Origin of the sequence: Chryseobacterium sp. 2VB (genome assembly GCF_005503635.1) — a bacterium.
In the GTDB taxonomy this organism is placed as follows: Bacteria; Bacteroidota; Bacteroidia; order Flavobacteriales; family Weeksellaceae; genus Chryseobacterium; species Chryseobacterium cupriresistens.
On the sequence record NZ_SCNC01000017.1, the window covers coordinates 1 to 57,671 of the forward strand.

The following is a 57,671-nucleotide window of genomic DNA, read 5'->3' on the forward strand; positions in this document are numbered from 1 at the left end:
AGCCAATCTTTACGAGCTTTTATTTGCTGTTGTTGTTTATTCATGGATAAAGATTTTCAACTTTACACCATAAATTTAAGTCATTTTTGTAGCGGATCTATTGATACTTTACATATTAAACAATCTCAATCAGACTTCCTCTTTCTTCATCTTTAATGATGTTGAGCGCCGTTGGGATTTTCTCTTTCAGCTCTTCAACGTGCGAAATAATTCCTACAATCCTGTTTTCTTTCATCAGGTTGGTGAGCGTTTCAAAAACGATATTCACAGATTCCGTATCCTGAGTTCCGAAACCTTCATCAATAAAGAAGAAGTTTTTATCGGCCTGCGCATTGGCCTGAACACTTTCTGCCAGAGCCAGAGCCAGACTTAAAGATACCTGAAATGCCTGCCCTCCGGAAAGCGTTTTTACACTTCTGCTTTTTCCTTCGTTGAGGTAATCAATGATTTCGAAATCATTATTCTCATTCAGCTGGAGGCTCAGCTGATTTCTGGTCATCCTGTGAAAACGTACATTGGCATGATCGCAAAGCTGTCTCAGATAAATAGATGAAACATATTGTACAAAGCCTGCTCCTTTGAACAAATTCATCATGATCTTCAGATTTTCTGAACGTTTCTGAAGCTTTACATGTTCTTTTAAAAGACTTTCTTTTTTTATAAATTCTTTTTCTAATCGATCTATTTCAGCGGTTTTTGTGACTACAGAATCATTGATCTGTTTTTGTTCGGTTTGCGCTTCATTAAATTGCTTTTCAGTCAGAGAAAACTGTTCATTATCGAATGAAAGTCCCTTCAGCTTTAATTCAAGTTCTCCGATGAATTTCTTTAAAGCTTCAAATTCAACTTTGAAAAGCTGAACTTTAGTCCTCACCAGCTCAACATTAATTTCCTGAAGTAAAATATTCTCAACTTCTTTGAATTCTGTGAAATTCTGCTCTGCCAATGCTTTGATAATTGCTTCCTCATTCCATGAAATTTCCTTCTCCAGCTCTGTAATCTGCTTTTCAGATTGGCTTGCAATAGCCTTTTGCTCTGCCAGTTTCGGAGAAAGAATTTTTTCCTGCTCTACAGTTTTCAGGTAATTTTCTTCAATCTCTTTATTAGAATAAGCAAGCTTCTGATATGATTCTTCAATTTCTTTTATTTCCTTTTGAGCATACAGATCCCATTCGAGAATTTTAAGACCGGAACGGCTGATATTAATTTGCTCCTGCTTCGAAACTTCTTCCAGACGGAAAGCTTCCAGAGCACTCTTATATTTTTCCAGTGTTTGGGATTCTCTGTCAAAATTTTCCCTTGCTAAAGCGATATTCCTTTCCGTTTCTTCGATCTTTTTCTCCAGCGCAAACGAGTCTGAACGTTTTTTCTCAAATTCCTCTTCCTGGTTGGAAGCAAATTGTTTCCAGGTGAAATTCAGCAGATGATTTTCAATATCCTTCTGAATCTGCAGAAGTATTTTTTGTTCCGAAAGAAGCTGTTCCTCAAAGATCTTTTTACGGTCCAGAATCTTGTCAATTTCAGCCTCCTGCTTTTGAAGTCCTGTTCCTTCCTGTTCAAGCGATGCTATTTTCTCCTGAATTTCCTGTAGTTCAGTATTTACATCATGAAATTCTACAATATGCGGATGTTCTTTAGAACCACAGAGCGGGCAGTTTTCTCCGTCATGAAGTTCACTGGCAAAACGGGAAAGTTCTTTTTGTATTTTGAGATGATCCAGTTTATGGGAAAGTTCCTTTTTTTGAGTCTCTAAGGTTTCTTTTCTGATTCTGAAATCTTCTTTATAATTTTTGGTATAAGCAAAAGGCTTTAATTCTTCTGTAATTTCTCCGATCTGCTTTTGATGTTTCCCGATCTTTTCAGCTTGTTCCTGAAGCGATTTTTTTAAATTCTTTTGTTGAATAAACCAGTTACCCACTTCAGAAAGCAGGGCAGAATCCAGTTTTTGTTCTTTTAAGGTTTTAATCTGTGCGGAAAGTTCATCAATGGTCTTTTGAATTTTCTCTTTATTAAGATCTACTTCTTTTACTTTTTCAGAACCTTTCCGGGTTCTTTCGTTCAGGATCTTGATTTCTTCAGAAAATTTCAGGATCTGAATGATAAGGTTCAGATCATTTTCCTGAATCCTGGATTGCTCTAAGGCTTTAAACTGTGGTTCAAGGACCATGAGCTGCTCTTTTACAGTATTAAAAACCTTTTCAGTTTCCTGCCAGTCTTTGATTTGTTGTTCCTTTTCGTTTCGTTTTGCAGAAATCTCTTTCGAGAGTTTATTTTTCTCAATAATCAAAGGGTTGAAAATTCTGAAAATCCTGTCGTATAATTCTGCCTGTATTTCCAGAGCATCCATCTGAGGCTTTTCTTCAGAGAGTTTACTGAACTTTTCTTTGTTTTGCTGTAAACTGTCAAAGTCACTTTTAAGGTTTTTAAGCTGCTGATATGCCTGGGAAGCCTTTTCCAGTTTTTCATTGGATTCCGAGAGTTTTTTCTGTTCCTCTACAAGTTCCTCTTTCTGAATCTTGATTTTCTCCTCATTTATTTCTTCAAACCCTTTTAATTGCCCTTCCAGCTGATCCAGTTCAGATCTGTTTTTTATATTGAGTGCAGAAACATTGTTCTGAAGATCAAATTTCTGAAGATTAAAAATTTCCTTCATCATGTTCGTTCTTTCGGCAGCACCCAATTCAAGGAATTCTTTGAACTGTCCCTGCGGAATAATGATGGTTCTTTTGAAGTTGGAATAGCTTAATCCAATAATAGATTCTGCATTTGAGTGATCCAGAGGAATCCATTTGCCGTTGATGTTTTCATAAAATGTAACCGCATTAGGTTTTACCTCTTCGAACTTTTTTGAATTTCGCTTAAAATCACGGGAAGCACGGAAAAGTTTATTCTCATAATTGATAAAATCAAATTCAATATAAGAACTGTTTGATTTTAAATTCATCATATTATAAGCCCTTTTATCGCGCATATTCAGACGTTCCGTTTCACCGTATAAAGCAAACGAAATGGCCTCAAGAACTGATGATTTTCCGGAACCCACAGCCCCGAAAATCCCAAACAACCCCGCCTCAGTGAGATTTCTGAAATCAATGGTCTGGCGTTCCCGGTACGAGTAAAGTCCTTCGATAGTTAATTGAACAGGGATCATAGCTTATGCATTTAAAATTTCGTTAAACAAATTCATCAGTTCTTCATTGGCTTCCTGTCCGCCGTTTTTAGATTTAAAATAATCTTTGAATAAAATATCAATATCCTGACTTAAATTGATTTCATGGTTTTGATCTTCTGCCAATTCCAGATTTTTTACTTTGGGGATAAGGTGAACAATTCCGTTGTGAGACTGATAAATTAATCTTCTTTCATCTGCCGTTAAAAAAGTCTCACTTTCCAGTGTAAGTTCAATAAATGTATTGGGATTTTCACCCAGCCACTGAACAGCATCATCAATGGCGGTAAATGTTTTTCGGACTAAAGCTCTGCCGCTTTTCAAGAGTTTCTTCTCGTAGGAAACTGTTTTTCCCGGCTCTGCATCAATAATGGAAACATACTTCTTTTGTCCGGCTTCGCTGAAACTGTAGCACAGAGGAGAGGATGAATAAATCACAGGTTTTTCCTTCGTTCCGATATTCTGAAAACCATGGAGGTGGCCCAATGCCGTATATTGAATCTGCTCGGGAATACTGTCCGAAAAAATCAAGTCTGCGTTTCCTATCTTAATCGGCTTTTCTCCTTCTGGTTCTTCCAACACTTCTGCACCTCTTTTATTCATGTATAAATGAGCTGTCAGAAGATTGACTCCGTTATCATCACAGAACTGATCTGCAAGGTTTTTCCATGTCTGGGAAAGCACTTTGTTGATTTCTTCCTCTTTATTTTCTCCAAAGTATTCCTTTAACCGGATTTCATTTGCAAAAGGTGTGTGAAGAATTCTTACAGGAAAGTTGATCCCATCAATTTTCAGTTCTATAAAACCTTCTTTTGAGAGGGTAATGTTAAAATATTCTGTACCAAAAGGTGCGATCTCTGCTTTAGGATGGCCTATTAAAATAATCCCACACTCCCTTGCCAAAGGATCGGGAGCATTGATTAAGCTGGGAGAATCATGATTACCGGAAATAGCAATCACAGGGCGCTTACCATTCAATGATAAACGTTTTAATGTTTTATAAAAAAGTTCAGCAGCCTCTACACCTGGATTGAAATTATCGAAAAGATCACCGGCAATTAAAACCATATCAACGTTTTGTTCGTCAGCAATCTGAACAATTTCATTCATAACCAAAACCTGTTCTTCCAGTCTTGAAAAACGGTCGAGACGCTTACCCAAATGCCAGTCGGCAGTGTGGAGGATTTTCATAATGTAAATTTGAGAATTAAAAAGAGTATATGCAGCGTAATTTTCAAGTTGTTTCGCAGAGAATTATTTTGAAGTTATTACAATGTAAAGATAGAGAATACTTCATTTAAAAAATTAAGGTTTTCCTTACTTCGGATCAAGATAATTATAGCTTATTGTCAGCTTCTCTTGCTTTGAAATCTTCCCGGATTTGTTTTAACCTTGCTTTTCTTTCAGCTTCTGCATTTTGGATTTTACGTTTTTTCTGATCGATTTTCTTTTTATTTTTCTTCCTGTTCGCTTCGTTGTTTTTGCTCATGTTTTGTAACGGATAATTTTTATTGGTAAGGAATGGCTTCTTCAAAAATAAGAAACAAAAAGGGAAGAAGAGGTGTAGATTTTCATATAAACTTATAATCAATTAATTTTGCAAAAAAAAGATGGAACAGTCCAAAGATCCTTTACACGGAAAAAGACTGGATGCTATCCTTGAAGAACTGGTAGAATACTATCAAGGTTTTGAAAGGCTGGGCGAACAGATCAATATAAAATGTTTTACAGATAACCCAAGCATAAGCTCTTCTCTGAAGTTTCTGCGAAAAACTCCCTGGGCAAGAACAAAAGTCGAGAGCCTGTATCTCTTTATGCTAAGACAAAAAAAGAGAGACGAAAGTAGAAAAAAATAAAGGCTGTAAAAAGAAAATCTCCATTTCTTTATGCCTTTCATAGCTTCCTTCTTCCAACCTCCAGCCTCCAGGCTCATTGAATCATTTCAAAAAGAGTATATTTGTATGATTAATCGTGAAAGAAAATCACGAAAAAAAGAAAAAATATGACAATCGAAAACAATCACGTTGTAGCTGTAAAGTATATACTTCATACGATCGAACCAGATGGAAGTAAGATTCTTGTAGAAGAAACAACAACAGAAAATCCACTTACATTTTTGTATGGTGTGGGAATGATGATTCCAAAATTTGAACAAAATATCTTAGGTTTAAAAGCTGGAGATAAAGCGGCTTTCGTAATTCAGCCTGAAGAAGCTTACGGTGAAAGACAGCCGGATGCTATTGCACAATTACCAGTGGAAATGTTTAAAGAATCAGGACTTCCGCCTGTAGGAGCTATTTTACCTTTATCAGATAATCAGGGGAATAACTTCCAGGCTTTTGTAGTAGAAATTACTCCGGAAGTTGTAGTAGCAGACCTTAACCACCCGATGGCTGGAAAAGTATTGGATTTCGACGTGGAAGTTTTAAGCACTCGCCCTGCAACAGAAGAAGAGTTGGCGCATGGTCACGCTCACGGAATTGACGGAAACGAAGCTCACTAAAAATATAAATGCCCGAATTTTTCGGACATGTTTCAGATAAGAAAATGAGCCACAGATAATCCTGTGGCTCATTTTTATTGATAAGGTTATAACAGGTATTGATTGCTTGGCATTCCCCTGTGGAGGGGTGGCGAAAATTCAAAGAATTTTTAACGGGGTGGTTCTATACGCAAAACATCACTACATTATATTTTCTCAATCCGTTTCCTCATCCAAAAACTCCCCGGAAACATAATACCAGCGTTCGTGCATCTTCTGAAAAACAGAAAACTCATGATGAACTTGCGGATGCCCGTCCTGATCGGTATAATAAGCCTTAAATTCTACATGGTTTAAAGCCGGAGTACGGATGATTTCCAGTTTTGTCCATTGGTTGATTTCTCCCCATTCCTGAAGATCTTTCTTATTGTGGTATTTTCTTTTTCCCGGAAGGGTAGTCTCCATCAGGTATTCACCATTCGGAATGGCAAAAGCAGAAAATCTTGAGCGCATCAGAGCTTCAGCCATAGGAGCATGTTTTTCTCCGGTATGATAAGGCTTGCAGCATTCTTCGTATGATTTTCCTGAACAGCATGGACAGTTCATATATTGTATTTTAAATTTTGAATGCAAAAATAATGAATCTCATTAGAAAGGAGTTCTGCCTATTTGAATTTTATAATGGAATTAATATGTTGAATTGTTATATATTCAATAGAAACGGGCTAAAGCCCGTTCAAAATAAATAAACAAAAGTCCACCGGCTTTAGCCGAAACATAGAAAATTTTATTTATCACAGATAGGTATAAAAAAGAAGCACTCTGATTAAAGAATGCTTCCATTGATTTATTTAATAAACCCTCTGTTTCTCAATAAAGGTTTGATATCCGGATCGTGTCCTGTGAAATCTCTGAATGCCTGATTCAGATCTACAGAATTTCCTACGGAAAGAATATATTTTCTGAAACGGTCACCGTTTTCTCTGGTTAAACCACCGTTCTTACTGATCCATTCCCAAGCATCGTTATCCAATGTTTCAGACCACAAATACGCATAGTATCCTGCAGAATATCCACCTCCCCAGATGTGTGCAAAATAAGGTGTGTGATATCTTGGCGGAACTGTGGCCAGATTAAATCCATGGCTGGTTAGAGACTGCTTTTCAAAGTCTAAAACAGGAATGAACTGATTTTCATTGCTTACCGTATGCCAATCCATATCAAGTTCAGCAGCCGAAACCAATTCTGTAGTCATATAACCCTGATTGAATGTAGCTGCCTTTTTGATTTTATCTACCAAAGCCTGCGGAATAGGCTGTTTTGTTTCATAATGTACAGCATAATTCTTCAGAACAACCGGATCTAAAGCCCAGTGCTCATTAATCTGGGATGGGAATTCCACGAAGTCTCTCGGTACATTTGTTCCTGAAAGTGAAGGATATTTCTGGCTGGCAAACATTCCGTGAATAGAGTGACCAAATTCATGGAAGATGGTTGAAACATCGTCATAGCTGATTAAGGAAGGTTTTCCCGGAGCAGGTTTCTGATAATTGTAGCAGTTCACGATTACAGGTTTTGTTCCCAGCAAATAAGACTGCTCAACAAAATTACTCATCCATGCACCACCGTTTTTAGAATCCCTTGTATAGAAATCCAGATAGTAAATGGCAATAGATTTTCCATCATGATCGAAAACTTCATACGTTACTACGTCCGGATGATAAACCGGAAGATCTGTTCTCTTTTTGAAAGTCAGTCCGTAGAATTTTTCAGCAGCAAAGAAAACTCCTTTTTCAAGAACGGTTGTAATTTCAAAATAAGGTTTAATTTCACTTTCATCAAGGTCAAACTTAGCTTTTCTTACCTGTTCAGCATAGAAATTCCAGTCCCAGGGTTCTACTTTGAAACCTCCTTTCTGCTGATCAATAAGATCCTGAATATCTTTTGCTTCACGTCTTGCCGTTTCTACTGCCGGAGTAGCAATCTGGTTCATCAGTTTAGTAGCTGCTTCAGGGGTTTTTGCCATTTGATCCTGAAGTTTCCATTCTGCAAAGTTTTTCTTGCCTAAAATCTGTGCTTTCTTCAATCTTAGTTTAGCAAGCTGCTCGATGGTTGATCTTGTATCGTTGGCATCTCCTTTCTCAGCTCTTGTCCATGAAGCTTTAAATAGCTTTTCTCTGGTAGCCCTGTTTTTTAAATTTTGTAAAAGAGGCTGCTGTGTTGTATTCTGTAAAGTCAGAAGATATTTTCCTGGTTGTCCTGCTGTTTTGGCATCAGCTGCTGCCGCTGCAATTTCATCAGCAGAAAGTCCATCCAGTTCTTTGGCGTCTGAGAAGAAAACTCCACCTTGCTTTCTTGCTTCCAGTAATTTGTTGGCATATTGTGTAGAAAGAGAAGCCAGTTCCTGATTGAGCTGCTTTAATTTTTCTTTATCCGCTGCAGAAAGGTTAGCTCCTGCAATTTCAAAATTCTGCTTATAATATTGTAAAAGTCTTTTGCTTTCAGAATCCAGACCATCTTCTTTGATGGATTGTATTCTTTTATAAAGATTTTCATTCAGGTACAGTTTATCAGAATGTGCCGCAAAAATAGGGGCATATTCTTCATCCAAGGCCTGTAAAGTAGGGTTAGTATTCGCACTTGTAAGGTTTGAAAATACAATTTGTGCTCTTCTCAGTACTTCACCACTTTTTTCCAATGCAACGATGGTATTTTCAAAAGTAGGGGCAGCCGGATTGTTGGCAATTTTTATAATTTCAGCTTCATGTTGCTTTAAACCATAATTAAAAGCTGGTTTGAAGTGTTCGTTTTTGATTTTGTCAAACTCCGGAGCTTCGTATTGAAGCTTACTCTTCTTCATAAAAGGATTGGAAGCTAAAGAGGGGTCAGGTGCAGGTAGCTCCTGTTGAATATCGGTCTGTTTCATTGTAGTACAAGATTGATTGAACGCCAAGGCAGAAATTAATAATACCGATGAAATATTCTTCATAAATATAGTTGTTATTAAAGCATAAAGATATTAAAAACTTGTATCATAGAACATATTTCGGCGGATGTATTTCTTTAAGCCCTTTGTGGTATTTACAGTATTTTCAAATGTAATGTAATATTTTTTATAAATTAGTTGTTATTTAAATAAAGAAATCAATAAAAAAATTAACAAAAGGAATAAGCATGAAAACAAGTACTTTATTTATTTTTTCAGCCTTAGTGGCTTTAGCCTCATGTAATGATAAACATGAGAACAGAAACAGAGAAAGGGAAGGAGACAAAAGTAATTGGGTAGAGAAAGTAGTGAGCAAAGAAAGCGGCCCGATACAGCATAAGGAATTTAATGGTGATTTTGATGAAATTCAGGTTTCACAGGCCATTGAAGCAGAAATTATAAAATCTGAGACTGAGAAAGTTGAAATCTCAGCCCCTCAAAGTATCATTGATGAAATTCTGGTGGATAATGATGGAGGGAAACTGCACATTCATTATAAGCCGGGGATCAGAGTGATGAATATCAGTAAAGTGACAGCGAAGATTTATGCCAAAGACTTTAAAAAACTCCTTGCCGATTCAGCAGCAAGAATTATTGTAAAAGATAAATTTACCCAGGAAAAAACAGATATCGAAGCATCAAGTGCAGGAAGTATTTCCGGAGACCTTGAAGCGAATGATATGGATATCAATGTAAGCAGCAGCAGTAGTTTCGATGGGAAAATATGGGCAGTAAACCTAGATATTGAATCTTCATCAGGATCAACTCTTGATCTTTCCGGTAAAGCAAAAAAAGTAGACGTAAGTGCTTCTTCAGGAAGCAGTGTTTCCGCTAAAAATGTCATTGCTGATGACGTGGAAGCAGATGCTTCCAGTGGAGCAAGTGTTCACATAAGTGCTGTCTCAAGTGTGAAAGCAGGGGCTTCATCCGGTGGAAGTGTGGATATCTCGAAAAAAGGAGAGCTTAAGAGCGTGATAAAAGACGAAAGCAGCGGCGGAAGCGTAAACATCCAATAAACTAATCCTGGGTTTCTTCCTCATCTTCTTCATCTGCGGATGAGGAACCTTCCCAGTTTTTATTATCAAAATTAAGATTATCATAAGCCAATAAATCCTCCTCTCGCTGGAGGATTTCTTTTGTGGTAAACAAGGTAATGTCTTCATCATTTTCCTTCATTTTTGCCAGCTTCCGGATTGATGCTTTATCAATAGCCATAAATCTTTGCCCAAGACGTCTTGCAGCATATTTCCTCATCCCCGTTTCATGAAGTACATCTACAGCCATATCTACAGCTGTTCCCAGTGTTTCACGGTAAATGTGATTGACTCCATTGTTCAGATAATCATAGGCATCAATCCTGTTTTTCGCTCTTACGAAAATTTTGACTTTAGGATAATGTTCACGGACAAGTTCTGCAATGAACTTATTATCGTCAGGATCATCCAGACATAAAACGAGAATTTCAGCATCTTCAATTCCTGCCGCTCTTAAAATGGGAATTCTCGTAGCATCACCGTAATAGACTTTAAAACCATAGCTTCTGAGAAGCTTCACACGATCAGAATCCCGGTCCAAAACGGTAGCTGATATTTTATTGGCTTTTAAAAGACGTCCTACGGTACTTCCAAAATGCCCGAAACCTACAATAATAATTTTCTTTTGAGCAACATCGCTGTCGAGAATATTATAATCATGTTCTTCCTCGGGAATTTCTTTAATGAATTTCGGAGTGATAAATTTATCATTGATGATGAGAAGAATAGGAGTGATACACATGGTAATTGCCGTAACAGCCATCATCTGTGCATTCATCTCCGGCCCTAAAAGATAAAGATCTGATGCATAATTCAGCAGTACAAATGCAAATTCTCCGACCTGAGAAAGGGCAAAGGCATAAAAAAGACTTTGGGGAGTATCTATCCTGAAAAATTTTCCAATGGTGTATAAAACCACAAATTTTACAGCCAGCACGGCAAAAACAGTACTGAAGATAAATAAGGGATCTTGCTGGATAATATTAAAATTAATGGTAGACCCTACACTCACAAAGAAAACAGCTAAAAGCAGGCCTTTGAACGGATCAATCTGTGCTTCCAGCTCATGACGGAATTCACTGTTGGCAAGCATTACTCCTGCCAGGAAAGCACCTAAAGCAGGTGAAAGGCCGATCACCACCATCAGCTCCGAAACCCCAATAACCAGAAATAATGAAGAAGCAGTCAATAGCTCTGACATTCCTGATTTTGAAACATAGCGCAGAAAAGGAACAAATACATATCTGCCGAGTAGAATCAATAATGCTACCCCGAAAATAACCGTTCCGGCCTGAAGCCATTCCGGGAGTTTTTGAATCAGAATCTGAATTTCATTGTCATGATGTTTGGCCTTATAATTGGCAAGAATAGGTAATATCGCCAAAATAGGAATTACTGAAATATCCTGAAACAGCAGGGTAGAAAATGAAGCTTCTCCCGCGGTAGTCTTGAGGTTGTTTTTTTCCTGTAAAGTCTGCAGAACAATGGCGGTAGAAGATAGGGCAAAACACATGGCAATGGCAATCGCTTTGTCTACTCTCCAGCCTACGCTTGTGAATACCAGGAAAAGCAGAAGAATGGTAAGGGCCATCTGAGAAAGTCCAAGACCCATTATTTTCTTTCGCATTTCCCAGAACTTCCGGGGCTCCAGTTCCAGACCTACCAAAAATAAAAGCATGATCACTCCAAACTCGCTGGCATGCATAATGTCATTGACATTGTTTCCTGTAAGTTTAAGGACGTAAGGACCTATGATAATTCCTCCTAAAATATAACCGATAACAGAACTCAACCCTAATTTCCTGGCCAATGGAACCATGATAATGGCTACACCGAGGAAAATTAATGTGTTCATCGCTAAGCTGGATTCCATATGCTATTGATTGAGTAGTTCTGTAAATTCTTTTTTATGTAAAATAATTTCTTTTTTAGAGAGCTTATTGGCTTCGTATACAATTTTGATGTGCTTAATATCTGCTTTGAAAACTTTTAATGAAACAATAAGCCCGCTGATGAGTTCATCTATGGTATATTGATAAGTGCCGGTTTTGCTGAAAGACCTTTCTTTTCCACCTGTGGTTACCAGAATATAGACTTCTTTTCCTTCGAGTGGATTATGTTCGCCCTCTTTCAGCCAGTCTCTGTCGAAAACTTCATCAATCCATAATCTGAGAAGAGGAGGCATTCCGAACCATATCAGGGGAAACTGGAAGATAAAACGTTCATAGTTTTTAAGGCGTTTCCTTTCCCGGAAAGCTGCGATATGAAAGTCAGGATATTCTTCGTAAAGATCTCTCAGGGTATAATGCTGGTGGCGAACGTAGAAATTGATGAGCTCTACATTCGAATTGGAGTGCTCCAGATAGGGGTGTGCAAATACTACCAGCGTCTTCTTCATAATCCTGTTTTCAGTAAATATAGTGAAAAAATATTGAATAAAAGGTGGTTTTTAAGAGGTTTTATTAATTTTTTACTATCTAAATGTCAAATTAACATTAATAAAAGTTAAAGAATCAGTATTATTTTAGGTTTTTAAATAAAAAAATCAGATCATCACGATCTGATTTCTATATAAATTTTAAATTGACTTGTTAATTTACCAACCTCCGGATGCGCCACCGCCACCAAAGCTTCCACCACCGCCGAAGCCTCCGAATCCGCCTCCGCCACCTGAACTTCCACCGCCAAAGCCACCTCCTCCGAAGCTGCCAGGGAATGGGAAGAAACCGCCAGGATAATTTCTGCGTCCTCTTCTGGTGATGATCACATCATCATCGTCGTCATTATTTCCGCCACGTCCACCACCTCTGTTTCCAAAAAGGATAGCAATGATGATGAAAATAATAAAAGCAATGATAAGAACTTTAAAGGCACTTCCGTTGCCGGAAGGAGCTGTTGTGGCTACAGGTTTGAATTTTCCCTCAACAGCCTCCATAATCGCTGAGGTTCCACCATTGATCCCTTCATACCAAAGTCCTTTTTTGAAATTTGGGGTGACGATGTAATCTAAGATCTGCCCAGCTACTGAAGCGGTAAGGTATTGCTCTACGGCACGCCCCTGTTGGATAGACATCGTTCTGTCTTCTGTTGCGATAAGGAAAACCACTCCGTTGTCTACTCCTTTTTTTCCGATTTTCCATTTTTCACCAAACATGGTGGCCAGAAAATTTACATCTTCTCCTTTGGTAGAGCGGATGATCACCACTTCAATTTCTGTTGAGGTAGAATCTGCAAACTTGATCAGTTTATGATTAAGTGCATCTTTTTCCTGCTGGGAAAGCAATCCGGCTTCATCAAAAACAGGATACAGCACCGCAGGTTTTTCAGGAATGGTGTATTGTGCTGATACAAAAGTGTAAAAGCAGAGCAGTAAAAATGAAAATACTATTTTAAGAGAACGTAATTTCATTTGGAAGTTGGTTTGGGTTTTCTCCTTCCACAGGAAAATGTTTTTTGAGTTCAAGTCCTGTTTCCAGGATAGCACTTTTCAGCGCCTGATAATAATTTCCTTTGGCAAATTCAGCAGTGATATAATCGTGAAGATGATCCCAGTACGACTGTTTTACTTTTTCATGAATTCCGGTATCTCCAATGATGGTAAGATATTTTTGTTCGAAGTTGACATGAAAAAGCACCGCATTTCTGTCGGCTGTCTTATCCATAGCCAGTTTTTTAAAAACTTCAAATGCAGTCTTGGCATCACGGTTTTCCGTATTGGAATCAATATGCACTCTGATCTCTCCCGTAGAATGATCTTCCGCAGACTGAATCGCTTCCACAAGGGAAGCGATCTGTTGATTTGTAAGGAAATTACCCATTATTATTTGAATACTTCAGGAGCTTTCTGAGCGCCTGCGTCAGCTTTGAAATAAGGTTTTTCTTTGAAGTTTGTGAAATTCGCCAGAATATTATTCGGGAAAGTCTTGATGGAAGTATTATAATCCTTTGCAGCATCATTATAGTAAACCGTTTCAGTTCTGATACTGTTTTCAATAGCAGTGTATTCTCTCTGGAAGTTGATATACTGCTGGTCTGCTTTTAGGTTAGGATAAGATTCCACCACGGCCATCAATCTGCTTAATGCACCCGATAATTCTCCTTGTGCTGCCTGGAATTTAGCCAGATCAGCTTCGGTCATATTCGTAGGGTCAATATTGATAGAAGTCGCTTTGGAACGGGCTTCCACAACTTGAGTTAAAGTTTCCTGCTCAAATTTTGAATACGATTTTACAGTTCTTTCCAGGTTAGGAATAAGGTTGGCTCTTTTCTGATAAACAGTCTCTACATTAGACCATTTTGCATTTACTGTCTGTTCTTTGTTGACAAAACTGTTATATCCGCTTTTTCCCCAGAAGAATAGAATTGCAACAATAATAAGAAGGGCAATACCAATGGTTCCTGCGCCCAGACATCCTTTATTTTTCATAGTTTATTTTTTTAAATTTTTTGTGCTAACCAAATATACAAATTATGTGCTAATTTTGTAAAAAATTATTTGAATGACAACAATAGTGGTGGCAATGGGAGAAAAAAATGAAATTGGTTTTGAAAACCAGTTGCTTTGGCATCTTCCCAAAGATTTGAAACATTTTAAAGAGATTACTTCAGGGCATCCGGTTATTATGGGAAGAAAAACATACGAAAGTATTGGGAAAGCCCTTCCAAACCGTACCAACATTGTCGTGTCAAGAAAGAAAGATTGGTTTGAAGAAGGAATCCTTATTGTAGGAAGCATCAAGGAAGCATTGAAATTTGCCAGGAAGATTGATGAAGACGTTTTTGTAATCGGTGGTGGAAATATCTACGAACAGACCATGGATGTTGTGGACAGACTAGAAGTGACGTTGGTGAAAGCAGATCTTCAGGCTGATACATTCTTTCCGAAAATAGATCCGAAAATCTGGAAAATGACCAACGAAATCTGCCATGAAAAAGATGAAAAGAACGGTTATGATTTCTGTTTCCAGACGTTTGAAAAAATTAAAAAAGAAGAATAAGCGTCAATAGTGATTTTTGCTTCGCAAAGTGAATCGTGAATTTCTCACAGGTACAAAAAATTAACAAGCGCAGCGAATTGACCATTCACCATTGACTTTTTGAACTTTAAGCCTTAAATTTATTATCTTTGCACTTCTAAAATTTAATAATGAATAAATACATAAAAATTGCAGTAGCAGCACTTCTTATCCTGTTAGGACTTTATATGATGATTTTCACAAGAAATCTGGGATGGGGTATTGTTGTTTTTCTTTTGGCTGCATTTCCCATCTTACTATTCTTTAAGAATGAATATATTCTTTTGGCATTCTGGCAATTGAGAAAACAAAATATGGAGAAAGCCGGAGAATGGCTGTCTAAAATTACAGATTATAAAACACAGCTTCATAAGACTCAATATGGATATTTCCACTATTTATCAGGATTGACACAAGCTCAGGATCACCCTGCGAAAGTAGAGCCTTTCATGAAAAAAGCATTGGAATATGGTTTGAATATGAAACACGACAGAGCAATGGCTACTTTAAATCTTGCAGCTGCCGCTATTTCTAAAGGAAGAAAACAGGAAGGGCAGAAATTACTGGAAGAAGCAAAAAGACTGGACAGTGCAGGAATGATGACCGATCAGATTAAAATGATGAAAGAGCAGTTGAAAATGCCAACCATGCAGAAGCATATGCATAACCCGAATATGAGAAACAGAGGAAAATTCTTCTAGTCATCCTAACATATACTATAAAAGTCCTGAATTTTTCAGGACTTTTTGTTTTTTATTTTTAGAATTAAAAGTTTCTTTTGGGTAAATAAATACTTTTAAATATTGTTGTCCGATTTATTTAAAAATAATTAACAGGTCGCTCCTCCGGAGCTACGACTTTAAAACAATACGTTCTATTAACAGTTGGCTCCCACTGGAGCTGGATTTGATTCTGTCGGGATTTATTGTTAACAGAAAATATTGGACAGAATTACCTTTAAATTACATTTCCGAATTATTGTCATAGCCATAAAATTTAGGCATCTGCCAATGGTATTTTACAGCAAATGTTCGAATCGCAACGATCAGTAAAATAGTGAAGATTTGTATAAAAGTATAGGAAAGCATTGTATATCTTGTCATCAATAGAAATGCTGCTCCGCCCACTATACATGCTGTGGCATAAATTTCCTTTCTGAAAATTAATGGAATTCTATTGAGTAATATATCCCGTATAATACCACCAAAACAGCCGGTTATGGTTCCTAATGCAATACAGATCATGGGGTGGATTCCTGCATTTAAACCTTTTTGTACACCAATTATGGTAAATAATCCGAGCCCGAAGCTGTCGAAGATAAATAAAGTGACTTTAAAGTTTTTCTCAAGAGATTTGAAGATCATTGAAAAAATACTGGTCACCAGAATCAGGGTACACATCAGAATATCATGCATCCAGAAAACAGGGATATCAAGCAGCAGGTCTCTTACAGTTCCTCCTCCTACAGAAGTTACAAATGCAATAATAAGCACCCCGAACGGATCCAGCCGTTTCTGCATTGCTGCAAAACTTCCGGACATGGAAAAGGCAATGGTCCCAAGGACTTCTATTGCAAAATTGAACTGTTCGTGCATATATAATTATAAATGATTGTTGATAAATGATAATTGATGAATGATTTCTGCTTAAGCAAATTCTTGGCCATTATATCAATTATCATTTATCGCTCATCAATTATATTTTTTTATCGCTCTACTCTCACGGATTCAGGAACCAGCAGTTCGTATTCACCTCCATGGTTAAGGATCTCTCTTACAATACTGCTGCTGATGAAAGATTTTCCTGAAGAAGTTAGTAAGAATACGGTTTCCAGTTTTTTGTGGGCTAAAGTTCTGTTGGTATGGGCAATTGCTTTTTCAAACTCGAAATCAGCCGGGTTTCTCAGGCCTCTGATGATGTATTGTGCGTTTTTTTCAAAGCAATAATCAACGGTAAGTCCTTCAAAATAATCTACTTCCACATTGGGAAATTCTGCTACAGAGTTCTGGATAAATTCCATTCTTTTTTCAAGAGGGAACATATATTTTTTCTGAGAATTTTGTCCTATAGCAATGATTAATTTATCAAATAGCGGTGCCGCTCTTTCTATAATGTCGTAATGTCCTAGTGTAATCGGGTCAAAAGACCCGGGGAAAACAGCAATTTTCATGTTGTACGAGTTATGATTTTGAGTAGTGAATTATTTGTTAAAAGTGTATTCAATCTCTAACTTCTAACCTAATCTCTAACTTCTTATTATTTATTAAGTGCTTTTTCAACTTCATTTCCACAAAGATCCATGATGGAAATTCCATAATGTCTTGCCTGTTGAGGGAGAATACTTGCAGGAGAGAATCCTGGGTTGGTATTCATTTCAAGCATATAAGGAATTCCGTTCATCAGAATGTATTCACTTCTGGAAAAACCACTCATTCCTAATGAATTATAAGCCCTTTTGGCGATTTCTTCCACTCTTTTTGTAGTCTCTTCGTCAATTCTTGCCGGCGTAATTTCTTCAGAAGCGCCTTCGTATTTTGCCTCGTAATCGAAGAATTCATTGGTAGGAACAATTTCTGTAATTCCTAGCACGATAGTCTCTCCTTTAAAATCAATAACGCCTACGGAAACTTCCATACCGTCGAGGAAGCTTTCAATCAGAATTTCATTATCTTCCTTGAATGCAATTTCAGTGGCAGCAATAAGTTCTGATTTTTCCTTTACTTTTGAAATTCCCAGTGAAGAACCGGACTGGTTAGGTTTTACAAATAATGGAAGATTCAATTCTGCTACAATTTTATCCACATTGATGTCTTCCCCTTTTCTTAAATAAATACTTTTAGCAGATGGTATTCCGTATTTTGACAATACGGCAAGAGTGTCTTTTTTATTGAAAGTAAGAGCACTCTGATAAAAATCGCAGCCTGTATATTTTTGGCCTATGGCATCCCAGTATGCCTGAAGAATTCCGTTTTCTCCCGGGGTTCCGTGGATGATATTGAAACAAACATCAAATTTTAAGTTTTCACCATTATCTAAAGTCACAGAAAAATCTCCTCTGTTGATGGCATATTTTGTGTCATTTTCCCCTAAAAAATACCATTCATCTTTAAGGACTACTACCTTATATACATCATAGAGATTTCTGTCCAGAGAATCATAAATCAATTGTCCGCTTTTTAAGGAAACAACATATTCATCGGAATAGCCTCCCATTACTACGGCAACACTTTTTTTATTCATAACCATATAGTATCAATTAAGGCAAATTTAATCATTTTATGCAATGCAATACGGGAAATCGGCAAATTTTAAAATCAAAAATGAATTGTGTTAAATAAAAAGTCCATTCTAAAATTATTAGCTATATTTGCGGTTATAATTAAAGTATTTTTAAGTATGCTTAAATCACTTTTCAATTGGAAAGTTTTACTGAATTTAGTTGTAGCCATCGGTGTTTTCGTGGGGCTTGTATGGCTTACATTTCGCTGGTTGGAGTACCATACTAATCACGGTCAGGAAATTCCTGTTCCCAATATTGTAAATAAATCGGTGCATGATGCCGTTAAAATATTAGATGATACAGGGCTGGAATATGAAGTAGACAGTGCCAATTATGATCCTAAATACAGACCATTCCAGGTATTGCAGGTATATCCTGCGCCAGGTTCCCGTGTAAAAGACGGAAGAACGGTAACGCTAAAAGTAAATCCGAGAACATGGGCTCCTATTGCGGTGCCGAATGTGATCAATAAATATTCGGGACTTGCATTCCAGAGACTGGATCAGGTAGGCCTTAAAATCGGAGATACGATTTATGAGCCTAGTATTCAGAAAGATGCTCTTTTAAGAATATTATATAAAGGAAATGCGGTAAATCCGGGTACCCGTTTACCAAGATTCTCTACTATTGATGTGGTAGTAGGATCCGGGCCGATGAGAAATATCTCGATTCCTAATGTTGTAGGACTTACAGTAAAAGAAGCAAGAGCCGTCATTACCAAAAGTATGTTTGAAGTAGGATTGGTAGAGCATGAAGATGGAGGTAAAGATGAGTCTGATATTATCTATTATCAGGATCCTGCTTCCGGCGATGTTCGTGACCAGGGAATGCAGATCGATCTTTGGGCAAGTAAGAGGACTCCTGCCGAATTAAGAGCTAAAGTAGAGCAGCTGAATTCTATCTATCGTATGAAAGTAGATACTTCACTTCCTCCGGTACGATATGAAGAAGTGCATAGTGAGCCAAGTTATGAAGCTCCGGTAGTACCAGCTCCTAGAAGAGAAACTCCAAAACCTGAAGTACCGAAAACTGAGACTCCAAAACCTCAGACTACCACTTCTAAACCTGCAGCCCAAAGTACAGAGAAGCCTAAAACTTCCACCACTACCTCTGCAGCAGGAAGTACAGCCAAGCCGGCTGCAACAACCACTCAGCAGCCTTCACAAAAGCCGAAAGCTAAGAAGGTTGTCGTAGAATAAAATCAGATTAATATCAAAAATACAGGCTTCAACTGCAAAATGTTGAGGCCTTTTGTGTAAAAAATATAAAACAATGTCAGAAGATAACGAAGATTTTTTAGATGAAGAATTATTAGATTCCAACAGTATCGAAAATATCGATATTGACGAGGAAAATAAAGGTTTGTATGAACATCTTAATATCACTGTTGACAGTAAACAGGAACCATTAAGAATTGATAAGTTCCTTTTAATATACAGACAGAATTCTTCAAGGAATAAAATTTCACAGACCTGCAGAGCCGGAAATGTTATCGTGAACGGAACTGCGGTGAAACAGAATTACCGGGTGAAACCGGGAGATCAGATTTCAGTTTTGCTTACGCACCCTCCAAGAGAAAATGTCATTATTCCACAGGATATTCCGGTGAATATTGTTTATGAAGATGATGATCTTGTAGTTGTAGATAAAGAAGCAGGAATGGTAGTACATCCCGGATTCGGAAACTGGGACGGAACATTGGTGAATGCGCTTGCTTTCCATTTTGAAAAGAACGGAGAGAAATCCGATCTTGACAGAGTAGGCCTTGTCCACAGGATTGATAAAGATACATCAGGGCTGTTGGTGATTGCGAAGAATGAATATGCATTGAGCTTCCTTGCCAAACAGTTCTTTAACAGAACTACAAAGAGACTGTACTGGGCTTTTGTGTGGGGAAATATGCAGGATGATGAGGGAACCATCAGAGGCCACATCGGAAGACATCCTAAAAACAGAATGCAGATGTCAGTTTATGAAGACGGCAGCCAGGGGAAACACGCTGTGACCCATTATAAAGTCCTTGAGAGATTCAAATATATGACCTGGGTAGAATGTAAGCTGGAAACGGGTAGAACCCATCAGATCAGAGCGCATTTCAGACATATCGGCCATACTTTGTTTAATGATGAAAGGTATGAGGGGCATACTCCTTTGAGAGGGGTAAATCTTCCCAAATACAAGCAATTTATTAAAAATGTTTTTGAAATTTTGCCAAGACATGCCCTTCATGCCCATACCCTTGGATTTATACACCCAACAACAAAGAAGGAATTATATTTTGAGAGCCCAATGCCCAAAGATATGGCGGATGCTGTAAAAAAATGGAGAAATTATTTGGAAAACTAAAAATATATTGAGATTTTTTTTATATTTGTTGAATTGAAATCAAGATTTGTTATGAGAAAACTATATGCTATCGTATGTTTAGCTCTTTTGTCAAATGCATACAAAGCACAAGAATCACTACCATACTATCAGCAATATCTTTTGGATGGTGAGTTCCTGTTCAACCCAGCTCAATACGGAAAAACAGATTACGTACAGCTCAACGCCAATTATCAACAACAATTTTCAAAATTCAGTAATTCTCCGAATGTACAGTCAATCGGGATCAATGCGAATATCTTTGATAGAGTAGGTGCTGGTATTTCCGTGTTCAGAGACAGTAACGGACCGATCTCTGCAGGTGGTATCACGGCTGGTGCTTCATATTTTATTCCGCTAAGTAGTGAAGGAGACAGAAAAGACCAGTTCTCTTTCGGTACAAGTGTTAACTTCTATAACATGAATTTTGATTATTCAAAAATCAATACTGAAGAAGGAGGTGACCCATTATTGAGAGGTGAAGAAAGCAACATCTTCATGGTGTATGCCAACTTCGGTTTGGCTGCTACCTACAGAGGATTATTCGGGGGTGTTTCCGTAAATGATATCGCATTAAGTAATGATGCCTCTATCGTAAACAACTACGAGCCTTCTCCAATTAAATTCTTCTTAAATTTAGGATACAACTGGAACATTGCTGATAATATTACCATTGCACCGTCAGCATTGATCAACCTTAACACAAACTCAACAAGAATGATCGACTGGAACCTGATGGCGACATTCTCTAACGATATCAACGCATTCTCTTTCGGGGTAAGCTACAGAACGGTTCAGAACAGATTTGACAATCAGGACCTGAGTATCTCTCCAATTGTAAAGGTAAGATTCAACAAATTCATGATCGGAGCTACGTATAACCTTGGATTATCTGATATCCAGAGTTATGGAGGAAACAGCTTCATGATCGGTCTTGGATATAACTTCGACAACTTTATTAATGCTAGAGGATTTAGATACTAATTAATTTAATTTAAATAAATTTGAGCTCTGAAATTTTTCAGAGCTTTTTTTATGATATATATTCACATTCCGTTCTGTAAACAAAAATGCAGTTACTGCAACTTTCACTTTTCAACATCCCTGAATTTCAAGGATGAAATGCTTCGTGCCATGAAAACTGAAATACTGCTGAGAAAAGATGAATTGCAGAACAAAAACCTGAAATCCCTGTATTTCGGAGGGGGAACTCCTTCTATTCTTTCTGTGGATGAAATCAGTTCTTTAATAGGCGAAGTATTACGATATTTCAGTTTTGAAAAAGATATAGAAGTTACTCTGGAAGCCAATCCCGATGATCTGGATAAAAATTTCTTAAAACAGCTTGCCGGAACACCTGTAAACAGACTGTCCATTGGTACACAAAGCTTCTTTGAAGAAGATCTGAAACTGATGAATAGAGCTCACAGTGCTTCTGAAGCAGAAAGTTCCATCAAGCGGGCACAGGATTCCGGCTTTGAAAATCTGAGTATTGATCTGATCTATGGTTCACCCACATCCAATCTTGAAATCTGGAAAGAAAACCTTAATAAAACAATTGCTTTAGAAGTTCCCCATATTTCATCTTATGCATTAACTGTTGAGCCTAAAACAGCTTTAGAAAACTGGATCTCCAAAGGGAAAATAAAAAGTCCCCGGGAAGAAGAGCAAAACAGGGAATTCTATTATCTATCCGACTTTTTAAAAGATCATGGTTTTGAACATTATGAAGTTTCCAATTTTGCCAAACCTGGCTTTTACTCACGCCACAATTCTGCTTACTGGAAATACAATGAATATCTTGGAATAGGACCGTCAGCACATTCCTATAACGGATTTGATGTCCGAAGCTGGAATGTCGCCAATAATCAGCAGTACATCAAAAAACTGAATGATAAACTTCTTGCCAAAGAAGAAGAAATTCTTTCCCAGGAAGATCAGTTTAATGAAATGATTATGATTGGCTTACGAACCATCTGGGGAGTAGATCTTGAAAGTTTAAAAACTAAATTTTCAGAGAGATTGTTAGAACATTTTCAGAGAGAAATCAAAGCTAAAATGGAGGAAGGTATTTTAATCATTGAGAATGAACATTTAAAAATTCCTGAAAAACATTGGTTTATGGCAGACGGAATTGCTTCAGATTTGTTTATTGTATAATGTTTGTATATATACAGCATGCCATAAAATTCACTATTTTTGTATAAAATTTCAACTCATTTGAAAACAAAAAAACAAGATTATTCACATCTTTCACCCAACCAGCCTATCGGAATTTTCGACAGCGGAGTAGGAGGTCTTACCGTTGCCAAAGAAATCAAGAGACTTCTTCCTAACGAAGATCTGATCTATTTTGGAGATACAAAGCACCTTCCTTATGGAGAAAAATCCAAAGATGCGATTATTGAATATTCTACTAAGATCACCAATTTTCTGCTTGAGCAGAACTGTAAAGCGATTGTTATTGCCTGTAATACGGCAACGGCTAATGCTTTGAATGAAGTGATGCAGTCTGTTGCAGGAAGAGTTCCTGTCATAGACGTTATTAATCCTGTGGCCGAAAAAGTATCATATGAAATCCATAATAATGTAGGCGTAATTGCTACCAAAGCAACCGTGAATTCAGGGCTCTACAAAAAGAGTATCCGAAAGCATAATAAATGGATCAAAGTAGACGAACTGGCAACACCTTTATTGGTGCCTGCTATTGAAGAAGGGTTTAAAAATCATCCGATTACTCATGCTATTATTTATAATTATTTAAGTAATAATAAATTAAAAAATATTGAAACTCTGATTCTTGGCTGTACGCATTATCCTCTTTTAATTGATGAGATTAAACAGTACTACGGAAACAGAGTCCGTGTCATTGACTCTCCGAATATTGTAGCCAATCATCTGAAGATCATTCTTGATAAGTATAATCTTTTACATGATCATAACTCAAAGCCTAATTATCATTTCTATCTTTCGGATATTACCAAAAATTTCGAGAAAATTTCAAAGAAGTTCTTTGGAAAATCCATTGACTTAGAATTGAAAGTATTATAAATAAAAAGTCTGCCTCATATTGAAGCAGACTTTTTTATTTGTGTTCTTTGTGGAATAATTAGTGAAATTTGTGTTTAAAATTACGCTTCCACAATTACTTTTTCAGCCTCCAGTCTTTTCTTTGGATTAAATTTAGGCTGGTTTGCATCTGCTTCATCTCTTTCCCCGATGGCTACAGCAAATAAAGTTTCGTATTTTTCATTATTCAGGATCGCATCATAACCTTCAGGTTCAATTCCTTCCATCGGAGTAGAATCTATTCCCATCGCTGCACAGGCAGATAAAAGAACTCCTAATGATAAATATACCTGATGTCCAAGCCATGATTTTATAGCCTCTTCTCCTTTAGGTTTTACCATAGTTCGGTAATAATTAACAGGGCCTTCTGGAAGGTTTTCCTCTATTTGTTTCTCAAAGTTTTCTATGTTTTTTATCACCTGAAATACAATGATGTGGCTGCTGTCCAACACTTTTTCTTTATTAAAATAAGATTTGTCCCCCAATTGCTTCTTCAGTTCAGGATCATTTACGAATATAAAATTCCATGGCTGGCTGTTAATAGATGACGGGCTTAAATTTAAAATCTCCTGAAGTACTGCAATTTGCTCTTCACTGATTTTTCCCTGTGGATTATACTTTTTTACAGTATACCTGTTTTTCATTTGGTCTAAAAAGTTCATAATTTTATACTATCATTTTTATAGTTACAAAATTAATTTAAGTTTCCTAACTTTGCAATAACGGTAAAAAATGATAGTATAAAAATGTATACAATAGATAATAAATCCTATCCCTGCTGTACCAGCGTTACGATGAAATTTATAGGTGGGAAATGGAAAGCAGTAATTTTACACCACCTTATCGGAGGAACTAAGCGTTATAATGAAATAAGAAAATCGATTCCTACCATTACGGAAAGAACATTGAGTTTACAGCTAAAGCAATTGGAGGAAGATGGAATTATTGACCGGAAAGTTTTTACAGAAAAACCACCTTTAGTGGTAGAATACGAGTTAACAGACTTTGGAAGAACTTTATTGCCTGTTCTGGAAGCCATAACAAAATGGGGTGAGGAGGCGCCGGTTATCTCCAAAAAAATAATCAGGAATTAAAGTTCCTGATTATCTTCTTTATTGGGTTCAAAAAAACTGAAACTTACGTTTCCGTATTTTCGGGTATCTGTTAAGTTGGGATGTTCCAGTTTCATACGGCTTTGGTGTTCCACGATAAGAACTCCGTTTTCTTTCAGATATTTATTATTTAACACTAAAGAAATCAGCTCGTAATACTTTTTCTCTTCCATTTCAAAAGGAGCATCAGAAAAAACAATCTCAAATGCCTTTTTATTTCTGAATTTTTTAAGCCAGTCGAAGACATCTCCTCTCTGCACATTGATCTGAAGTGCCATATCAAGCTCAGAAGCCGTAGTGTTGATAAATGCCGTATGTTTTGGGTTCATTTCCACAGAAGTCACATTCTGACATCCTCTGGAAGCAAATTCCAAGGTAATAGAGCCAATTCCTGCAAAAAGATCAAGAACGGAGATCGACTGCATATCGTATTTGTTTTCCAGAATACTGAATAAAGCCTCTTTCGCAAAATCGGTAGTAGGCCTTACTTCAAAGTTTTTCGGAGCGGCAATTTTCTTGGCTTTCCATTTGCCTGATATGATTCTGAACATATTGTTGTTAGGGTTTAGGTAGTAGATTATAGGAGGCAGGTGAATGTGTTTTAATTGCTGTTACCTGCAGCCTGTAACCTAATTAAGTATAAAATTTTTGTTGGGAATATTGTCAAAAACAATTTTCAGGTTTTTAACAAATTTCTGAAGTTCGGAAATAAACGTTTCATTTTCCGTAGTTTCTCCATAAGCATAAAAACTGGTTTCATTGATTCCGAAACCTATCTTGCTCAATGTAAACATAATGAAGTAAAGGAAATCTACTTCAGAATTGACATCCAGGTTATTATAAAGAATAATTTTCTTATTATCGATCGCAAAAAATTCACACTGGTTATGGTACAGATTAATATGAATTTCCTTACTGGTTTTATTATTGATCGAACTTAGAAACTTTTCCCCGGAGAAATTAAAATGAACCGGTAATGCCAGCTCTTTTATTTTCTTATAATAGTTTTTCGGGAAAGTATAATAAAACTGAATATTGAATTTTTTGTTGATCGAAAGCATCAGCTCTTCTTTTTCTCTGTCAGTCGGAGCGTTGAAAGCAATCAGATCAAATCCTACCTCATGCTCAGAGAAGCCTTCCGGCATCAGGGTAAAATGATTCAATGCTGAAATCACATGGATCTCGTCGTAGCGCTGCTTAATAAGAACTTCGTCCAGCTTTTGGTCAATAAGATTGGCTGGTGTCTCTTCAGTAACGAAATAAGACTTTTCCTCCAGAATGTTTTTGTTTTTAACAATCTGGCAGATCAATCCGTCTTTGGTAAAAAGTAAATTAAGTACGTTCATATTTCAATTCCTGCAAATTTAGTGAAATTCTACCATTACCGCACCCGATTGATGGTGAAGTATTTCCTTATTATAAAAATCAATATTGACCTGACTCTCCAATACGTCCCGAACCATCCTCTGTAAAGTACCGTCACCAATTCCGTGAACAATTTCCAGTCTCTTCAGGTTGTTTTTTCTGCAAAACTCAATGACTTCAATCAGTTTTTCCTTTTGTATAAACAATCTTTCAAAGCTGTCATAGTCATTGGGATTCTTTACCAAATTATGAAAATGCAGGTCTAAAACCAAATGATTTTTCTGATGTTTCTTGGAAATGATTTTTTTAGGTTCCGCTTTTGTTACAACTCTTATATTTTCATACAGATCAGCATCTTTCGGAACCAGTTTTTCTTTGGGATATTGATGGGTAAAGCCATATTCATCTTTAAAAACGACAATATTACCCTTCACGGAAGTAATTACCCCGCTTAAATCCTCATCTACTACCGAAACCTTATCGCCGATCTTCATAATTTTTAAAGGTTTGTATGAACCAATATTTGTGCAAAGGTAGAAAGTAAAATGTATGAACACAAACTCCTTTACCTTTAAACCCTCAAACTCTCAAACCCTTTCGCCTTTCACACTCTCGGTCCCAGTTCAATCACTTCAAGATCTCTGATTTCTTCACCATCCACCACAAAGCGCATCATTGTTCTCACTTTATGCCAGCCCTGTCTTCCGCAGGCTCCGGGATTCAAATGGAGGAGATTGTTTTTCTCATCATACATCGCTTTCAAAATATGAGAGTGGCCTGAAATAAACAATTTCGGAGCTTTTTCTGCCATTTCCTTTTTCGTAAGTGGAGTATATTTTCCGGGATAACCCCCGATATGGATCATCAGAACTTCCAGTTTTTCACAAAAGAAACGGTTCACTTCCGGAAATTCTGCCTGAATTTTAGCATTATCAATATTTCCGTAAACACCCTTCAGTGGTTTTATTTTTTCCAGCTGCTCAATGACATCCAGACTTCCGAAATCTCCGCAATGCCATACTTCGTCAGCCTGAGAAGCATATTCCAGGATACGGTCATCAATATAAGAATGGGAATCGGAAAGAAGAAGAACTTTTGTCATGTACTGCCATTTTTAAGAGTGCAAATATAAAGAAGCTTTTATCAATTTATAGGAGATCCTAATCGGTAATATTTCTTGTTTTCCTGATGGAATCCAGTTTCTTTTCTATATCCGCACTGAAAACCTTTTTCAGTTTCAGTTGATTCTCCGTAAGCTTTGAAATAACAAAAGTGCCGGTCATATTAGTATTAGAAGGGAAAACCAACGTTACTGTAGAGTCTGAAGTTTTTTTCCAGCTTCCGATGTAACGGTCCGGCTTTTCATTTTTTTTGGTAACAGGCTCTTCCAGCGTATCATATCTTAAGGTTGATTTAATCAGATTTCCTGTAATTTTTCCGTTTTTCTGAAATCTGATTCCTTCTCTTCTTGCTTCAAAACCATCCTGTTTTTCATAAGTATAAATATAAGTATCCATTTTACTGAGATTCCAGGTTTGCAAAAGCAAAGGATTGGCAGTTCTGTCCTGGGCTTTGATCCCAATGATAGCGAAAAGAGAGAAAATACAGATACAAATAGGCTTTTTCATGAATACAACTGATTTATTGTAAAGTTTTAACAACGCTAAAATTAGCATCTCTTAATATTTAGTAAATTTGGGAAAATTAAAATAAACAATGAAACAGAAACTTTCTTTTTTCATTTTTCTTTTAACCGTAGGATTAGCCAATGCGCAGGTTGAAGAAAAAAAACTGGATGAACTGATCCAAAATACCCTGAAAACCTTTGATGTACCGGGAATGTCGGTAGGCATTGTGAAAGATGGTAAAATGATCTATTCCAAAGGGTTTGGGGTACGTTCTCTTACAACAAAGCAGCCAATGGATGACAATACGCTGGTAGGGATTGCTTCCAACTCAAAAGGCTTTACCTGTACAGCATTAGCCATCTTAGCAGATGAAGGAAAACTGAACTGGGATGATAAAGTTTCAAAATATATTCCTGAGTTTCAAATGTATGATCCTTATGTTTCTCAAAATGTAACGATCAAGGATCTTGTTACTCACAGAGCCGGATTAGGACTTGGACAGGGAGATCTTATGTTTTTTCCGGAAGGAGGAAATTTAACCGTTAATGATATTGTGCACAATGTGAGATATCTGAAACCGGAAAATCCTTTCAGAACGAAACTGGATTATAACAATATCATGTTTATTGTAGCCGGAGAAGTTATCCACAGAATTTCCGGATTAAGCTGGGCGGAATTTATTGAACAGCGAATTATGAAACCTGTAGGAATGACTTCAAGTTTCGGAAGCTACAGCAGAGCAAAGGCTGTTGCCAATAAAATTGATGCACATGCTCCGGTAGACGGAAAAGCAATTGCTGTTCCCCACGACTGGAACGAAACGGGCAATGCTGCAGGTGGAATTATGAGTAACATTAAAGACATGACCACGTGGGCGGAATGTCTCCTAAATAATTTCACCACTAAAGATGGGAAAAAACTGGTTTCGGATAAGAATGTTCAACAACTTTGGAGCCTGCAGATTCCGGATAGGGTGGCTGCGAAAAATCCTTATGATACAAGTTTCTACGGATACGGTTTAGGATGGTTTCTGAGTGATGTGAAAGGACATAAACAGGTACAGCATACCGGTGGATTGATCGGAACAGTTACCCAATTTACTTTAATTCCCGATATGAAACTGGGAATTGTAGTATTGACGAACCAACAGTCCGGAGCCGCTTTCAACACAATTACCAATACCGTGAAAGATTCTTATCTTGGTGTTGCAGACAGAAACTGGCTGAAAACCTATAGCGAAAGAATGTCTAAAATGGAAGCCGAATTCAACAAACAAAAGAAAGACGCTTTTGCAAAATCTGAAGCCTTCAAAAAAGAAAAAGCGCAGCAGCCAAAAGCAGAACAGTTTACAGGAACTTACAATGATGTATGGTTTGGTGATGTAGAAATTACACAACAGGGAAATAGCTACAGAATTTCGTGCAAAAACTCTCCAAGGTTAAAAGGTGAGCTGCTTCCTTATTCCAATAATTCTTTCATTATCAAATGGGATGACAGAAGCTATGATGCGGATGCCTATATCATTTTCAGCTATGACGAAAACGGAAAAGTAGAATCTGCAAAATTAAAGGCGATTTCTGATGTAACAGATTTCAGTTTTGATTTTGATGATCTGGATTTGAAGAAGAAATAAAATAGAGATTATAAAATATTCTATGGAGAACGGGCTTGGGTCCGTTCTTTTTTTGTTTGTTAACTACGAATGCCACTAATTTATTCAGATAACACTCATTTTAATGATTATTGAAAATTAAAACTGAAATAATTCAATAGGAACGGACTATCATCCTGAGCATAAGCTGAAAGGTTACGAACACCATTTCAAGAAGGAAGCCCGTTTTTTCATGTTTACAACGATAATGGCTTTAGCGGAAGTTAACCACCCCGTCAAAAAATAAATTTTTTGCCACCCCTCCGGTGGAGGGGAATATGCAGTCGGTAACAGGAATGTTGGTTTATTGTACAAGATTCAGATCCTGATTTGCTAACGTAAGTTCTGTGTTAAGATGTTGCTTTTCAAAGAAATTTTTTAGTTCAAGTAATCTTTTTTTATTATCATAATGGATACTTGAATTCAGTTTTCTTTGGCAGAGTGAGCAGGCTCTGGCAAGATGATAATCAGTTTCCGATAATGAATTGGTTCCGTTCATCACGCAGTTGGCATTCAGACAATGGCTGATTCCAAACATGTGCCCGATCTCGTGTGAACTGATTTTTATTAATCTTAAAAGACTTTTGTTAAAATTAGAATCTGTTAATTGTCCGTCTGCAAATCGGTATATAGAGGTTACTCCCACGCCATCCTCATATGAAGCCAGTCCGAATACGTAATTCCATTCCGGTAATGGAAAAAGGTCTTTCTCCGTAATACCCATTAATACAATAGCATCTTTAGGTTTTCTTTTGATCAGAATACTGTCCAGTACATATCCTGCAAGAACCTGTTCCTGTCCTTCCTTTGAAATTCTTTTAACTTTTTCAGGGAAAATAGTATTAGGCAAAACAGGAAGAACCTTTGTTTCCAGCTGAAAATAGATTTTTAAATAGTGTTGGGTAAGTGCTATTTCTTTTTTGTGAAGTTCATCAAACTGCCCGATGGGCTGAAGATAAATGGTGTTCTTTCCAGATGCAGGTTTTATCTTTTTTAATTTCTGAAAATCTTCAAATGTCTGAAAATGTTCCTCATGATTATACCGCCAGCTTCCGGGTTTTGGAGAAGAGGAAAGTTTTATATCATTCAGTGCAATAGATTCATAGTAGGTTTTCTTCTGTTTCTGACATGAGAAAAGAAGGATCAATATTGAGACATAAAAAAGTAAAGAAGTAAAGTTATATTTTCCCCGGTTCATAAAAGAATAGCAGTTTCTTTTTGGCACCATCGAACTCTGACCAGGAATCACAGTCTACCTCAAAACCCGCCACTCCGCAAGTGGGGAAATGGAAAATATCCTCAGAAATAGAATTGGCAAAATTGGAAATTCCATTATTGTGAGAGAAGAATGCAACCGAATTCAGGTTGTCATCCAGATCATAAATTACAGATTCAAAGCTTCTTTCTGAAGGATTATACAATTTTTCATCAGTAGCACAGTTTAGTTGATAAGCCTGATTGAAAATCTTACAGGTATTCAGTGCACGAACCGCAGGGCTGGACACAAAATGATCAATAGAAATATTATTGCTTTTCAGGAATCTGGACATATGCATAGCATCCTCCAAACCTTTGTCTGCCAAAGGTCTGTCAAAGTCCTCCGTTTCCTCCGGCCAGTCGCTTTTTGCATGTCTAACGAGGATGAGTTTCTTCATATAATTGTTTTTTGGAAGATTAAAATTATAAAAAAAATAATGGAATAAAACATGATTTACATAAAAAAACTGCGTTATGAATAAAATCAGTAAATTTTACTAAATTTGCAGACTTATGGGACAAATCCTTGCAATAGACTACGGAAAGGCTCGTTGTGGTATCGCTGCAACCGATGATATGCAGATTATAGCCAGTGGGCTGGAGACTGTGGAGAACCGCTTTTTAATGGAATTTTTGAAAAAATATTTCAGTGAAAATATGGTAGATGAAGTAGTGATTGGACTTCCCATAGATTTGAAAGGAAATGTTTCGGAAGTGGAAACCGATATTTTAAAATTTATAGAAGAGTTTAAAAAAGAATTTTCGGATATTGCAGTTCACCGTTTCGATGAAAGATTTACATCCAAAATGGCTTCTTTTTTTATTTCCCAAAGTGGAAAAAACAAGAAAAAGAGGCAGGAAAAAGGATTAATAGATAAAGTAAGCGCAACAATTATATTGCAGAATTTTTTAGAACAAAGATTAAGATGATATTACCGATAAGAGCTTTTGGGGATCCTGTTTTGAGAAAAGTAGGAAAAGATATAGACAAAGACTATCCCGAATTACAGGAACTGATAGATAACATGTTCGAAACCATGTACAGCGCAAATGGCATAGGTCTTGCAGCGCCACAGATTGGTTTGGACATCCGTCTGTTTGTAATAGATGTGACGCCTCTTGCAGAAGATGAGGATTATGAAGATATTAAAGATGAGTTGGCAGAGTTCAAAAAAGTATTTATCAACGCTCAGATTCTTGAAGAATCAGGTGAAGAATGGAAGTTCAATGAGGGCTGCCTTTCTATTCCGGATGTAAGAGAAGATGTGAAAAGAAAAGGAACAATCGTTATTGAATATTATGACGAAAATTTTGTGAAACATACAGAAACTTTTTCCGATATTAGAGCCCGCGTAATTCAGCATGAATATGACCACATTGAAGGGATTTTATTTACCGACCACCTGAGTGCTCTGAAGAAGAAACTGGTAAAAGGTAAGCTGACGAAAATTTCTCAGGGTGACGTAAACATCGGTTACAAAATGAGATTTCCAAAATAATTAACAAGGATTAAAAAGAAATAATAAAAAGCAAAAAGCTAGTGCTGATTGCAGAATTTACAAAAAATAAAATTATGCTGTTAGAAAAAATAATTTCAATTTCTGGAAAACCAGGACTTTTCAAATTAGTTTCTCAATTAAGAAACGGATTCATCATTGAAGATGTTACCTCAAAGAAAAAAGTAAGCATTGGAAACTCAAGCCAGGTAAGTTTATTGGACAATATCGCCATGTTTACATTTGAGAAAGAAGTTCCTTTGTTTGAAGTATTTGAAAATATTGCTAAAAACAACGATTATAAGGAAACAATCTCTCACAAATCTTCTGATGCAGATCTGAAAGATTTTATGCTGGCTTCTCTTCCAAACTATGACACAGAAAGAGTATATTCTTCTGATATCAAGAAATTGGCTCAGTGGTACAACATCCTTCAAAAAGCAGGATATATTACGCCTGAAAGCTTTGTGAAAGCAGAACCTGAAACTTTAGATGGTGAGCCAGCTGAGGAAGTAAGCATTGAAAAAGAAGCTAAAAAAGCAGCTCCAAAAGCAGAAAAGCCAGCAGCTCCAAAAGTAAAAGCTACTTCCGCTGCTAAATCAGCTCCAAAGAGTACACACAGAAAACAAGGATAATTCATTTGAATTAACAATATAAAACCTTGTCTGGGAATTCCGGACAAGGTTTTTTGTTTTTTCAAACAGCAGATCATTTCGTGCTAATATTCCAAACCTAACAGGTTTTCGAAACCTGTTAGGTTTACATATCAAATCTATCCTAAATTCTGCACTCTGCAACTTTTACTTCCAACGTTTGTAATGATGCCCGAATAACCCTTACATTTGTATAAGATTGAATTTCCCATTATTTATGAATACGAAACAAGAGAAACTGGAGGCCTTCGGAAGATTACTGGATATTATGGATGATTTGCGTGAAAAATGTCCATGGGATCAGAAACAGACGTTAGAATCCCTTCGTCATCTTACCCTTGAAGAGACGTATGAACTTTCAGATGCCATTTTGCAGAATGATTTACAGGAAATAAAGAAAGAGCTGGGCGATGTCCTGCTTCACCTTGTTTTTTATGCTAAAATAGGTTCTGAAAAAGGAAGTTTTGACATTGCAGATGTTATCAATTCCCTGAATGAAAAGCTGATCTTCCGTCATCCTCACATTTATGGAGATACGGAAGTGAAAGATGAAGAAGAAGTGAAGCAGAACTGGGAAAAATTAAAATTAAAGGAAGGAAATAAATCTATTTTAGGCGGAGTTCCGAAAAGTCTGCCAAGTTTGGTAAAAGCCTACAGAATTCAGGATAAGGTAAAAGGAATCGGTTTTGAGTTTCACGATGCTGAAGACGCATGGAAAAAAGTAGATGAGGAAATTCAGGAGTTCCATGCTGAAGTGGATTTGGATAAAAAAGAACAAGAGCTGGGTGATGTTTTCTTCTCTCTGATTAACTATGCAAGGATTTCAGGAATCAATCCAGATTCTGCATTGGAAAGAACCAATCTGAAGTTTATTTCAAGATTTCAAAAGATGGAAGGTCTTGCCGAAGAACAGGATCTGAAACTGGCAGACATGTCTCTGGAAGAAATGGATGTTCTTTGGGAACAGGCAAAAAAACTTTCATAGTTGCCGATTGGAACAATTAATGCTTCTTATATTCAGTTAAAAAAATAAAAATTAAATATGTTACGTTTCCTTATTTTACCTGCTTTGCTTTTATTGAGCTGCAATCCAAAAGCTCAGAATTCCCCTGCTAAAGAGGATGAACTGAAAGTCCAGTTTACCTTACCTAAAAAGTTGAAGGAAGTTTCCGGAATTACTTTGTCAAAAGATAAGAAAACCATCTGGGCAATAGAAGACAAGGGAAATAAAAATGCAATATATGGACTGAGTGATAAAGGTGACATGCTGGCAAAAATACCGGTAGAAAATGCTGAAAATACAGACTGGGAAGACATCATATCCGATTCTCAGGGAAATATTTATATCGGAGATTTTGGAAATAATGACAATAACCGACAGGATCTGGCGATCTTAAAAACAGATTTGAAAGACAGCAAACAAATTGCTACCAAAGTTGTTCAGACTACAAAATTTCATTATCAGGGGCAGACAGAATTTCCTCCGAAAAAATCGAACCTGTTGTACGACTGTGAAGGTTTTGTTGAAATGGATGGCAATTTTTACTTATTCACCAAAAACAGAAGCAAAGGTTTTGACGGAACCTTTCTTGTATTCCAGGTTCCTAACAAAGAGGGTGATTTTGAAGCTAAGCTAATAGGAAAATTAAAGCTTGATGGAGGGTATAATGATGCTGCTATTACCTCTGCGAGTATCAACAGCACAAAAGATAAAATCGTGTTGCTTACCCATAAAAATGTTCATGTGCTTACCGGATTTACTGCTAACGATTTTAATTCTGCTAAAATTCAAAAAATTCCTTTGAACCATAATTCCCAGAAGGAAGCTATTGTATTCTTTGATGATAAAACATTAATGATCGCAGATGAGAAAGGGAAAGATGAGGGGGGAAATGTGTATAGTTTTTCACTATAACCTTTATCTTTGCAGCAGATTAAATAACTATGAAAAAAATATTGTATATCCTGTTGGTGCTAGGTTTTTCCTCTTGCAGTAGTACTAATGATGAATCTATAACTGTAAATGAAAATCAAACTGAAGATTTACAACCTGATAAAGGGTATATTTTTCTGATGGATCAGCGCACAGCATTAATGAGTCCAGATAAATACTATCGGTTTTTCTACGAAAACGGACGTTTACAGAAAATGCTTGGAAGAAACTATTTCGTAACCGGAAATTTTCAATTTTTTTATCCTGATGTTATTACTCAGTTAAGTTATACAAACAATAAGGTACAAATAGATTACCTTGAACAGGAAATGACTTCCGGATATAGAACGACTTCTTACCTGATGGAAAACAACAGACCTGTTAAGGCTGAAAAGTATTATAAGAATGGAACTTTTGCCGAACTGGAGATGACAAGGACTTATGCGTATGGCACCAATACAATAAGTGTATATACTAAGCGTGGTTATCAGGAGTTTTTTACAACCTATTATTTTGATGGAAATAGTAATCTTTCTAAAAGTGAAACATTAGAAAAGGCCACTGGTAAGGATAAACAGTTCACAACTACTGTGTATTCAGATTTTGACAATGCTAAAAATCCATTTAAAAAATTATTTTTGATTAATGATGACTTTTATGAAAAGAGTTTATCAAAAAATAATTTTAGAGCTAAGGAATCAGTGACTGAATATGCTGATTATCCTGATACCGGTATACCTCCGCAACCAGGAATATCCAAATCAAAATGGACCTACAATTACGATAATAATGGCCAGGTGTTATTATATTTTCCCTTGCAATAGCAGATAGAATAAACCCCACAGAGAAATCTGTGGGGTTTTGAATATATGAATGTTAATGAAGTGATTGACGTTTGTATTGTTTATGGAGTCAGATATGAGATATGAATATTTCCGCTGGATAATCTGAAATCCTGAGTATAACGGCAGCGTATTCTGAAGGATTCTCCCGTATTGAAAAAGTTAATGGAGGAAAGATTATGATTCAGTCCTGTTGTACGCTCTCCATGGCCCGTAGATATGCCTGCTAATGTTGTGAGCGTAGAGGAAACTTTTTGTATGTATGAATTAGCTGTTCCTGCAGTTTGTCCTGATGGATTTAAATTAAGATCGTAGGTAGCATAAGGAACAATATTGTAAAATCCAGGTTTTACTACTGTGAAAAGTCCTGTTGTAGAATTGTACGTTAGATAAGCATTATCAATCTTATTACTCACATTAAAGACATAGGTTTGTGAATAACTTTCATGAGTATTGACTGGTGTAGAATGCGTACCTGTATAACTTCCACTAGCCGGGCTGATGTCTGTTTTGTTTCCAACAAAAACTACCTTTAGAAAGTTTTCTGACTCAATTGTTTTCCAAACCGGCGCATTCCCTGCTCCGTTAGACATTAAAACTTCCCCTTTGTTTCCGGAATTTCCCTTTGTTCTATCGTCTCCGCCTACATTCAGATCTTTAACAACCTGAAGTGAACCGTTGACATGCAATGTATGTTGGGGAGTTGATGTTTTAATCCCTATCTGTGCATTTAACTGGATGAACATGACAAATAAAGCCATATAGAATAGTTTTTTTTTCATCATTTGTTGATTTTTTGTTGCCACAAATATAAAATGTTTTTAAAATGTCAATTTTTTAAGGAATTGATAATCATATTAAACTATGTCTGGTTTTGACTTATATAGCTGAAAATATGACCTTTATTTAAAAGCCATATTTATTTTATCAGTAAAAAATGTGAGTTGAAAATTTGAATTATTAATTTTTATTTAAATTGAAATTTTTCAAATTTTTAATTTAAAATAGTTTAAAATACTGTTAAACAATGTTTTATATTGAGTGTTTGATGGTGGTACTCATTCAAAATTGAGAATTAATTTTTTTAATGGACCAGATTAAAATTTCATTCCCACCCCGGCAGAAATTCTTCCACCATCTGAACCATAGAAATAATTTAATCTTGCAGACATCATTTCCACAATACTCAGCCATACTCCTGCACCCACAGACTGATGCCATTTTCTGGAATTTTCATCGTCATTCCATACACGGCCGGTATCGTATCCTATTAGAATTCCCATGTTGGCGGGAGCAATATTATTTCTTACCCTTCCAAAATCCCATCGGATTTCTGAGTTATTGGTGAAATAGGATCTTCCTGAGAATCTTTCGTTTCTGAAGGCTCTCATTCCATTATTACCTCCGATAGCTGCAGCCTGATAAAATTCAAAATTATTGTTATTGATCCACATCACATTGCTGGAATTGGCGAATACAAATTTCCCTTTTTTATCAATCCTGTGGTCAATGGCCAGTTTTCCTTTTACCGTTACGAAATTCTTATTAAAATCAGAAAGAGTTGCTTTCCAGTCTGCATTCAGCATAAATTCCAGTCCAAGAGTAGGGAAGGCCGTATTATCAGCATTTTTATAACCAAAGGTATAGTTGGCTCCAACAAACTGCTGGCTGTTGAATACGCCAGGTCTCACATCCGGAGACTGGTTGATGAAACGGTCAGCTTTTCTTTGTACTTTATTATCTTCAAAAGTCAGTTGAAACTGGTGGCTGAGGTTCATCCAGCTCTTTTGAGAGATGGAAGGAGCAAAGTTGAACTTGGAAATTCTGGCTCTGTTGTATTCTCTTTCTGTGTCTTCCTTATCATACTCACTTTCATTGGAAAGTCCAAAGAAGTTCTGAGAGAACCTTGGAGTCGTATAGAATGCATCAAGGTTAATATCCCAGCCTGAGATTGCTTTTTTAAATACACCTTTGTACGTAAGGCTAAATCCTGCAGTTGCCGTATAAAAATTAGCTTTTAAACTGTGCCTCTGAGTAAATGGATCGCGGATAAAATTATTTACTGTGTAATTGGCCAGAACGCCTACAATCACACCGTCATCCGGGTTGTAATCCAGGTTTGGATATCCGGCAACGGAATTATATTTAGGATGCTTATAATTATAGCTGTTGATGTCATAATCATCCGTAATGTTTTTGGTTGCATTTCCGGAATTGTAAGTGTTTTTCTGAGATTTAAAATCATAGATTTTCACTTTTCTTCCATCTGCAACGTTGTAGGTATCATGATTATATCCGCCAACCAGCCGGATCGTCATTTTAGGATTTCCGCTTCCGGTTACTACATAGGTGTCATCATCTTCCAGTCCGTAGATCCATAATTCTTTTGTTTTTGAATCATGATAGGTTTTTTCAAAAACAAGTTCATTCTGATCTTTATTCTTACCCAGCTTATATTGCTGTACAAGGACGGAATGTCCGTTTTTGGTGATGACAAACTTATCAGGATTTACCGTTCCTGCCAAAGGAACTTTTTTCTGCAGTACATCATAATACTGAGCGGCATAGCTCTGTAGTTTTGTCTTTCTTATTTTCAGTTTTCTCTGAATTTCATCGATGGTTTCATCCTGCACTTCTTTCGGAAGATTGTGGAAAGCGTCATCAATATCCGCATCCGTCAGATGCTCCTGAATATATTTTGCCTGGGTTTCCCATTCATTCTGGTCTGCACCTTTTAAGAATACAAGATCCATCGGATAAGGTTCCATAGCGAGCCATTTTACACTGCTGATATCTTCTGTAAAGGTTTTCATGTGACGAATGGCAGGAACATTCATAATGATTCTGAAGGCTGCACCATCATATTTACTGAATGCCTGATCCCTGTCTTTAGGAATAGGTTTATAGATTACTTTATCACCTGCTTCATATTCTGCCCATTTCCACTGGTCAGAATGTCTGTCCCAGTCACCAATAAGCATATCAAACAACCTTGCTCTGATATAAGATTCTCTGTCAACAGAATATTTATCGCTTTTGTTAAGATTTTTTAGTACATCATCTGTAGAAACGATATCTTTTGCATGATCCAGATAAGCCAATGTTTTAGGATCTGAAGAAAAACGCTCTTCAATCATGTACATTTCGTCCCCGTAGTTTTCATTATACCTTCCCAAAGCTTGCTGCTTAGGAATGTAATACAGCTTTGGATTACTATGGAAAATACCCAGCTTTTCCGACATGTTTCCAATCGTAAAAGGGGTAAACGGATGATTGGTTGTGTAAAAATCCAGCAGGAATTTTTCAGGAAATGTATCTGCAAGTTCTTCTCCTAATGTACTTTTCTGAAAAGCCATATTGTTAAGAAAGCGGATCGCACTTTTTTTCACTCCACGCATCACAAATTCCTGTCCGTCTGAAGATTTCAACCGTAAACTGTTGGATTGATTTCCTCCACCTTCCCGGAAAGGAATATATCCTCCGTTCAATTCCGAAAGATTAGCTGTTGGTGCTTCAATAGGAATTCCGTAGTATCTTCTGTAATGATCACCCCAAAGCCAGCGGTAAAACTTTCTTTTTTCAGTAAGCGCTACCGGGTAAATGGTGGAAGAAAATGTGGGTGGAAAAGAATTAGGGAAATTATTGACGAATACATCCGGTTTGGAAATCACGGAAATATGAGTGAGTTTTTGAAGCTGTGCATCTTTGGTTGAAAAATACTCAACATCTGTACTTTCATCTTTTCTGAAATTTAAAACCGCAAAACCACTTCCTCCGTAGGAAAAGTCTGTTTTTTCTACAATGGTAGAGGGATCTGTTTTAGAGCCTGCTCCACTGATAATCTGTCTCAGGTTTCCATCTTCGTGATATTGCAGGTTATGATCATGTCCGGACACGAAAATAATATTTTCCTTATCCTGAACAATACTTTTCAGTCTGTTGGCTAAGTCTGCATAATGCTGATTATTAATATCTTCAGGACTGGCTCCTGAGGAACTTCTCAATATATTGATGACACTTGCCACTACAGGAACAGGAACTTTACTCTTTAAAGGAAAAAGATGGGATTTTGCAGAATTAAAACCTGCATGTGTTCCGCTGCTGATGATGGGATGATGTAGGGCAACAATTATTTTTTTTCCCTGATTTTTTATGATCAGATCTTTAAACTCGGTGAAAAAATCTTCACGGGTTTTGATGTTGCAGTTTTTGTTGATTCCCGGATAATTATCCCAGTTCGCTATTACCCATTCTGTATCGATGGCAATGAGCTTGATATCTTTGGAAACATTGATATCATCAATCGGGCAGCCGTTTTTTGGTAGGAAAGCTTTTTTATCATCAAGATATTTTTTAACAAGTCCTTCCTGGGTATTCAATCCTTCCAGTCCATTGTACCAATCATGGTTCCCGGGAATTACTAATGTTTTTCCCTTGAAATTTTTGGTGATAGCTAGCTGATTTTCCAGTTTTTGTTTTGCCAGGGCATAATCTTTATCTGTTTCTTTGGGCATACCATTAGGGTAGATATTATCGCCCAGAAAGATCAGCATAGAATTGCTGTCGGCAGAATCCAGCTTACTTTTCAGTAAATTCAGTGTTTTTTGTGCCTGAGGTTCATCTGCGTTTCCTGCATCTCCAATCAGAAAGAGTTTAAAATCATTATCGGATTTTATTTCGGAATCTTTTACTTCAAATAAGTTTTTGCCCTTTTGCACGTTATAGGTAGCACAGGAATAAAGGACTCCTGCGGACATTACTGTTCTAAGAACAATAGAAGTATTTTTTAGATGAGTTTTAAAGGATAAATTCATAAATTTACATTAACAAAATTTCAGGGATGAGCATTTTACAAAAAGCTAAAAATTATGTTGAAATCTTATTCAAAGATAAGTTATCTTCAGTATATTTTTATCATAATTTTATCCATACTGCCTATACCGTTAATAAGGCTGAGGAAATCATGAAAAATACTCCTGTTTCTGAGGAAGATCAGGAGAAGGTACTCGTAGCATTATGGTTTCATGATACGGGGTATATAGAATGTGCCCTGAACCATGAGGAAAGAAGTGTGGAAGTGATGAAAACCTTTTTACATCAGGAAAATTATCCTGAAAACTATATTGCAGACGTTGAAAAACTGATTCTGGCTACCAAAATTCATTATGAACCTCAGAATTTACTGGAAAAAATCGTAAAGGATGCCGATTTCAGCCATTTTGCAGGTCATGATTACAGTGATATTTCCGATGCTTTGAGAAAAGAATGGGAACTGACGAATGTAAGATGTTTTTCCAATGAAGAATGGAATGCCGGAAATCTGGATATGCTGAAGAACAAGCATACTTTTTACACGGATTATGCCAAGGAAAACTGGGAACCTCTGAAAAAGAAAAACATCAAAAAAATCGAAAAGAAGCTGGAAAAAGAAGAAGAGAAGAAAGAAAGTAAAAAGGAGGTTTCAGAAGGTAAAAAAGAAAAGGAAAAATCGGACAGAAGTGTAGATACCTTATTCAGGGTGACCCTTAATAATCATACGAGACTGAGTGATATTGCAGACAGTAAAGCCAATATTCTTTTATCTGTAAATGCCATTATTATTTCAGTATGCCTTTCCGTACTGGTTCCGAAGCTGGATGCTCCTAAAAATTCACATCTGATTCTTCCAAGTTTCATACTATTGCTGTCAAGTGTACTGACGATCATATTTGCGATTCTGTCTACAAAACCGAATGTAACCAAATCAACATTTACTTCTCAGGATATTGCCAACAGAAAAGTAAACCTATTGTTCTTTGGAAACTTTCACCAGATGTTGTTTGACGATTATAATAATGCCATGAAAGACCTTATTAAAGACAGGGATTATATTTATGACTCAATGGTGAAGGATCTGTATTATCTCGGGAAAGTTCTTAACAGGAAGTATAAGCTTTTATCCATTACCTACAAGATTTTTATGGCTGGAATTATTATTTCCGTTTTATCTTTCGGGGCGGCTTTTCTTAGTCTTTAATTAATAAACATACAAATGATCGTCAGACAGCGTACCAATTGACTGAAAATGTTATTTATATGGAGAGGATCCGTATTAAAGAAAATTGTTGTTCAGCTTACCATTATCACGCTGTTTTCTCTGGCTATTTACTTTTTCAAAGGAAAAATCTTTGACTATAAAGTGCATCTTAATCCTACCATTTTTACATTGATAGGACTGGCATGCCATTTTTTATGGGATTCTGTAATTCTGCAAGCTATGACCGTTTCTGGGAAGGGCGGAAACTCTGGGGATTACTGGTCATTGAAACCAGATCCCTTACAAGACAGATCCTATCGCTGGTAAACGATTCTTCGTCTGAAGCTAAAGAGGAAAAAGAGAAAATCATCAAGCTGATTTCTGCATTTGCATGGTCACTGAACTTTCAGCTGAGAGATAAATCTGGTACAGAACATCTTGAGAGACTGATTTCACCAGAACAATTGGAACAGGTGAAGAACAAGAAATTTATTCCCAATATTATTCTTGGTTTTATTGCAGACTGGCTCAAAGAACAGAATAAAAAAGGAAATATAGATACCATTGTTATGACTTCTATGGATCATCAGCTGAATCAGTTTTCTAATATTTCCAGCGGATGTGAGAGGATTTACAATACACCATTACCTTTTGCTTACAGCGTTTTGCTGCATCGTACTGTTTATTTATATTGTTTCTGGCTTCCTTTCGGGCTGGTAGATACGTTGGGATGGATGATGCCGTTGATCGTTCTGCTGATCAGTTATACCTTTATTGCTCTTGATGCTATTATTCGGGAGATTGGAGAGCCTTTTGGTGAAGAGGAAAATGATCTTGCGTTGAACAGCATCTGCCGTACGATTGAGTTTTCTATTTTTGAGCAGGCAGGAATTCCTCAGGGCGAACTGAAGAAGCCGGATACTTATTTTGTGGATTAAAGAAGCATCATTTTATTCCTGTGGAAGTGTAAAGGAAACCCTTAACGCCAGCAATCCCGTGATTCCCTGCAGATCTTCTACTCTTAAAAATTCTACGTCATGCTGTAAAACCCCTTTTTTCTGGAGTTTGGAAATATAATCTAAATATTCCTTCTGATTTTCCATTCCGAAATAGACAATAGTGATTTTTCCGGGAGCGGTGATACGTTCTGAAGAATCTTTCACATGGGCTTTATCCAGACGTTTTTTAATAATCTCGTAATAGGAATTGTAGGCTCCGTCTACATCAAAACGTTTTTCATCCATTCTGAAACGGATGTCTATTTTTTCATTATAGACGAAAATCAGTGAAGCAATATCAAGTGGTACCGGAAGATACTTTTTGAACGACTGAAATTCAAGTTCCATTTTACAGATGGTTTTCAATTGCCAGTATCTCAGTTTGTGGACTACTTTTGAAGTATAGTGCAGCTCAGGAGCGATGGTAGAACCAATATATAGATTATGTTCCACACCGTCAGATTTAAACCTTTCATAATAATGCGGAAAAATTTCCTGTGCTTTTACCTGGCTTTCATCCAGCATATCTGCCAGTTTTCGGTTAACAAGCGTGATAGAATCATCAAGATTTTTTCTGTGATGATAAAACAGATCCGTAGAAGTAAAAATGTGGGAGAAATAGTCTTTGATCTTTGCTTTTATTTCCCTGGACGTTTTAATTTCCAGTTTTCCCTGTAAAAAAGGATGAATTTCTTCTCTTAACAATCTCTGAAAACGCTGTTCCGTATCCGCTTTGATCTCATTGTTGATCTCATTTTCAAAAACATCCAGTGCCAGTATAAATTTTTCGGAATCCGAGTTGGTGAGTGTCAGAATTTCATTCAGCCATTCAATCTGCTGGTTGAGATCCTGCAGCATCAGATTAAAACGCTTTTCAGAAGAAGAACGGATATCCGAAACCCCAAACAACGGGGTAAGATTTTTGAATGCAATCTGTTTTAAAGTATATATCTTTTTTCCGAGTGACGCCGTAAAATATTTCTCAGCTTCATTTCTGAACTTCCAGACCACACTGTCGTGGATCGTGGTATATTCACGCTGGATAATGGCTTCTATCTGATAGTTTTTCTCAAAGTAAAACCTGTTCAGAGAGAAGAGAACCATATCGGTAAAAAACTCCAGTTTTTTAAGCTTTAAACCATTGAAACTTCCGGCAATAGGAGAGGTGAATTCCATGATGGCAAGGAGCTCGCCGTCTTTCATGATAGGAATTACCATGAAGCTGTTCACATTATTATCCTTTAAAATACTGAAGGAAGGAAGCATCTTGACATTCTCTTCCAGGTTGTTTACATTGGAAACAACTACAGGCTTTGAATTATGATTTAAATTATTAAAAGTACTCTTGCGGGTTTCTTCATCAAATGCATTGATCCAGAAATCAAGAATGTGATTTGTGAGAAGACTTTCGTAAATCGGAAGTTTATCCAGTTTCTGTTCCTTTTTGTTGAACGTCATCAGTCCGAAGCTCAATTCTGGAACATCAAAATAGGATTTGAAAATTTCAGTCAGATTTTCATTGGGATTCATATTTTCCGGATCAATTTCAATCATGCTTGATTTCAGATCGGAAAGGGCCACTTCAGAGGTACAGTCTACCAGTGAAATAATGGTAAATCCTTTCAGTATCCACGATTGTGAAGGGAAATACTTTTTCCAGAGTTTAAAATCATCAAGATTTTCCAAAAGCATATCCAGAATATCATCAGATGGAATTTTGGCATCTTTTGTAGGAGTAATTTCCGTAAAATCTGAATTGACCGTAATTTTATAATGCTTCATGATTCCCTGCTTATTCGGGATGTCATAATAAAACGGAAGTGTACTTTTAATATCTTTTTTGAAATAGCTCTGAAGAATCAGACAGCAGCAAAATACATAGAATTCGTTATCTGAAATATTCCTGAGTTCTATTTCAAAGTCTTTTCCGGCATCTTTCAGAATATCTTTAAACCTTTCGGTATAGTTGAAGGTAATGTTGGAAAGCGGAATACTTGCCGCTTTTATTTCGTTTCTGGTGAGACCTGTCGGGAAAAGGTCGGCAAGAAGCAGTCTGATGAGGTCTTCGTATTTTTCAAGAAGGGCTGTATCCTGGAAGCCTTCTCTAAGGTCTTTAAAATTTCGGGTGCTCTCTAGTAAGGACTCTGCATAATTGACCCTGTATTCCAGTCTGTCATTATACCGGATATGTTCCAGAACATCCAAATATTTTTTGAATGATATATAAACCTGAAAGGGAGAGTCTTTTTTATAGAGATTAGCCAAGAGCTGAAAAATTTAAAGTAAAGTTATGAAAAAAGCAGAATATTGATCGTGTGGAATTTTTATTTTATTGTATATAATTTGCAGGTGCTTTGGGAAACTCTGCAAGGTATTTTATAATTCTTTACTGTTTTTTTATACAGACAGATTATAGATTTATAGATAAATAAAAATTAAAGTTTTTGGGATGAGAAATTCATTATTTGAAGGATAATAAAAAAGCACAACCGACGAGTTGTGCTTTTTATATCTTAAAATTCAGATTTTACAATCCGAACATTTTTGCAAATAGATCCGGGAAAACTCCAAGGATGATGATCAGGGCAATAACAATTACTGCAATGATATTGTATGTAAGAGTTACTTTTTCTGATGATTTGAATGTTGATTCTTTAAAGAAGAACATTGCAATGATCAGTCTTAGATAGTAAGCAATGGATAGGGCAGAACCTAACACAGCTACCAGTACTAAGAATGCAGCACCGTTCATCGCTTGGGAGAATAAAGCAAATTTCCCCATGAAACCAGCTGTTAACGGAACTCCTGCCATTGAAAGCATTGAGATCGTTGCTGCTGTCGCCAGTAAAGGTTCTGTTTTTGCCAATCCTTTGAAAGCTCCGAAAGAAGTTTCTCTTTTTAATTTCTCTACCCAGATCAGACACATGAAAACTCCTACTGTAGATAAAGAATAAGCAAACAGATAGAAGGCAAGGTTATAAGTAGAAAGGCTTGTCATTCCAAAGAATACCAATCCGATATATCCTGCGTGGGAAACTGAAGAGTATGCCAGCATTCTTTTTGCATTCGTCTGAGCAAGACCCATAACGTTTGCCAAAAGTAATGTAATGATTAAGAATACACCTAAAACATTAATCCATTCGTGAGTTACTCCCGCGAAACCAAGCGTCATCAATCTGAACAGCGCAAAGAATCCTGAGATCTTTACTACACTCGCCATGAAAGCTGTGATTAATGAAGGAGAACCTGCGTAAACATCAGGGCTCCACATGTGGAAAGGAGCTAAAGCTACCTTAAATGCCAATGCACAAAGAATCAGTAATACACCCAAGATGAACATTACATTTCCAGCATTTGCTACTCCAAAGTCGTGGATTTTGTACAGATCAAAACTTCCTGCACTTCCATAGATGAACGCAATCCCGAACAGTAAGAAACCTGTTGCGAATGCACCCATAAGGAAATATTTAATAGAAGCTTCGTTGGATCTCAGATCAGTTTTGTTAGCTCCAGCCATTACATATAATGGAATAGAAAGGATCTCAACTCCTAAGAACATCGTCACCAGGTTCTGGTATCCGAAAAGGATGATCCCTCCACATAATGCGAATAGCATCAATGCATATAATTCTGACTGGTGGCTTCTGTGGTTGCTGAAAGCAAAACCGCCCAGGAAGAATAACAATAAAGTTGTTACGATTGATATTTTAGTGAATAATGCGGTATTGTCACTGTACTCATACATATGCTTGTAATGGTCGAAAAACGAACATTCCGGCATAAAACTTACGTACAATGCGATGATTAATCCCAAAATCCCAATGTATCTTGCGAATTTTCCTTGTTCAAAAACTCCTGAAAATAACGCAATAACTGCCGTTAGGAAAACAATAATTAAAACACTCATTTCTTAAAATATCAAATTAACTTACCATTGATTGGTAGATAAACTTCACCGAACTACTCACCATGTCGATTACCGGTTGTGGGAAAATACCTAGTAAAATCACAAAAACCGCTAAACTTGCCAATACAGAAAATTCTACGCCTGATAAATCTTTTGCTGTACCTAAAACGGCTTCATCTCCTTCTCCAAACATTGCTTTTCCGTAGAATCTTAATAAATACACCGCACAAAGAATTACCGTAAGACCAGCAATGACTGCTGCTGTTCCGTTAAAATCATAAACTGATTTCAACAAAATAAATTCCCCGATGAATCCATTAGTCAATGGAACTCCCATTGAACCTAGTATAATGATCAGGAACAATACAGCAAACTTAGGTGCTACTTTAGCTAAACCTCCCATTTGTCTGATGTCTCTTGATTTAAATCTCTTGTATAAAATATCACAACAGTAGAATAATCCTACTACGTTGATACCGTGAGCAAATGTCTGTACCAAAGCTCCTTCAGCACCTTCTACATTGAAAGTTCCTCTTAAAGTAACTACTGCTGAAGCGAAGATTCCCGCTACCATCAATCCTACGTGAGAGAAAGAAGAATACGCAATGATTCTCTTCATATCCGTCTGGATAATAGCAATCAAAGCTCCGTGAACAATACCCACGATGGCAAGGATAATTACAATCTGTCCTGAAATTCCGGCAATTGGTAGCGGAGTGATTGGAAGTAAGTAACGCATTACACCATATACTGCCATCTTCAGCATGATCCCTGATAATAACATGGATCCCTGAGTAGGAGAGTAGGTATAGGTGTCAGGCTGCCAGGTATGGAAAGGGAATACCGGTAATTTCACTGCAAAAGCAAAGAAAATAAACCAGAATACCACAGTCTGCTGTACTTCATTCAGCTGAGCATTATATAAATCTGTTAAAGCGAATGATGCAGAGTGGTTGTACACATAAATCAATCCGGCTAACATAAATAATGATCCCACGAATGTATATACGAAGAATTTCGTAGTGAATTCAAACCTTTTATTCTCTTGTCCCCAAAGTCCGGCAATGAACCAAATTGGAATCAAAGTTACTTCCCAGAAAATGTAGAATAACAATCCGTCTAAAGAAGTGAATACTCCTACAAGACCAAACTGCATCAATAGAATTAGTCCGTAGAATGTATTTCTATAGTTTACATTTTCGTTAAAAGATGATAAAATAATGATTGGAGCAAGAATATTGGTCAGTAATAAAAGAAGCATGCTCATTCCATCGATACCGAAGTGAAGAGAGCTCTTCATAAATTGTGACCATGGATAATTGATCTCATGCTGCAATACGCTGTCTACTGTCGGAGTAAAATCAAAATCCGAAAGTACGTAGAACGTAAGGAGCATTTGTACCAATGCAATTCCAAGCGCCAAATATTTGCTGGAATTATTCTTCCAGGCAAAAACTAATCCCGAACCTACTAGAGGTAATAGTAATAATGTTAATAACAAACAAGACATTATTATTGTAATAAAAAGTTAACAATTAATATAATTCCCACCGCTAAAGACATGATAAGGATATATGTCTCTACATTTCCGTTCTGTACACGCTTCATAGCTTTTCCGCTGTCTTCAGCACCATCACCTACAAAGTTTACAAAACGGTCTAAGATACCCTTATCAAACATTTTTCCTCCGCGTCCTAATCCTTCAACAGTTTTTACAATCAATGCGTTGTAAAGTTCGTCAACGTATAATTTCTTAGCAGAAAGCTTTTCCCATCCGGTATAGTTTTCCTCTGCAACAGCCATCTTTTTCTTACTTACATAAGTATTTCTAACGATGAACCATACAGTGAAGAACATCAAGACTGTAGCTGCTAATAAGATCATTTCAGTATTGAAAGGTACTCCTGAAAGAGTGGCTTCCATCTGGCTGTAGCTTTGTTCCGTAAGAACCGGCTTTAACCATTCCATCAGTTTAGCGTAATGTCCGTGACCGATGAAGTGTGGCAGGTTGATAAAACCTCCGATTACAGAAAGAATTGCCAATACGATCAATGGTAATGTCATATTTGACGGACTTTCGTGTAAGTGGTGCTTTTGTTCTTCAGTACCTCTGAATTCTCCATGGAATGTCAGGTAGTATAGTCTGAACATATACGTTGCAGTCATTGCCGCTAAAACAAATAAGATTACCCAGTAAATCGGGTTTTTAGCGAAAGCTGCTACTAAAATTTCGTCTTTGGAGATCATCCCTGATAATAAAGGGAAACCTGAGATGGCTAATGTTCCGATAAGGAATGTAGCGTGGGTAAGAGGAATATATTTTTTAAGACCTCCCATAAAACGCATATCCTGTTCGTTGCTCATCGCGTGGATTACAGAACCTGCACCTAAGAATAATAACGCTTTAAAGAATGCGTGTGTCATTACGTGGAACATTGCTGTTGTATAGGCACCAAGACCTAAAGCGATGAACATGAATCCAAGCTGTGAAACAGTAGAATAAGCCAACACTTTTTTGATATCGTTTTGACGAAGTGCATAGAACCCTGCCAAAGCAGCCGTTAAGAATCCGATGAATAAAATTCCTCCCTGTACAGTTGGTGCTAAAGTAAATAAGAAATTGGATCTTACTACCAAATAGATACCTGCTGTTACCATCGTTGCCGCGTGGATCAACGCTGATACAGGAGTTGGTCCCGCCATCGCATCCGGTAACCATGTATATAATGGAACCTGAGCAGATTTACCGGTAGCACCGATGAATAAACTCGCTGTGATAAAGATAATCACTGTTCCGTCTAATTCAAATTTTGAAGCGTTTTCTGCTACAGAAAGATAATCTACAGCATTGGTTTGAGAAGCGATCATGAAGATACCGATCAATAACGCAAGGTCACCAATTCTGTTCATAATGAAAGCTTTTCTTGCTGCTTTACCATATTCTTCGTTGGTATACCAGAATCCGATCAACAGGTAAGAACAAAGACCTACACCTTCCCATCCGATAAAAAGGATAAGGTAGTTGCTTCCCATTACTAAAAGTAACATCGAGAAGATGAAAAGATTCAGATAAGTAAAAAACTTGTAGAATCCTTTATCATGACTCATATATCCGATAGAGTATAAGTGGATCAGTGAACCGATACCCGTAATGATCATTACCATCATTAAAGAAAGCTGATCAATCTGGAATCCAAAATTAATCTGAACTCCGTTTACTCTAAACCATTCAAAAGCTTTTACAATGACAGGCTGGCTTTCAGAATTGAAATTCATGAAAAGGCTTACTGCAATACAGAAAGATCCGAAAACTACAGCAGTAGCCAGAGATCCTACCAATATTTTTGGAAGATTTTTTCCGAACAGCCCGTTAATAAGAAACCCTAAAAGTGGTAAAAGTACTATTGCATATACTAGATTCTCCATTCTTATCCTCTTAATTTATTAAATATACTCACATCTACAGAACGGGTGTTTCTATATAGCATCGCAATAATTGCCAGACCTACTGCTACTTCAGCCGCTGCTACCACCATAATGAAGAAAACTAAAAGTTGTCCGTCGCCGTTGCCTTTATACGCTGAAAAAGCTGCCAATAAAAGGTTTACAGAATTCAGCATAAGCTCTACACAGCCCAGAATCACAATAGCATTTTTTCTAAGCAATACTCCCATTACTCCCAGACAGAATAATACTGATGAAAGAATGATGAAGTAGTCCAAAGGGATGCTTTGTATAAATGTATTTACTTCTCCCATAATTTTATAAATCTTTTTTACCGATTAATACCGCGCCTACAATACCTGCCAGAATTAGGATGGAAGCAAGCTCAAACGGTAAAACATATTCATTAAACAAAAGTCTACCCAGATTTTTGGTAAGACCAACCCCTCTGTCTACATTTTCAACAACAATGTGGTGGTCCTGAATTCCTCTGAATACCCCTAAAATTCCAATTAATAAAAGACATGCTGTAAAAACTCCAACAAATTTTAAAGTATTGTTCTTCTTACTTTCGTCTTGTTTATTAAGGTTAAGCATCATTAAGATGTAAAGGAAAAGGACCATGATAGCACCTGCGTAAACAATAATCTGGATAATTGCAAGGAACTGTGCATTGAGAAGAATGTACATTCCGGCAATTGAAAACATCGTAACAATTAATGACAAAATAGCATAAAGAGGATTTCTTGCAAATACAAAGTAAACTGCACTTGCCACAGCTAAAAACGCCACCAAGAAAAATAAAAACTGATCCATTATTTTACCGCATTTTTTTGTTTCTCGGATTGTCTTGTGGTGATATCAATCCTTTCATTTATTTTTTCAACTAGTTTATCTTTTCCGTAAATGAAAGAACCTCTGTTGGTTTCCACGTCTACCAATCTGTCGGTAAGATAAATGGCAGATTTAGGGCAAGCTTCTTCACACATACCACAGAAAATACATCTTAGCATATTGATTTCATATACTGAAGCGTATTTCTCTTCTCTGTAAAGATGTTTTTCCTCTTTAGTTCTTTCAGCAGCAGTCATTGTAATGGCTTCTGCAGGACAAGCTACCGCACAAAGTCCGCAAGCTGTACATCTTTCTCTGCCTTCTTCGTCTCTTTTCAAAACGTGCTGGCCTCTCCAGATGGTGGTTCTTGGCTTCTGTACTTCCGGATACGAATATACTGCGGGAGCACCCTTTATCACGGTTCTTACAGCATGCTTAAATGTAATCCCCATTCCTGTAAAGATGGCAGGAAGGTAGATTTTTTCAGCAAGGGTCATTTCTTTATTGGAAACAACTTTTGATCTGTTAGTTAATTTCATTATATAATTTGAAATTTGAAGTTTGAGATTTGAAATTTATTAGTAAGATTTTATCTCTCAAACCTTTAATTATTAATTATTATTTCTTTTAAATTTATTTCCGTTGTGGTCTGTCATCTTCAAATAATTTATAAATCCTGACAGCTGTTTAGACAAAGATATTGTTTGGCTTTTTAAAAAATTAAAAACTTCTTCATCTAAATAATTTCGGTCAAAAGCTCTGATTAATTGAGAACGAACTTCTCCAGCAGAACCTTTAGACATGGTAAGAAAGTTTATAAATTCTTTATTACCTTCTCTTTCAAACCCTTCAGCTATATTATCCATAATTGATGCAGATGACCTGTCAATCTGGTTTTTATCGTGGTTTAGAAATTTTGGATTCAACAAACATTCTTTTTGGATCAATTGGCAAAGACTTCTTGACTGCTGCCATATTTCTAAATCTTCAAAATTATTTATCGTTGCCATGTATTTGATATTTGAAATTATTACTCTTAAAATTACTAATTTAAAGTCAATTCGTTGAATCTCAAATTTCAAACATCAAATCTCAAATTTACTGGAACGCTAAAATTACAGCTCCTGTAATTAATAGGTTTACCAATGCCATTGGGATTAATGTTTTCCATCCTAAGTGCATTAGCTGGTCATATCTGAATCTTGGAAGTGTCCATCTGATCCACATGAAGATCAGAATTCCGATTACTGTTTTTGTAAGGAATGCTACGATACTTAAAATCCCTGCAGCATTTTCTCCCCAGTTCTGAGTTACCCATTCAATACCAGGATAGTTATAACCTCCGAAGAAAAGAACTACCATGAATGCATTGGAAATAAACATGTTCACGTATTCTCCGAACATATATAATCCTAATTTCATGGAAGAGTATTCTGTAGAATATCCAGTTACCAATTCAGATTCACACTCAGGTAAATCGAACGGGTGTCTGTTGGTTTCTGCCAAAGCAGCTACAAAGAAAACAAGGAATGCAATCGGCTGGTAGAAAATATTCCAGTTTAATCCTGAAACCCATGGAATAACGCCCCATAATTTTCCGGTAGTCTGACTTTCAGTGATTTCTTTTAAATCCAAACTTCCAGACATCATAATGATAGAAAGAAGTGCTAATCCCATCGCCAATTCATAAGAAATCATCTGAGAAGAAGCACGGATAGCACCTAGTAATGAATATTTGTTGTTCGAAGCCCAACCTCCGATCATAATTCCGTAAACCCCAATGGAAGCCATACCGATGATGAAAAGTACACCAACATCGATGTTTGCTACCTGAAGATCAAAAGAAGTACCTGCAATATTTAAACTTTTACCCCAAGGAATCACAGCTCCTGTAATCAATGAAATAAACATTACCAGCGCTGGTCCTAATACGAAAAGGAATTTTTCTGCATTGGCAGGCGTAAAGTCTTCTTTGAAGAAAAACTTTCCACCGTCAGCAAGAGGTTGCAGCAATCCGAAAGGTCCGGCTCTGTTGGGACCAATTCTATCCTGCATAATAGAGGCAACTTTTCTTTCTGCCCAGGTAGAGTAGGCTGCAATCGTCAATGACAGCAGAAAAAGTGCTAGTACAAGTATAAGTTTAAATGTAAGTAAATCCATTTTTATTTAGATATTAAGATGTCAGATGCTAGATGTCAGATTTAATTTGCTGTCTGAAGTCTGGTATCTGAAATCTGATGTCTTATTAATTATTTTTCGTCTTTTTCACTGATTTCTTTAGCCATCGGATTATCTAAAACTCTTAGCTCATCTTTAGGCTTTTCGTAGTGGTTCAATGAAATTACAGAATGTCTGTCGATATGTCTGGGACCTTCGATATTCCAATCTGATAAAGCTTTTCTTTCGAAACGGCATGTATCACAGATGAATTCTTCTACTTCACCCCACTGGTCTTTTCTGGCAGTAACTCTCACAATTTCGTCACCTTTCATCCATACTACAGCTTTTCCTGAACATTTATCACATTTGCAGGAAGCGTTCATTGGTTTTGTAAACCATACTCTGCTTGCAAAACGGGCTGTTCTGTCTGTTAATGCTCCTACAGGACAAACATCAATAACGTTTCCGATGAAGTCATTGTCTAAAGCTTTATTTAAATACGTTGAAATTTCAGCGTGATCTCCTCTGAAAAGGATACCATGTTCTCTTGTTTCTGTAAGCTGGTTGGCTGTCAGTACGCATCTTGCGCAAAGAATACAACGGTTCATATTTAATTTGATGTTCGGTCCAAGATCATCAGCTTCGTAAGTATTTCTTTCGAATTCTGTTCTTGTATTTTCAACACCATGCTCATATCCTAAGTCCTGAAGATGACATTCTCCTGCCTGGTCACAGATAGGGCAGTCCAGCGGGTGATTTACCAATAGGAATTCGGTAACGGCTTTTCTTCCTTCCTGAGCTTTCTCAGAAGTAAGATTTTTTACTTCCATACCGTCCATTACATTAGTTCTGCAGCTTGCTACTAATTTTGGCATAGGACGAGGATCTGCTTCAGATCCCTTAGAAACTTCTACAAGACAAGTTCTACATCTCCCTCCACTGGTTTCCAACTTGCTGTAGTAGCACATTGCAGGAGGTACAGATTTACCACCAATTTGTCTTGCAGCTTCCAGAATAGAAGTACCAGGCAAAACTTCAGTAGTCTGTCCGTCTATAGTTATTTTGAATTTTTTAACTTCTTCGCTCATATGATATGCTTTAAGCTTTATGCGTTAAGCAATAGGCTTTGTTATTTATATTTCTTTGTATTAAATGTATATCCAATTCCTCCAAGAACCTGTCCGAAAACAAAATCCTGACGTGCTTTGTCCGGTTTGTTATTTAATGTAGTTTTAATATCCCACATATTGATATAACCGGCTTTTCCTTCTAATCTCAGCATCCAGTTTTTCCAGAATACAAGGTTAAGACTGGATCTGATATCGGTTCCCATCCCTGCAACGTGGAAACGGTCACTTCTTTCGTTACCAAAAAGTTTTACATTACTTTTCGGAAACATAAATCCGATTCCGGCTCCATAAGACCATACTAAATCTATATTTTTCTTATGAACAAGATTTTTGTATTTCTCAAGACCTAAGTTTTCATAATTAAGCCCGTCTGTATGTTCGAAAGTAAGGAACTTCTCATCTGCAAGATTAACCTGCCCGTTCTGAACCATTGCTGCATACTCAGGATCTGAAATATGACCTTTGAAACCTACAGTCTGGTTCTGATCCATTACATATTTCATGTGGTCTATCCCAAGTACCAATGCTAAATTGTCTTTAATAAAATATCCTATTCTGAAATTATACTGTGTTACAGTAAACCAGCTTGGATCAAAATAGACAATTCCAAATTTTGTAGGTCTGTCCTGTGCCGTTACATTGTTTAGTTGAAAGTCGTATCCATTTCCGGTAAAGTGGATATCAGAATTGCTGTAAGCTGCTCTGTTCCAACCGTAAAATACGAAAACCTGACCTTTTTTGCTCAATGGTAAAGGTTTTTCCTTTCTCTCAGCTTTAATCTGCTCTTTCTCACTTACTAAATATGATAAATCCTCTTCAACAGATCTGTTATAATTTGCAGTATCAGTTTTTTTATTCTGTGCAAATACAAAATTCGACATCATTAAGCCGACCACCAATAATTTTTTCATCTTTTACTTATGCGTTCTTTTCAACAGCCGGGATAGGGTCAGCATAATGTGCCAATCCATAATTTTGTGTCTGAGACAACTCTGGGTTTTTTACGTGCCACTCAAATTCATCTCTGAAGTGACGGATCGCTGCTGCAACTGGCCAAGCTGCTGCATCACCCAACGGACAAATCGTATTTCCTTCGATTTTTCTCTGGATATCCCAAAGCAGATCGATATCTTCCATTTTTCCTTCTCCTTTCTCGATTTTCTTTAAAATCTTGTACATCCATCCCGTTCCTTCACGGCAAGGCGTACATTGTCCACAGCTTTCATGATTGTAGAATCTTGCCAATGTCATGGTATGTTCTACAATACACTGGTCTTCATCCAAAACGATGAAACCTCCTGAACCCATCATGGTTCCGGTAGCAAAACCACCATCTGCCAATGATTCATAGTTCATATATCTTGGCTCTCCGTTCACGGTTCTCAGCAATAGGTTTGCAGGAACAATCGGAACAGAACTTCCTCCAGGAATACAAGCCTTTAATCTTTTACCATCTTTAATACCACCGCAATATTCATCAGAATAGATGAATTCCTCTACAGTGATCGTCATATCAATTTCATATACACCCGGTTTGTTGATATTTCCACAAGCAGAAATCAATTTCGTACCTGTAGATCTTCCCACCCCGATTTTAGCATACTCAGCACCTGTAATATCAATGATCGGAACTACTGCCGCAATGGATTCAACGTTGTTTACCACTGTTGGTCTCTCCCAAAGACCTTTTACAGCCGGGAATGGTGGTTTTAATCTTGGGTTACCTCTTTTTCCTTCAAGGGATTCAAGCAATGCAGTTTCTTCACCACAAATGTATGCTCCACCCCCTCTCTGTACGTAGATTTCAAGATCGAAACCGGTTCCTAAAATATTTTTACCTAAAAATCCTGCTGCTTTAGCTTCTTCAATAGCTTCTTCAAGGATATCCGGAATCCACGAATATTCTCCACGGATATAGATATAAGAAGTATTGGAACCTAAACAGTAAGAAGAAATCAGCATTCCCTCGATCAATAAATGAGGAAGGAACTCCATCAGATATCTGTCTTTGAACGTTCCGGGTTCAGATTCATCCGCATTCACAACAAGGTGCCTTGGAACACCTTCAGGCTTAGCCAGAAAGCTCCATTTCATTCCTGTTGGGAATCCAGCTCCACCACGACCTCTTAGTCCCGAAGCTTTTACTTCTTCAAGAATTTCGTCAGGAGTCATTTTCAAGGCTTTTTCAGCAGCTGTGTAACCTCCCTGTTTGCGGTAAGTTTCAAAGTAGCGGATACCTTCTATATGTGCGTCTTTAAGTAAAAGTTTTTTACTCATTGTTATTTGCTTATTGCAATAGGCTTTTGGCTTCTTGCATTAATTATGATTAAACGTTAAGTGAATAATTTAAAATCTAAAATCTAGAATTTAAAATTTCTATTAGTCTAAAGCAACTTGTCCCTGTCTGCAAAGATCAAGGATTTCATCTACTTTTTCTATCGTTAAATTTTCATGAAAGAATTTCCCCAGCTGCATCATAGGGGCGTATCCACATGCTCCAAGACATTCAGCAGGTTTTAATGTGAACATCCCGTCTTCAGTAGTTTCTCCGTCTTTAATGTTCAGTTTGGTTCTGATATGATCCAGGATTTTTTCGCTTCCACATACCATACAAGGTCCTGTTCTGCAAACTTCCAGCACATATTTACCTACCGGCTTCATATTGAACATCGTATAGAAAGTAGCCACTTCATATACTTCGATCGGTTGGATACTTAATAGTCCAGCAACATAATCCATCACAGGAACATCTAACCATCCTCCGAATTCTTTCTGTGCCAGGTGAAGTACAGGAAGAAGAGCCGATTTCTGTCTTCCTTCAGGATATCTTGCGATAATTTTGTGTACCTGTGCTAAACTTTCCGGTTTAAAAGCTATTGTTTCGCTCATTTTTTATCTAAGATTAAAGAACATAGAAAAAGAGAGAATAGACTCTGAAATTCGTGTTCTAAATTCAATTTATATTGAGTGATGAAAGTCGTTTATCTTTCATCTATTTTCTAAATTCTAATTATGCGTCTAATTCTCCCGCAATAATATTCATACTACACATTGTTACAATGGCATCTGAAATTACAGAACCTGTAATCATTTCAGGGTATGCCTGATAGTAGATGAAGCATGGTCTTCTGAAGTGAAGTCTGTAAGGGCTTCTTCCTCCGTCACTCACAAGATAGAAACCTAATTCTCCGTTTCCACCTTCTACAGCATGGTAAACTTCTCCTTTCGGTACATCGGTTTCTCCCATTACGATTTTGAAATGGTAGATCAATGCTTCCATTTTCTGGTATACATCTGCCTTTTCAGGAAGATAGAAATCAGGAACATCCGCATGGAATGGCCCTTCCGGAAGATTTTCGTATGCTTGTTTGATAATTTTGATTGATTCCCAGACTTCCTGCTGACGAACCATGAAACGGTCGTAAGTGTCTCCTGAAGTTCCTACCGGAATAATGAAGTCGAAATCCTGGTATGAAGAATAAGGCTGTGCAACTCGTACATCGTAATCTACACCTGCTGCACGTAAGTTCGGACCTGTGAAACCGTAGCTTAAAGCTCTTTCGGCAGAAATAGCTCCTGTACCGATGGTTCTGTCCATGAAAATCCTGTTTCTTTCTAATAAAGTACAGAATTCTTTGAATCTTGGCGGGAATGTTTTTAAGAAATCCTTGATCAGCTCATGGAATTTAGGAGTGAAATCTCTTTCAAATCCTCCGATTCTTCCCATATTGGTAGTCATTCTGGCTCCGCAGATCTGTTCGTACATATCATAAATACGTTCTCTTTCGATGAACATATAAGTAAGACCTGTAATAGCTCCTGAGTCCATCCCGGTTACCCCGTTAC

56 protein-coding genes and 1 pseudogene (1 of these 57 running past the window's edge) are annotated in these 57,671 nt (G+C 37.0%); 20 read left to right on the top strand and 37 right to left on the bottom strand.

Annotated features, from left to right (window positions below):
• Positions 1–115 precede the first annotated feature (115 nt).
• From FFS26_RS15315 to FFS26_RS22565, 3 genes are all read right to left on the bottom strand, one after another.
• Positions 116–3,151 (bottom strand): AAA family ATPase, encoded by a 3,036-nt coding sequence (locus tag FFS26_RS15315; protein ID WP_137905460.1) that lies wholly within the window; start codon positions 3,149–3,151, stop codon positions 116–118.
• Between the two features lie 3 nt (positions 3,152–3,154).
• Complete coding sequence (locus tag FFS26_RS15320) at positions 3,155–4,360, bottom strand: exonuclease SbcCD subunit D (protein WP_137905461.1); 1,206 nt, start codon at positions 4,358–4,360, stop codon at positions 3,155–3,157.
• Positions 4,361–4,505: 145 nt separating this feature from the next.
• Positions 4,506–4,658, bottom strand: coding sequence for a hypothetical protein (locus FFS26_RS22565; RefSeq protein ID WP_171006328.1), 153 nt, complete (start codon positions 4,656–4,658; stop codon positions 4,506–4,508).
• Between the two features lie 121 nt (positions 4,659–4,779).
• Between FFS26_RS22565 and FFS26_RS15325 the strand changes: the two genes are divergently transcribed.
• Together FFS26_RS15325 and FFS26_RS15330 are read left to right on the top strand one after the other, a co-directional pair.
• Positions 4,780–5,025 (top strand): VF530 family DNA-binding protein, encoded by a 246-nt coding sequence (locus FFS26_RS15325; protein ID WP_110011714.1) that lies wholly within the window; start codon positions 4,780–4,782, stop codon positions 5,023–5,025.
• Positions 5,026–5,171: 146 nt separating this feature from the next.
• On the top strand, positions 5,172–5,672 hold the full coding sequence (locus FFS26_RS15330; RefSeq protein WP_062675624.1) for a peptidylprolyl isomerase: 501 nt from the start codon (positions 5,172–5,174) through the stop codon (positions 5,670–5,672).
• A 195-nt stretch (positions 5,673–5,867) separates the two neighbouring features.
• Here the strand turns inward: FFS26_RS15330 and FFS26_RS15335 are convergent, their stop codons facing one another.
• On the bottom strand, positions 5,868–6,257 hold the full coding sequence (locus FFS26_RS15335) for a YchJ family protein (protein WP_137905462.1): 390 nt from the start codon (positions 6,255–6,257) through the stop codon (positions 5,868–5,870).
• Positions 6,258–6,498: 241 nt separating this feature from the next.
• Positions 6,499–8,640, bottom strand: a complete 2,142-nt coding sequence (locus tag FFS26_RS15340) for a M3 family metallopeptidase (RefSeq protein ID WP_110011716.1) — start codon at positions 8,638–8,640, stop codon at positions 6,499–6,501.
• A gap of 185 nt (positions 8,641–8,825) precedes the next feature.
• Between FFS26_RS15340 and FFS26_RS15345 the strand changes: the two genes are divergently transcribed.
• On the top strand, positions 8,826–9,653 hold the full coding sequence (locus FFS26_RS15345; RefSeq protein WP_110011717.1) for a GIN domain-containing protein: 828 nt from the start codon (positions 8,826–8,828) through the stop codon (positions 9,651–9,653).
• Position 9,654: 1 nt separating this feature from the next.
• Here the strand turns inward: FFS26_RS15345 and FFS26_RS15350 are convergent, their stop codons facing one another.
• The 5 genes from FFS26_RS15350 to FFS26_RS15370 all read right to left on the bottom strand — a co-directional run bounded on the left by FFS26_RS15350 (position 9,655) and on the right by FFS26_RS15370 (position 14,097).
• The gene (locus tag FFS26_RS15350) at positions 9,655–11,544 is read right to left on the bottom strand and encodes a monovalent cation:proton antiporter-2 (CPA2) family protein (RefSeq protein ID WP_110011718.1); all 1,890 of its coding nucleotides are present in this window, start codon (positions 11,542–11,544) and stop codon (positions 9,655–9,657) included.
• A gap of 3 nt (positions 11,545–11,547) precedes the next feature.
• Positions 11,548–12,069 (bottom strand): NAD(P)H-dependent oxidoreductase, encoded by a 522-nt coding sequence (locus FFS26_RS15355; RefSeq protein WP_110011719.1) that lies wholly within the window; start codon positions 12,067–12,069, stop codon positions 11,548–11,550.
• A gap of 198 nt (positions 12,070–12,267) precedes the next feature.
• On the bottom strand, positions 12,268–13,080 hold the full coding sequence (locus tag FFS26_RS15360; protein ID WP_062675618.1) for a TPM domain-containing protein: 813 nt from the start codon (positions 13,078–13,080) through the stop codon (positions 12,268–12,270).
• Entirely contained in the window at positions 13,061–13,489 is a 429-nt protein-coding gene (locus FFS26_RS15365) for a TPM domain-containing protein (RefSeq protein WP_227942397.1), read from the bottom strand. The genes FFS26_RS15360 and FFS26_RS15365 overlap by 20 nt, the downstream gene beginning before the upstream one ends.
• Before the next feature lie 2 nt (positions 13,490–13,491).
• A complete protein-coding gene (locus tag FFS26_RS15370; RefSeq protein ID WP_034693337.1) occupies positions 13,492–14,097 on the bottom strand; it encodes a LemA family protein in 606 nt (201 codons plus the stop codon).
• Between the two features lie 73 nt (positions 14,098–14,170).
• Here FFS26_RS15370 and FFS26_RS15375 point away from each other — a divergent pair, with 73 nt between their 5' ends.
• A complete protein-coding gene (locus FFS26_RS15375; protein ID WP_137905463.1) occupies positions 14,171–14,668 on the top strand; it encodes a dihydrofolate reductase in 498 nt (165 codons plus the stop codon).
• 149 nt (positions 14,669–14,817) lie between these two features.
• Entirely contained in the window at positions 14,818–15,387 is a 570-nt protein-coding gene (locus tag FFS26_RS15380; protein ID WP_110011721.1) for a hypothetical protein, read from the top strand.
• Between the two features lie 261 nt (positions 15,388–15,648).
• Here FFS26_RS15380 and FFS26_RS15385 read toward each other — a convergent pair whose 3' ends face one another.
• The 3 genes from FFS26_RS15385 to FFS26_RS15395 all read right to left on the bottom strand — a co-directional run bounded on the left by FFS26_RS15385 (position 15,649) and on the right by FFS26_RS15395 (position 17,926).
• Positions 15,649–16,281, bottom strand: coding sequence for a trimeric intracellular cation channel family protein (locus FFS26_RS15385; RefSeq protein WP_137905464.1), 633 nt, complete (start codon positions 16,279–16,281; stop codon positions 15,649–15,651).
• A gap of 110 nt (positions 16,282–16,391) precedes the next feature.
• Complete coding sequence (gene coaD, locus FFS26_RS15390; RefSeq protein ID WP_047428484.1) at positions 16,392–16,856, bottom strand: pantetheine-phosphate adenylyltransferase; 465 nt, start codon at positions 16,854–16,856, stop codon at positions 16,392–16,394.
• A gap of 86 nt (positions 16,857–16,942) precedes the next feature.
• Positions 16,943–17,926, bottom strand: coding sequence for a D-alanine--D-alanine ligase (locus FFS26_RS15395; protein ID WP_110011734.1), 984 nt, complete (start codon positions 17,924–17,926; stop codon positions 16,943–16,945).
• Between the two features lie 156 nt (positions 17,927–18,082).
• Between FFS26_RS15395 and FFS26_RS15400 the strand changes: the two genes are divergently transcribed.
• The 5 genes from FFS26_RS15400 to murI all read left to right on the top strand — a co-directional run bounded on the left by FFS26_RS15400 (position 18,083) and on the right by murI (position 23,381).
• Positions 18,083–19,165, top strand: a complete 1,083-nt coding sequence (locus tag FFS26_RS15400; RefSeq protein ID WP_110011723.1) for a PASTA domain-containing protein — start codon at positions 18,083–18,085, stop codon at positions 19,163–19,165.
• A gap of 73 nt (positions 19,166–19,238) precedes the next feature.
• Complete coding sequence (locus FFS26_RS15405) at positions 19,239–20,312, top strand: RluA family pseudouridine synthase (protein ID WP_171006329.1); 1,074 nt, start codon at positions 19,239–19,241, stop codon at positions 20,310–20,312.
• Positions 20,313–20,363: 51 nt separating this feature from the next.
• Positions 20,364–21,314, top strand: a complete 951-nt coding sequence (locus FFS26_RS15410) for a PorP/SprF family type IX secretion system membrane protein (RefSeq protein ID WP_110011724.1) — start codon at positions 20,364–20,366, stop codon at positions 21,312–21,314.
• 51 nt (positions 21,315–21,365) lie between these two features.
• Positions 21,366–22,490: a radical SAM family heme chaperone HemW gene (hemW, locus tag FFS26_RS15415; protein ID WP_137905465.1), complete on the top strand. Its 1,125-nt coding sequence runs from the start codon at positions 21,366–21,368 to the stop codon at positions 22,488–22,490.
• Positions 22,491–22,550: 60 nt separating this feature from the next.
• On the top strand, positions 22,551–23,381 hold the full coding sequence (murI, locus tag FFS26_RS15420) for a glutamate racemase (RefSeq protein WP_137905466.1): 831 nt from the start codon (positions 22,551–22,553) through the stop codon (positions 23,379–23,381).
• Positions 23,382–23,461: 80 nt separating this feature from the next.
• On the opposite strand, the gene FFS26_RS15425 is transcribed toward murI, so the two are convergent.
• Positions 23,462–24,061, bottom strand: coding sequence for a nitroreductase family protein (locus FFS26_RS15425; RefSeq protein WP_110011726.1), 600 nt, complete (start codon positions 24,059–24,061; stop codon positions 23,462–23,464).
• 84 nt (positions 24,062–24,145) lie between these two features.
• Between FFS26_RS15425 and FFS26_RS15430 the strand changes: the two genes are divergently transcribed.
• Positions 24,146–24,493: a winged helix-turn-helix transcriptional regulator gene (locus tag FFS26_RS15430; protein WP_110011727.1), complete on the top strand. Its 348-nt coding sequence runs from the start codon at positions 24,146–24,148 to the stop codon at positions 24,491–24,493.
• Here the strand turns inward: FFS26_RS15430 and FFS26_RS15435 are convergent.
• The 5 genes from FFS26_RS15435 to FFS26_RS15455 all read right to left on the bottom strand — a co-directional run bounded on the left by FFS26_RS15435 (position 24,490) and on the right by FFS26_RS15455 (position 27,504).
• A complete protein-coding gene (locus FFS26_RS15435; RefSeq protein ID WP_110011728.1) occupies positions 24,490–25,062 on the bottom strand; it encodes an RsmD family RNA methyltransferase in 573 nt (190 codons plus the stop codon). The two genes, FFS26_RS15430 and FFS26_RS15435, sit on opposite strands and share 4 nt — an antisense overlap.
• A gap of 78 nt (positions 25,063–25,140) precedes the next feature.
• On the bottom strand, positions 25,141–25,857 hold the full coding sequence (locus tag FFS26_RS15440) for a DUF3822 family protein (protein ID WP_137905467.1): 717 nt from the start codon (positions 25,855–25,857) through the stop codon (positions 25,141–25,143).
• A gap of 18 nt (positions 25,858–25,875) precedes the next feature.
• Positions 25,876–26,370: a Smr/MutS family protein gene (locus tag FFS26_RS15445; RefSeq protein ID WP_110011730.1), complete on the bottom strand. Its 495-nt coding sequence runs from the start codon at positions 26,368–26,370 to the stop codon at positions 25,876–25,878.
• A 110-nt stretch (positions 26,371–26,480) separates the two neighbouring features.
• The gene (locus FFS26_RS15450; RefSeq protein WP_137905468.1) at positions 26,481–26,978 is read right to left on the bottom strand and encodes a metallophosphoesterase family protein; all 498 of its coding nucleotides are present in this window, start codon (positions 26,976–26,978) and stop codon (positions 26,481–26,483) included.
• Positions 26,979–27,036: 58 nt separating this feature from the next.
• Positions 27,037–27,504: a hypothetical protein gene (locus FFS26_RS15455; protein WP_110011732.1), complete on the bottom strand. Its 468-nt coding sequence runs from the start codon at positions 27,502–27,504 to the stop codon at positions 27,037–27,039.
• Positions 27,505–27,592: 88 nt separating this feature from the next.
• Between FFS26_RS15455 and FFS26_RS15460 the strand changes: the two genes are divergently transcribed.
• Positions 27,593–29,137: a serine hydrolase gene (locus tag FFS26_RS15460; protein WP_110011733.1), complete on the top strand. Its 1,545-nt coding sequence runs from the start codon at positions 27,593–27,595 to the stop codon at positions 29,135–29,137.
• A gap of 322 nt (positions 29,138–29,459) precedes the next feature.
• On the opposite strand, the gene FFS26_RS15465 is transcribed toward FFS26_RS15460, so the two are convergent.
• Both FFS26_RS15465 and FFS26_RS15470 read right to left on the bottom strand, forming a co-directional pair.
• Entirely contained in the window at positions 29,460–30,353 is an 894-nt protein-coding gene (locus FFS26_RS15465; RefSeq protein WP_137905469.1) for an archaemetzincin, read from the bottom strand.
• Positions 30,334–30,810 carry a SixA phosphatase family protein gene (locus FFS26_RS15470; protein ID WP_110009649.1) on the bottom strand — a complete coding sequence of 159 codons (477 nt, stop codon included), beginning with the start codon at positions 30,808–30,810 and terminating at the stop codon, positions 30,334–30,336. The genes FFS26_RS15465 and FFS26_RS15470 overlap by 20 nt, the downstream gene beginning before the upstream one ends.
• Positions 30,811–30,925: 115 nt before the next feature.
• Here FFS26_RS15470 and ruvX point away from each other — a divergent pair, with 115 nt between their 5' ends.
• The 6 genes from ruvX (at position 30,926) to FFS26_RS15500 (ending at position 35,318) form a co-directional block, all read left to right on the top strand.
• On the top strand, positions 30,926–31,342 hold the full coding sequence (gene ruvX / locus FFS26_RS15475) for a Holliday junction resolvase RuvX (RefSeq protein ID WP_137905470.1): 417 nt from the start codon (positions 30,926–30,928) through the stop codon (positions 31,340–31,342).
• Positions 31,339–31,911, top strand: coding sequence for a peptide deformylase (def, locus tag FFS26_RS15480; RefSeq protein ID WP_110009647.1), 573 nt, complete (start codon positions 31,339–31,341; stop codon positions 31,909–31,911). The genes ruvX and def overlap by 4 nt, the downstream gene beginning before the upstream one ends.
• 74 nt (positions 31,912–31,985) lie before the next feature.
• Positions 31,986–32,543, top strand: a complete 558-nt coding sequence (locus FFS26_RS15485; protein WP_110009660.1) for a DUF5606 domain-containing protein — start codon at positions 31,986–31,988, stop codon at positions 32,541–32,543.
• Between the two features lie 235 nt (positions 32,544–32,778).
• Positions 32,779–33,546, top strand: a complete 768-nt coding sequence (mazG, locus tag FFS26_RS15490) for a nucleoside triphosphate pyrophosphohydrolase (protein ID WP_110009646.1) — start codon at positions 32,779–32,781, stop codon at positions 33,544–33,546.
• Between the two features lie 57 nt (positions 33,547–33,603).
• A complete protein-coding gene (locus FFS26_RS15495; RefSeq protein WP_110009645.1) occupies positions 33,604–34,476 on the top strand; it encodes an SdiA-regulated domain-containing protein in 873 nt (290 codons plus the stop codon).
• Positions 34,477–34,505: 29 nt separating this feature from the next.
• Positions 34,506–35,318, top strand: coding sequence for a hypothetical protein (locus FFS26_RS15500; RefSeq protein WP_110009644.1), 813 nt, complete (start codon positions 34,506–34,508; stop codon positions 35,316–35,318).
• 80 nt (positions 35,319–35,398) lie between these two features.
• Here FFS26_RS15500 and FFS26_RS15505 read toward each other — a convergent pair whose 3' ends face one another.
• Both FFS26_RS15505 and FFS26_RS15510 read right to left on the bottom strand, forming a co-directional pair.
• Positions 35,399–36,121 carry a hypothetical protein gene (locus FFS26_RS15505; RefSeq protein ID WP_137905471.1) on the bottom strand — a complete coding sequence of 241 codons (723 nt, stop codon included), beginning with the start codon at positions 36,119–36,121 and terminating at the stop codon, positions 35,399–35,401.
• Positions 36,122–36,433: 312 nt separating this feature from the next.
• A complete protein-coding gene (locus FFS26_RS15510) occupies positions 36,434–40,150 on the bottom strand; it encodes a metallophosphoesterase (protein WP_137905472.1) in 3,717 nt (1,238 codons plus the stop codon).
• 26 nt (positions 40,151–40,176) lie between these two features.
• Here FFS26_RS15510 and FFS26_RS15515 point away from each other — a divergent pair, with 26 nt between their 5' ends.
• Complete coding sequence (locus FFS26_RS15515) at positions 40,177–41,352, top strand: Pycsar system effector family protein (RefSeq protein ID WP_137905473.1); 1,176 nt, start codon at positions 40,177–40,179, stop codon at positions 41,350–41,352.
• A 48-nt stretch (positions 41,353–41,400) separates the two neighbouring features.
• Positions 41,401–42,290 (top strand): annotated as a pseudogene (locus tag FFS26_RS15525) (bestrophin family protein).
• A 12-nt stretch (positions 42,291–42,302) separates the two neighbouring features.
• Here the strand turns inward: FFS26_RS15525 and FFS26_RS15530 are convergent.
• The 14 genes from FFS26_RS15530 to nuoD form a co-directional block, all read right to left on the bottom strand.
• Positions 42,303–44,615 carry a GAF domain-containing protein gene (locus tag FFS26_RS15530; RefSeq protein ID WP_137905475.1) on the bottom strand — a complete coding sequence of 771 codons (2,313 nt, stop codon included), beginning with the start codon at positions 44,613–44,615 and terminating at the stop codon, positions 42,303–42,305.
• Positions 44,616–44,877: 262 nt separating this feature from the next.
• Positions 44,878–46,257 (bottom strand): NADH-quinone oxidoreductase subunit N, encoded by a 1,380-nt coding sequence (locus FFS26_RS15535; protein WP_110009637.1) that lies wholly within the window; start codon positions 46,255–46,257, stop codon positions 44,878–44,880.
• A gap of 16 nt (positions 46,258–46,273) precedes the next feature.
• Positions 46,274–47,767, bottom strand: a complete 1,494-nt coding sequence (locus FFS26_RS15540) for a NuoM family protein (RefSeq protein ID WP_137905476.1) — start codon at positions 47,765–47,767, stop codon at positions 46,274–46,276.
• Positions 47,768–47,769: 2 nt separating this feature from the next.
• Positions 47,770–49,683 carry an NADH-quinone oxidoreductase subunit L gene (gene nuoL, locus FFS26_RS15545; protein WP_062675589.1) on the bottom strand — a complete coding sequence of 638 codons (1,914 nt, stop codon included), beginning with the start codon at positions 49,681–49,683 and terminating at the stop codon, positions 47,770–47,772.
• Between the two features lie 2 nt (positions 49,684–49,685).
• A complete protein-coding gene (gene nuoK / locus FFS26_RS15550) occupies positions 49,686–50,015 on the bottom strand; it encodes an NADH-quinone oxidoreductase subunit NuoK (RefSeq protein WP_002983557.1) in 330 nt (109 codons plus the stop codon).
• 4 nt (positions 50,016–50,019) lie between these two features.
• Positions 50,020–50,517, bottom strand: coding sequence for an NADH-quinone oxidoreductase subunit J (locus tag FFS26_RS15555; RefSeq protein ID WP_137905477.1), 498 nt, complete (start codon positions 50,515–50,517; stop codon positions 50,020–50,022).
• Positions 50,517–51,074: a NuoI/complex I 23 kDa subunit family protein gene (locus tag FFS26_RS15560; protein ID WP_002983553.1), complete on the bottom strand. Its 558-nt coding sequence runs from the start codon at positions 51,072–51,074 to the stop codon at positions 50,517–50,519. Before FFS26_RS15560 ends, FFS26_RS15555 begins: the two co-directional genes overlap by 1 nt.
• 72 nt (positions 51,075–51,146) lie before the next feature.
• Positions 51,147–51,545, bottom strand: a complete 399-nt coding sequence (locus tag FFS26_RS15565; protein WP_137905478.1) for a four helix bundle protein — start codon at positions 51,543–51,545, stop codon at positions 51,147–51,149.
• Positions 51,546–51,633: 88 nt separating this feature from the next.
• Entirely contained in the window at positions 51,634–52,695 is a 1,062-nt protein-coding gene (gene nuoH, locus FFS26_RS15570; RefSeq protein ID WP_110009634.1) for an NADH-quinone oxidoreductase subunit NuoH, read from the bottom strand.
• 89 nt (positions 52,696–52,784) lie between these two features.
• Positions 52,785–53,783, bottom strand: coding sequence for a 2Fe-2S iron-sulfur cluster-binding protein (locus tag FFS26_RS15575; RefSeq protein WP_137905479.1), 999 nt, complete (start codon positions 53,781–53,783; stop codon positions 52,785–52,787).
• 41 nt (positions 53,784–53,824) lie between these two features.
• Positions 53,825–54,736: a hypothetical protein gene (locus tag FFS26_RS15580; protein WP_137905480.1), complete on the bottom strand. Its 912-nt coding sequence runs from the start codon at positions 54,734–54,736 to the stop codon at positions 53,825–53,827.
• A gap of 7 nt (positions 54,737–54,743) precedes the next feature.
• Positions 54,744–56,102: an NADH-quinone oxidoreductase subunit NuoF gene (gene nuoF / locus FFS26_RS15585; protein ID WP_002983547.1), complete on the bottom strand. Its 1,359-nt coding sequence runs from the start codon at positions 56,100–56,102 to the stop codon at positions 54,744–54,746.
• 102 nt (positions 56,103–56,204) lie between these two features.
• The gene (gene nuoE / locus FFS26_RS15590) at positions 56,205–56,714 is read right to left on the bottom strand and encodes a complex I 24 kDa subunit family protein (RefSeq protein ID WP_062675585.1); all 510 of its coding nucleotides are present in this window, start codon (positions 56,712–56,714) and stop codon (positions 56,205–56,207) included.
• Positions 56,715–56,835: 121 nt separating this feature from the next.
• Positions 56,836–57,671 carry the 3' portion of an NADH dehydrogenase (quinone) subunit D gene (gene nuoD / locus FFS26_RS15595; protein WP_002983543.1) on the bottom strand. The gene runs 388 nt beyond the window's last position, so only the last 836 of its 1,224 coding nucleotides appear in the window; its start codon lies beyond the right edge, outside the window; it ends in the stop codon at positions 56,836–56,838.

Bases quoted from the DNA above. Each gene is read 5' to 3' on its own strand.
- FFS26_RS15315 (WP_137905460.1), bottom strand. From the start codon at position 3,151: ATGATCCCTGTTCAATTAACTATCGAAGGACTTTACTCGTACCGGGAA.
- FFS26_RS15320 (WP_137905461.1), bottom strand. From the start codon at position 4,360: ATGAAAATCCTCCACACTGCCGACTGGCATTTGGGTAAGCGTCTCGAC.
- FFS26_RS22565 (WP_171006328.1), bottom strand. From the start codon at position 4,658: ATGAGCAAAAACAACGAAGCGAACAGGAAGAAAAATAAAAAGAAAATC.
- FFS26_RS15325 (WP_110011714.1), top strand. From the start codon at position 4,780: ATGGAACAGTCCAAAGATCCTTTACACGGAAAAAGACTGGATGCTATC.
- FFS26_RS15330 (WP_062675624.1), top strand. From the start codon at position 5,172: ATGACAATCGAAAACAATCACGTTGTAGCTGTAAAGTATATACTTCAT.
- FFS26_RS15335 (WP_137905462.1), bottom strand. From the start codon at position 6,257: ATGAACTGTCCATGCTGTTCAGGAAAATCATACGAAGAATGCTGCAAG.
- FFS26_RS15340 (WP_110011716.1), bottom strand. From the start codon at position 8,640: ATGAAGAATATTTCATCGGTATTATTAATTTCTGCCTTGGCGTTCAAT.
- FFS26_RS15345 (WP_110011717.1), top strand. From the start codon at position 8,826: ATGAAAACAAGTACTTTATTTATTTTTTCAGCCTTAGTGGCTTTAGCC.
- FFS26_RS15350 (WP_110011718.1), bottom strand. From the start codon at position 11,544: ATGGAATCCAGCTTAGCGATGAACACATTAATTTTCCTCGGTGTAGCC.
- FFS26_RS15355 (WP_110011719.1), bottom strand. From the start codon at position 12,069: ATGAAGAAGACGCTGGTAGTATTTGCACACCCCTATCTGGAGCACTCC.
- FFS26_RS15360 (WP_062675618.1), bottom strand. From the start codon at position 13,080: ATGAAATTACGTTCTCTTAAAATAGTATTTTCATTTTTACTGCTCTGC.
- FFS26_RS15365 (WP_227942397.1), bottom strand. From the start codon at position 13,489: ATGGGTAATTTCCTTACAAATCAACAGATCGCTTCCCTTGTGGAAGCG.
- FFS26_RS15370 (WP_034693337.1), bottom strand. From the start codon at position 14,097: ATGAAAAATAAAGGATGTCTGGGCGCAGGAACCATTGGTATTGCCCTT.
- FFS26_RS15375 (WP_137905463.1), top strand. From the start codon at position 14,171: ATGACAACAATAGTGGTGGCAATGGGAGAAAAAAATGAAATTGGTTTT.
- FFS26_RS15380 (WP_110011721.1), top strand. From the start codon at position 14,818: ATGAATAAATACATAAAAATTGCAGTAGCAGCACTTCTTATCCTGTTA.
- FFS26_RS15385 (WP_137905464.1), bottom strand. From the start codon at position 16,281: ATGCACGAACAGTTCAATTTTGCAATAGAAGTCCTTGGGACCATTGCC.
- coaD (WP_047428484.1), bottom strand. From the start codon at position 16,856: ATGAAAATTGCTGTTTTCCCCGGGTCTTTTGACCCGATTACACTAGGA.
- FFS26_RS15395 (WP_110011734.1), bottom strand. From the start codon at position 17,926: ATGAATAAAAAAAGTGTTGCCGTAGTAATGGGAGGCTATTCCGATGAA.
- FFS26_RS15400 (WP_110011723.1), top strand. From the start codon at position 18,083: ATGCTTAAATCACTTTTCAATTGGAAAGTTTTACTGAATTTAGTTGTA.
- FFS26_RS15405 (WP_171006329.1), top strand. From the start codon at position 19,239: ATGTCAGAAGATAACGAAGATTTTTTAGATGAAGAATTATTAGATTCC.
- FFS26_RS15410 (WP_110011724.1), top strand. From the start codon at position 20,364: ATGAGAAAACTATATGCTATCGTATGTTTAGCTCTTTTGTCAAATGCA.
- hemW (WP_137905465.1), top strand. From the start codon at position 21,366: ATGATATATATTCACATTCCGTTCTGTAAACAAAAATGCAGTTACTGC.
- FFS26_RS15425 (WP_110011726.1), bottom strand. From the start codon at position 24,061: ATGAACTTTTTAGACCAAATGAAAAACAGGTATACTGTAAAAAAGTAT.
- FFS26_RS15430 (WP_110011727.1), top strand. From the start codon at position 24,146: ATGTATACAATAGATAATAAATCCTATCCCTGCTGTACCAGCGTTACG.
- FFS26_RS15435 (WP_110011728.1), bottom strand. From the start codon at position 25,062: ATGTTCAGAATCATATCAGGCAAATGGAAAGCCAAGAAAATTGCCGCT.
- FFS26_RS15440 (WP_137905467.1), bottom strand. From the start codon at position 25,857: ATGAACGTACTTAATTTACTTTTTACCAAAGACGGATTGATCTGCCAG.
- FFS26_RS15445 (WP_110011730.1), bottom strand. From the start codon at position 26,370: ATGAAGATCGGCGATAAGGTTTCGGTAGTAGATGAGGATTTAAGCGGG.
- FFS26_RS15450 (WP_137905468.1), bottom strand. From the start codon at position 26,978: ATGACAAAAGTTCTTCTTCTTTCCGATTCCCATTCTTATATTGATGAC.
- FFS26_RS15455 (WP_110011732.1), bottom strand. From the start codon at position 27,504: ATGAAAAAGCCTATTTGTATCTGTATTTTCTCTCTTTTCGCTATCATT.
- FFS26_RS15460 (WP_110011733.1), top strand. From the start codon at position 27,593: ATGAAACAGAAACTTTCTTTTTTCATTTTTCTTTTAACCGTAGGATTA.
- FFS26_RS15465 (WP_137905469.1), bottom strand. From the start codon at position 30,353: ATGAACCGGGGAAAATATAACTTTACTTCTTTACTTTTTTATGTCTCA.
- FFS26_RS15470 (WP_110009649.1), bottom strand. From the start codon at position 30,810: ATGAAGAAACTCATCCTCGTTAGACATGCAAAAAGCGACTGGCCGGAG.
- ruvX (WP_137905470.1), top strand. From the start codon at position 30,926: ATGGGACAAATCCTTGCAATAGACTACGGAAAGGCTCGTTGTGGTATC.
- def (WP_110009647.1), top strand. From the start codon at position 31,339: ATGATATTACCGATAAGAGCTTTTGGGGATCCTGTTTTGAGAAAAGTA.
- FFS26_RS15485 (WP_110009660.1), top strand. From the start codon at position 31,986: ATGCTGTTAGAAAAAATAATTTCAATTTCTGGAAAACCAGGACTTTTC.
- mazG (WP_110009646.1), top strand. From the start codon at position 32,779: ATGAATACGAAACAAGAGAAACTGGAGGCCTTCGGAAGATTACTGGAT.
- FFS26_RS15495 (WP_110009645.1), top strand. From the start codon at position 33,604: ATGTTACGTTTCCTTATTTTACCTGCTTTGCTTTTATTGAGCTGCAAT.
- FFS26_RS15500 (WP_110009644.1), top strand. From the start codon at position 34,506: ATGAAAAAAATATTGTATATCCTGTTGGTGCTAGGTTTTTCCTCTTGC.
- FFS26_RS15505 (WP_137905471.1), bottom strand. From the start codon at position 36,121: ATGATGAAAAAAAAACTATTCTATATGGCTTTATTTGTCATGTTCATC.
- FFS26_RS15510 (WP_137905472.1), bottom strand. From the start codon at position 40,150: ATGAATTTATCCTTTAAAACTCATCTAAAAAATACTTCTATTGTTCTT.
- FFS26_RS15515 (WP_137905473.1), top strand. From the start codon at position 40,177: ATGAGCATTTTACAAAAAGCTAAAAATTATGTTGAAATCTTATTCAAA.
- FFS26_RS15535 (WP_110009637.1), bottom strand. From the start codon at position 46,257: ATGAGTGTTTTAATTATTGTTTTCCTAACGGCAGTTATTGCGTTATTT.
- FFS26_RS15540 (WP_137905476.1), bottom strand. From the start codon at position 47,767: ATGTCTTGTTTGTTATTAACATTATTACTATTACCTCTAGTAGGTTCG.
- nuoL (WP_062675589.1), bottom strand. From the start codon at position 49,683: ATGGAGAATCTAGTATATGCAATAGTACTTTTACCACTTTTAGGGTTT.
- nuoK (WP_002983557.1), bottom strand. From the start codon at position 50,015: ATGGGAGAAGTAAATACATTTATACAAAGCATCCCTTTGGACTACTTC.
- FFS26_RS15555 (WP_137905477.1), bottom strand. From the start codon at position 50,517: ATGGATCAGTTTTTATTTTTCTTGGTGGCGTTTTTAGCTGTGGCAAGT.
- FFS26_RS15560 (WP_002983553.1), bottom strand. From the start codon at position 51,074: ATGAAATTAACTAACAGATCAAAAGTTGTTTCCAATAAAGAAATGACC.
- FFS26_RS15565 (WP_137905478.1), bottom strand. From the start codon at position 51,545: ATGGCAACGATAAATAATTTTGAAGATTTAGAAATATGGCAGCAGTCA.
- nuoH (WP_110009634.1), bottom strand. From the start codon at position 52,695: ATGGATTTACTTACATTTAAACTTATACTTGTACTAGCACTTTTTCTG.
- FFS26_RS15575 (WP_137905479.1), bottom strand. From the start codon at position 53,783: ATGAGCGAAGAAGTTAAAAAATTCAAAATAACTATAGACGGACAGACT.
- FFS26_RS15580 (WP_137905480.1), bottom strand. From the start codon at position 54,736: ATGAAAAAATTATTGGTGGTCGGCTTAATGATGTCGAATTTTGTATTT.
- nuoF (WP_002983547.1), bottom strand. From the start codon at position 56,102: ATGAGTAAAAAACTTTTACTTAAAGACGCACATATAGAAGGTATCCGC.
- nuoE (WP_062675585.1), bottom strand. From the start codon at position 56,714: ATGAGCGAAACAATAGCTTTTAAACCGGAAAGTTTAGCACAGGTACAC.